This window comes from Shimia gijangensis (genome assembly GCF_900142085.1).
Classification (GTDB): Bacteria; Pseudomonadota; Alphaproteobacteria; order Rhodobacterales; family Rhodobacteraceae; genus Shimia; species Shimia gijangensis.
Genome location: NZ_FQZQ01000013.1, coordinates 53641 through 111311, shown reverse-complemented (window position 1 = coordinate 111311; position 57671 = coordinate 53641). Strand labels below are relative to the sequence as shown.

Genomic DNA, 57671 nt, shown 5'->3' with positions numbered 1-57671 from the left:
ACCATTTTGCGAGACTTTCTTTGATGCTGTGAAAGTCCCAGCGGAACAGATCGTTGGCGATCGAGGCAATGGCTGGACCATCGCCAAATACCTGCTGACCCATGAACGCGAAATGATCGGGGCGACGGATTCTCCTCTATTCGGCAGCGAAGATCTGGTCGAAGCCGCACGCGATGCCTTGGGTTTGGATGATCAGGGTCGCTTGGATGACCCGATCCTGCGCGGTCGCATTGCTGACTTCCTGATTGACGAAATTGCCTTTGATGCCGAACTGGCCCGCGCCAAGAGTTGGATACGGGCTGGTAAGCAACTGGGCGCTGAATCCGCGACGCTGAAGTACACAGGAACCGAGCTGAATAAGCGCCGCCAGGAATTGCTGATGGCCGCGGGCGGTCTGGACGCGTTGGAGTGGGATTTTACCGATGCCGCCGCTGACGAGAAAGCGTCGCTTTGGTTGCGCTCCAAAGGCAACTCAATTGAGGGCGGCACATCCGAAGTGATGTTGTCGATCCTGTCCAAAGCCGTTCTGGAACTGGGGTGACGTCATGCGTTTACTGAATGAAGAACAGACAATGATCCGTGATATGGCTGCGGGCTTTCTCGACGAAAAAGCCCCGGTTGACGCCCTGCGAACCCAACGGGATGCGGGCGGTGGATTCGATGCGGCCTTGCTCAAGGACATGGCCGAAATGGGCTGGTTCGGCATGCTGCTCGGCGAAGATGCTGGCGGCGTTGACATGGGCGCGCAAGCCGCCGGACTGGTCGCCGAAGAAATGGGCCGCCGTCTGAGCGCGTCACCTTTCCTGTCTTCTGGTGTGATGGCAGCTACGACCCTAAGGGCAACATCCGAAACATCCTGGGCCGCCAAAGTCGCAGTTGGTCATGCCGTTGTCGCAATGGGGATCGATGAGCGCATTCGCCACCGCCCCAACGCTATCGAAACCCGTGCTGAAAAGTCCGGCAACGGGTTCGTTTTGAATGGCGCCAAAAAGTTTGTGTCCGACGGGGCGGGCGCGGATCGTATTATCGTTACGGCCGGTACTGACGATGGGCTCGCGCTTTTCCTGATTGATCCGGGGCTGGATGGCGTAGACACGCGTGCGCTCAAAACGGTGGATAACCGCAACGCCGCAGATCTGTCGTTTTCAGGTGTTCAACTGGATGGCGCAGCCCTTTTGGCCATCGGGAGCGCAGCACAGGATGCCTTGGACAGCGCGCTTCGTGTCGGGCGATCTGTGGCGTCTGCAGAACTGATTGGCGTCTCCAAAGAAGTCGCTGGCCGCACCACCGCCTATCTGAAAGAGCGTAAACAGTTTGGCCTGACACTTGCCAGTTTTCAGGCACTGCAGCACCGCGCTGCCGATCTTTATACGCAAATTCAAACCACCGATGCGGTCGTTGCGGCGGCCCTTCAGGCGATCGATGACGGCGCGGAAGATGCCGAACTGCTGTCCCGTGTGGCCAAAGCCAAAGCAGGCAAAACCGCGTCTTTGGCCGTTCGTGAGGCGCTGCAAATGCATGGCGGTATTGGCATGACGGACGAGTTGGATATCGGTCTGTTCATGAAAAAGGCCCGCGCCTGCGCTGAATATCTGGGTGATGGTGAATGCCACGGCGAATGGCTGCTGCAACAGCGCGGTCTTTAAGGGATTAAAAAGGGGGTTAGGAACATGGCGACACAGAAACAACACCGCACCTGCAACATCTGTGAAGCGATGTGTGGGTTGATTGTTGAGCATGATGGCAATGATGTTCTGTCGATCAAACCTGATCCAAATGACCCATTGTCTCGGGGACATATTTGCCCCAAGGCCGTTGCCTTGCAAGATTTTCGCACTGACCCCGACCGTGTCACCACGCCGCTCTTGAAAGTTGATGGTGTGTTTCGCGAAATTGGCTGGGACGAAGCTTTGGATATCGCCGCCGAAAAACTGCGCGCTGTTCAGGAACAACACGGGCGCGACGGGGTTGGCGTGTATCTCGGCAATCCCAACGCGCATAAATTTGGCAACTTGCTGAATTTGCCTGCCATGGTCAAAGCGCTGGGCACCCGCAACCGCTACTCCTCGGCCACGGCAGACCAAATTCCGCATCACGTCGCGTCAATCCATATGCTGGGCCATCCCATGCTGGTGCCGATCCCGGATGTGGATCGCACCGATTTTATGGTGATCATCGGTGGTAACCCGGTCGTGTCCAACGGGTCGATCATGACGGCCCCCGGCTTTGGTCGTCGCATGGAAGAGATCAAAGCTCGTGGTGGCCGTGTCGTGGTGATTGATCCCCGCCGTACCGAAACCGCCGAAAAGGCGACCGATCACTATTTCATTCGCCCGGAAACCGATGCCTTCCTGATGCTTGCATTGATCCATGAAATATTTGCCGCGAACCTTGTGGATGTTGGCGCGCTGGCAACCCGGGTCAAAGGATTAGGGGCTCTGCAGGACGCTGTCGCGCCTTTCTCGCCCGAGATGGCGGCAGATCGCACCGGAATAGACGTTGAAGCCATTCGCAAACTGGCACGGGATTTTGCCAACGCGCCCTCGGCGATCTGCTATGCCCGCATGGGCGCATCGACCCAAAGCTTTGGCAGCCTGTGCCAATGGGCCAACAATGCGCTCAATATCATCACCGGCAACTTTGATCGTGCAGGGGGGGCAATGTTCACCACGCCCGCGCTGGATTATGTCGCCATGACCAGCCGAAAGGGCCAGCAACGCACATACCCCGAGCGCCGCTCACGTGTTTCAAACCAGCCGCTCTATAACGGTGAGTTTCCAGTCGCCGTGATGGCCGAAGAGATGGAAACGCCGGGAGAAGGGCAAATCAAGGCGCTGATTTCCGTGGCAGGCAATCCGGTGCTGACCGCACCAAATGGGCGACGTATTGAAAAGGCGTTGGAAAATCTGGATTTCATGGTGTCGATCGACATTCATATTAACGACACCACGCGTCATGCAGACCTGATCCTGCCCGGCACTGTTGCTCTTGAAGAAGACATCTATGACATGGTGTTTCATTCGTTTGCGGTGCGCAACACCGCCGCCTACGCGCCTGCGATTTTTGCGCCGCCAATGGGCAACCCCAAAGAATGGGAGGTCATTGCCCGCCTGACGGCACGTCTGACCGGGGCGAGCAAGATCGGGCCATCACCCGAACAAATGCTGACGATGCTGTTGCCTCAGGGGTATCACGCCGAGCAGGTCACGCTGGATACGCTTGCGAATGCCGAAAGCGGCATTGACCTTGGGCCTTTGGTGCCAAATGTCTCTGAGCGTCTGGAAACCCCGGATAACCTCATCAATCTGGCGCCCGCCGTTTTCATCGATGACCTGCCCCGATTACTGGACTTTGCGCCCGGATCAACGCACGAGTTTCCGATGCAGATGATCGGGCGCAGGCAGGTACGCAGCCACAACAGCTGGACCCAAAACAGTGCCCGTCTGGTAAAGGGGCGCAACCGTTGCACGGTTCAAATTCATCCCGAAGATGCGTCTCGTTTGGGAATTCTTGATGCAGCCCAAGTTGTGGTCGTATCGCGTGTTGGCGCTGTGCAAATGCCCGCAGAAATCACCGACAGCATGGCTCCGGGCGTGATCTCAATCCCGCAAGGATGGGGTCAGAAAAACGGCAGTATCCACACGGCATCTGCGCAACCCACGGTGTCGATCAATGATCTGACGGACGATATGCGCATTGACCCTATCAGCGGCAATGCCGCGTTCAACGGCGTTGCGGTGGCCGTGCGACCCGTTTGATACATCACGCCCTGAAACAAAAAAGCCCCGACCGGTGGTCAGGGCTTTCTAAGTTAATAATCAGGGCCTTAGCCGATAGCTGCGGCTTTCACATCTGCGTCGATATAAGGCAGATATTGCTCAAAGTTGCTTGAGAACATTTCGACCAGTTTGGCGGCCTGACGATCATAGGCGTCGCCATCATCCCATGTGCGGCGCGGGTCCAAAAGTACCTCGGCGACGCCCGGAACATTCACCGGAACCTCAAAACCAAAGTTTGGATCTTTGCGGAACTCAACTGAGCTGAGTGTGCCTTCCAAGGCGGCTGTCAGCAATGCGCGGGTGGCGCGGATCGGCATGCGCGACCCGGTGCCATAAGCGCCGCCGGTCCAGCCAGTGTTCACCAGCCAGCATGTGGCGCCGTGCGACGCGATCTTTTCGCGTAACAGGTTGCCGTATACCTCGGGGCGACGCGGCATAAACGGCGCGCCAAAGCAGGTTGAGAATGTTGGCTCAGGCTCGGTCACGCCGCGCTCGGTTCCGGCAACTTTAGACGTAAAGCCAGACAGGAAGTGATACATCGCCTGCGCAGGTGTCAGACGTGCAATCGGAGGCAGCACACCAAAGGCATCACATGTCAGCATGATGATGTTCTTGGGGTGCCCGCCCACAGCGCTGTCCGACGCGTTTGAGATATAGTGCAGCGGATAAGCGCAACGCATGTTGGCCGTCAGGCTATCGTCTTCGAAGTCCAACTCCTTGGTTTCTTCGTCAAAAACCATGTTTTCGATCACAGTGCCGAATTTCGACGTTGTGGCGTAAATTTCTGGTTCGGCTTCGGGGTTCAGATTGATGGTCTTGGCGTAACAGCCACCCTCAAAGTTAAAGGTGCCATTGTCGGCCCAGCCATGTTCGTCATCACCAATCAGAATGCGATCGGGATCAGCAGACAATGTGGTTTTCCCAGTGCCGGACAAGCCAAAGAACACAGCTGTATCAACCGGGTTGCCCTTGGCGTGGTTGGCCGAGCAGTGCATCGGCATGATGCCTTTTTCGGGCAGCAGATAGTTCAGCAGCGAGAATACAGATTTCTTGTTTTCGCCAGCATATTCTGTGCCGCCAATCAGGATCATCTTTTTGTCAAAGTTCATCGCGATCACGGTTTCGGAACGACAATTATGACGCTCGGCATTGGCCTGAAAGCTTGGGCAGTTGATCACGGTAAAGTCCGCGATAAAGTCATTCAGGTCTTCGCGGTCGGGGCGACGCAGCATGGTGCGAATGAACAACCCGTGCCAGGCAAGCTCAGTGACCATGCGCACATTGATCGAGTGGCGCGCGTCCGCTCCGCCAACCAGGTCTTGCACGTAATAATCGCCACCCTTCATGTGCTCGACCATGTCAGCATAAAGGTTGTCGAACCCTTCGGGCGACATCTCGGCGTTGTTTTCCCACCAGATGGTGTCTTCAACGCTTGCAGTTTTTACAACATGTTTGTCTTTGGGGGAGCGGCCGGTGAACTTGCCGGTAGACACAAGGAATGCGCCCCCGTTACCCAGCGTTCCTTCGTCTTTCTTGAGAGCGGCTTCGATCAGCGCAGGCTCCATGAGGTTATAATAGACATTGCCCAGCCCATCGATCCCTTGATCTTCGAGGCGGAATTCCGGATTTACCCGTCCAAATGTCATATGCAAACTCCTGTAGCCGGCTCGTTCGAGGCGGCGGTTTTCTCCACTAAAAGGACGGTTGCGTGCGTCCCTACCAGCCAGATTTTGAACTGATGGGGGCTCTTAACATGACGCTTCTGTGAAAGAACAGGACGGTTTGGCGCAGTTAGCGCAACCAAGCCCACGTTAGCGCCATCAAGGCCCGGATCGTATCCAATTTTCGCAATTAAGTGAGTCATTTTAGCCATTGATAAGGAAAATTCACCCCAAATGGGCCTGGTAATTGTCCTGATTCGCACTTTGGCATTGATCTAAATCACGGGAGAGGCGCATAGTGGCGCAAAAAACAGGCAATAAAATTAGAGCAGTATAAGGAACCAACCAATGTCGAAGATCGCTTTGGTGGATGACGACAGGAACATCCTGACATCCGTTTCCATGACTCTCGAGGCAGAGGGTTTCGAAGTAGAAACATATAACGACGGCCAGCAAGCGCTGGATGCTTTTAACAAAAAGCTTCCGGATATGGCCGTTTTAGATATCAAAATGCCGCGCATGGATGGCATGGATCTGTTGCAGCGTCTGCGCCAGAAAACCAGCATGCCAGTCATTTTTCTGACGTCCAAGGACGATGAGATTGACGAAGTTCTCGGGCTTCGGATGGGCGCCGATGATTACGTGAAAAAGCCGTTTTCGCAGCGCTTGCTGGTCGAACGCATCCGCGCGCTTTTGCGCCGTCAGGATGCCATGGATGGCATTGTCACAGGTGATACCGAAGAAACCAAGGTGATGGAGCGCGGCGAGTTGGTCATGGACCCACTGCGCCACTCGGTGTCCTGGAAGGGTCGCGATGTCACTTTGACGGTGACAGAATTCTTGTTGCTACAGGCGCTGGCGCAACGTCCTGGATTTGTCAAAAGCCGTGATCAGCTGATGGATGTGGCCTATGACGATCAGGTCTATGTGGATGACCGGACGATCGACAGCCACATTAAGCGTTTGCGCAAAAAGATGCGCACAGCGGACAATGAATTCTCAGCGATTGAGACGCTCTACGGCATTGGCTATAGATACAACGAAGAGTAAACGGTGGGATGGCTCTGGCCGAAAGGATAGATGTGCACGACTTGGCCCAAGGGCGCGATGGCGACGTTGTTTTAGGTGACGATTGGGTGGCACCCGAAGCGACGGCTGAGAATGAGATGCGCGGGCGACGTGATCGCCGGCGCCTTTTGCCGCTTAGCAAATCGCCTCTCACTCGCAAAATCATCACGTTTAATCTGATTGCTTTGTGCGTACTGGTTGCTGGTATCCTGTATCTGAATTCGGCCCGCGACAGCCTTGCAGTACAGCGTGCTGCCGGATTGATGTCCGAAGCCCGCCTGATTGGCGGCGCCTTGGAGGCGCAGATGCCTGCGGGCGTCCCTGTAAACTTGGCGACCGGCGATGGCGTGAATGTTGAGAGAACGCTTGAAAAACTACCGTTGCCTCAGGGAACCCACGTCTATGTATTCGACACGAGCGGTGCTTTGATCGGAACGACCAAGGGCACTGAGACCTCCGAAGCGGCCAAACAACTGGCCGAACGTCCGGATGGCACACCGTTTACCAGTGCCATGAACTGGCTTTGGGGGTTGGTTGCCGGCGAAGACGATGCCTTGTCACGGCAATCGCCTTCCGTTGTCGAACAAACCACCAAAATCGCCATGCAGGCGACGAAGGACGGAGAGGTCCTGACGACTTTGCGTGGACCGGAAGACAGTACTGTTTTCTCTGTGGCCGTGCCGTTTAGCCAAAACAATTCGCCAGTTGGTGTTGTTGTGCTGACCAGTGCCGCAGGTGAGCTGGATCAACTGGTGCGCAGCGAGCGTGAGCGCGTTCTTCAGATGTTTTTGATTGCCACCATTGTGTCAATCGGCCTGTCGATGGTCCTCGCTTCGACCATCTCTAACCCGCTTTCTGATCTGGCCGCCGCCGCAGAAATCGGACGTGACAATGATCAGCGCAAAGTCAATCCGGGGCGTGTGCGTATCCCCGATCTGACGGCGCGCCCGGACGAGATTGGTCGCCTGTCTGGTGCCCTGCGCGGGATGGTCTCGGCGCTGTATGACCGGATTGACAGCAATGAACAATTTGCCGCCGATGTGGCGCATGAGATCAAAAACCCACTAGCATCGTTGCGTTCCGCCGTCGGGTCTCTTCGCATGGTCAAAAAAGAAGAGCATCGCGAAAAACTGCTGGATGTGATCGAACATGACGTGCGTCGTCTGGACCGTTTGGTCAGCGACATTTCCAATGCGTCCCGGCTCGACAGTGAGTTGGTCAAAGAAGAAGAAGAACGTTTCAATCTGCTTGAGATGATCGGAAACCTTGCGCAGTACCTTGGTGAAGATGCCCGGAGCAAAGGGATCGACTTTATTGCGGACCTGCCAGAGAACGCGATCCATATTCAAGGCCTCGAAGCCCGTCTGGCGCAGGTCTTTGTGAACCTTATCACCAACGCTATCAGCTTTTGTGAGGACGGAGACGCCATTCGGATTTGGGCGCGTCGTCGCGAAAACCGGGTGTTGGTTGTTGTCGAAGATACAGGTCCCGGTATCCCGGATCAGGCATTGGCCAAGATTTTCAACCGGTTTTACTCGCAACGTCCAGAGGATCAGTTTGGCAACAACTCGGGCCTTGGTCTGGCGATTTCCAAACAGATCGTCGAAGCCCATGGTGGTGTGATTTGGGCAGAGAACATCCGCCCAACGGACGCTGACCCAACCTCTGATCCGCTGGGCGCACGCTTTGTTGTGGGCCTGCCAGTGTGATGAATGCCGAATAGGCTCGACAGTCTTTTCAACCGTGAAAGCGGCGATCTTCCGAAAACTGTTCACGCCTCCTGTGTCGCCCATAAAGGCGCAGCGGTTCTGATTCTTGGACAATCTGGCGCCGGAAAATCCTCGCTGGCCATGCAGCTCCTGGCGTTAGGGGCCGAACTGCTTGCAGATGACAGAACTATTTTGACGGGCGTGAACGGCAAGGTGATGGCATCGGTGCCAGACGCCATTGCAGGCCTGATCGAAGCGCGCGGCGTTGGCATTCTGCACGCTGAATTTGCAGGCCCGACGCCGGTGGCCTTGATTATTGATCTTGATCACGAAGAGACCGAACGATTGCCAAAACCGCGCAGTATTGACTTGATGGGGCAAGCCACCCCAGTTTTGTATGCCGTACAGGCAGCACATTTTCCGGCGGCCATTCTGCAATATCTTAGTCAGGGAAAGCTTGACGAATGACCTCAAAGCCACAGGACCCTCAATTGCAACGGCTTGTTCTTGTCACCGGTCCTTCGGGCGCAGGGCGTTCTACTGCGATCAATGCTTTGGAAGATATTGGCTATGAAACGATCGACAATCTGCCGCTTGGCATGCTTGAGAGGTTGTTCACAGGACCGGCGCTGCCGCGCCCTATGGCCTTGGGATTGGATGTTCGCAATCGGGACTTCTCGCAGCAGGCGTTGATCGCCGCGCTGGATTTGTTGCAGGCAACGTCGGGTCTTGCCCCAGAATTGTTGTATCTGGATTGCGCGCCACACACGTTACAACGTCGCTATAGCGAAACCCGCAGACGTCATCCTCTGGCGCCAGCAGAAACCCCTATGGATGGCATCCGCCGTGAAATTGACCTGCTGGGTCCCATTCGGGCGCGTGCGGATATCCTCATCGACACAAGCACATTGCCCCCCCATGCATTGCGAACAAAAATCGAAAGATGGTTTGCGCCGGACAGCGGGCAAAAACTGGGGCTGTCGGTTCAGTCGTTCAGCTACAAAAGGGGTTTGCCACTGGGGGTCGATATGGTGTTCGATTGCCGGTTTCTAAAGAACCCTTACTGGGACCCTGATTTGCGGGGATTGGATGGGCAGTCGGACAAGGTTGCGGCCTATATTGCTCAGGACGAAAGGTTTGATATCTTTTTTGACCAACTGCAAACCATGGTGCTGACTTTGCTACCTGCGTATCTTGCAGAGGGCCGCGCCCATTTCTCAATTGGGTTTGGGTGCACCGGTGGCCAACACAGATCGGTTTTTACTTCCGAAAGATTGGTCGAGGCCCTTGCACAACAGGGCTGGCAGGTGTCAATTAGGCATCGCGAATTGGATCGCCGGGCGGAATTGGCCGAACAGGGCGCTCCGGTCGGGCGGAAAGAGGACTGACAAGCGTGATCGGCATTGTGATTGTTGCACATGGGGGGTTGGCCAGAGAGTATCTCGCGGCGGTGGAGCATGTCGTTGGGACCCAGAACGGTGTTCGCGCCATAACCATCGAAAACGAACACGACCGCACAGCCAAACAATGCGAGATTTGCGACGCCGCCGATGAAGTTGACCAGGGCGATGGCGTTGTCATCGTGACGGATATGTTTGGAGGCTCGCCTTCTAATCTGAGTTTACGCGCCTGCGCGCCAGATAACCGTCGCATCATTTATGGTGCGAATCTCCCTATGCTAATCAAATTGGCCAAAAGCCGGCACATGCCTGTGCCGGATGCTGTGCGAGGGGCGTTAGACGCCGGACGCAAGTATATCGACAGCCAAAACATTAATACGGACTGACCTTATGACCGAAACAGTGACTCGTTCCCTGAAAATCGTGAACGTAAAAGGGCTGCACGCCCGCGCCTCGGCCAAGTTGGTTGAAGTTGTCGAGGGCTTTGATGCCACGGCAGAAGTTGGCAAGGATGGGTTGAGTGCTTGCGGAGACAGTATTATGGGGTTGCTGATGCTGGCGGCATCCAAAGGCACGAGCATCGAGGTTCAGACCTCGGGGCCGGACGCAACTCCGCTGGCCGACGCAATCGAGGCACTGGTCGCTGACAAATTTGGCGAAGGTGTCTGAGGGCTCTCACGGGTCAGAAACGGGAAATGAAGACCTTGGCAGAAACCACGCCGAATACTTCTGAAGAAGGCGAGATCTATGATCGTCGCACGCTGACCTATGCAAACAGCTTTGATGATCGCTGGACCAGCACGGCCATTCGCGCAATTGAATGGCTGACCGGGAAAATCACCATTCTGCGCATGGTCAAAAAGTTCGAAAGAAACAATTCGATCTATCGGGGTCAGAAGTTTTGGCGTGGCGCTTTGAACGTGATGGGAATTGAGCTGCAAACCCCTGCGGAACAGCTCGCCAATATCCCCGCAACAGGCCCGGTCATTGTGGTTGCCAATCATCCGCACGGGATGGTGGACGGCATGATCTTTGCGGATCTGATTGGACGCGTGCGTCAGGACTATCGGATCCTAACCCGGTCTGTCCTGACTGGATTGGACGAGGCGGCGACGTCCTTCATGATCCCGGTGCCGTTCCCACATGACCCCGAGGCGCAGCGAAAAATGGTCGAGATGCGCTCCAACGCGATGCAGCACCTGTCAGAAGGCGGCGTTGTGGCGCTGTTTCCGTCGGGTGTAGTGATGTCTTCGGACAGTTGGTTCGGACCGGCCATTGAGCAGGAATGGAACGTCTTCACCGCCAAAATGATCCGTAAATCGGGCGCCAAAGTGGTTCCCATATTTTACCCGGGCAGCAATTCACGCCTGTATCAGATTGCCAGTCAGATTTCGCCAATTATGCGGCAAGGTTTGCTGCTGCATGAAATTGTGCGGTCGTGCAACAAGCCCATGAAACCCGTCGTTGGCGAAGCGCTGACAGAAGAGCAAATGCAGCCGCTTGCTAAGGACCCACGTGGTTTTATGGCCTGGTTGCGGCAGCACACATTGGACTTGGGCACCAAGACCGAAGACTGATCCAAAAGAGCGCCCAGGGCGCACAGGATGCGCTTGCCCCCGAAGGGTCAAGCGGTGGACGCAAGATCACACGTCATATCAAAAACTAGCGCGTCGGCACCGGAGCTTCACCGCGGTAGTCATAAAAGCCGCGTTTGGTTTTGCGACCCAACCAGCCCGCTTCGACGTATTTTGTCAACAAAGGACAGGGGCGATATTTTGTGTCTGCCAGACCTTCGTGCAACACATTCATAATCGCCAGGCAAGTGTCCAGCCCGATGAAATCCGCAAGCTCAAGCGGGCCCATTGGATGGTTCGCACCCAGTTTCATGGCGTTGTCGATAGAAGCGACGTTGCCGACACCCTCATACAAAGTATAGCAGGCCTCGTTGATCATCGGGATCAGAATACGATTGACGATGAACGCCGGGAAGTCCTCTGCGCTGGCAGCGGTTTTATCCAGCCTTGTAACAATATCATGGCACGCTTTGTACGTTTCTTCGTCGGTTGCGATTCCACGGATCAGTTCGACCAGTTTCATCAGCGGCACCGGGTTCATAAAGTGGAACCCCATGAACTTTTCGGGGCGATCTGTGCGGCTGGCCAGACGGGTGATTGAGATCGACGACGTGTTTGAAGTCAGGATCGTGTGGGGCTGAAGATGGGGCAGCAACGTGTCAAAGATCTTGTCCTTGATCTCTTCGCGCTCTGCGGCAGCCTCGATGACCAGATCGGTCTGCCCAAGGTCTGGCAAAGCCAACGTGGTCTTGATCCGAAGTAGCCCGTTTGCCTTGTCTTCTGCAGAAATCAAACTGCGAGACACCTGGCGTTCCATGTTTTTGTCAATGCGGGCCATCGCGGCATCCAGCGAGTCCTGATTGATGTCATTCAACAGAACGTCGTAGCCAGCAAGAGCCATGACATGGGCAATTCCGTTGCCCATTTGACCCGCGCCAACAATACCGACTGATTTGATTTCCATGATCCGGCCCTTTTCCTCTTTGACCTGACCTTATGCCTGCTGGTTGGGGGGCTGCAAGAGGTTCAATCCATGAAAACTTGAGACAAGGTGGAACATTGACGGTTTGGAAAGAGGAATCAGCCAGTCTCGCTATTGGGTGAACTAAATGGTGGGAATTATGTCTTATGAAAAGATGGGCACTGAAGCTCTTGATTATATGCCGTGCCGCTACGGTGACTCGCGGCTGTTGTTCCGCGGTCCAATGCGGAATTTGGATCAAAAATACGCAATATTTCTGGGGGGAACTGAAACCTATGGAAAATTCATTGCGAAACCTTTTCCGGACCTTGTGGAAAAAGACATCAACCGGGTTTGTGTGAACTTTGGTTGCGTGAATGCCGGTGTGGATGTGTTTCTGAGTGATCCAACAGTCCTGTTGGCTGCTCAGCGGGCAGAAACGGTCGTCATTCAGGTGATGGGGGCGCAAAATATGTCAAACCGATTCTACCGGGTTCATCCGCGCCGGAACGACCGCTTTGTCGGTGCGTCAGATGTGATGAAAACCGTCTTTCGGGAAATCGATTTTACGGAATTTCACTTTACCAGACATATGCTTGGGACGCTTTGCGCCCGCGCGCCGGATCGCTATGCGATGTTGCGCGACGAGTTAAAGCAAGCCTGGATCGCGCGAATGCGATTGTTGCTCAGCAACGTGCCCGGTCGCAAAGTGCTGCTTTGGTTTGCTGGTGCTCCTCCGGCGGAAGCTGCACTTCAGACGGGATTAGGCCCTGATCCGATGTTCGTGGACCGCGCGATGATCGACGCACTTCGCCCGTTGGTTGACGATGTTGTTGAAGCCGTCGCAAGTGCAGAAGCCCAAAAGCAAAACTGTAACGGCATGCATTTCAATGAACTGGAAAGAGCCGCTGCCAAACGACTGTTAGGGCCAAAGGCCCATCAGGAAGCTGCCGATGCTCTCGTCAAGGTGTTGAGTATGTAACGAAAAAGGCCCGCCAATTTGGCGGGCCTTATCTTAGACATTCCCGAGAGAATTAGCCGAGTTTCTCAGTCAGTTCTGGTATGGCAGCAAACAAATCTGCAACCAGACCAAAATCTGCAACCTGGAAGATCGGTGCTTCTTCGTCTTTGTTGATCGCAACGATGATCTTGGAGTCTTTCATACCAGCAAGGTGCTGAATGGCGCCCGAGATACCCACAGCGATGTAGAGATCAGGTGCCACAACCTTACCGGTTTGACCAACCTGCCAGTCGTTTGGCGCATAACCTGAGTCCACAGCTGCGCGCGAGGCGCCTACAGCAGCGTTCAGTTTGTCAGCCAGACCTTCAATCAGTTTGAAGTCGTCTTCCGATCCAACGCCACGACCGCCGGACACAACCACACCAGCCGAAGTCAGCTCGGGGCGATCGCTTGCGGCAACCTTGTCTTCCACCCAGGAAGACAGGCCAGGATTGGCAGCGGCACCAACGGTTTCAACCGAAGCAGATCCGCCTTCACCAGCCGCATCAAATGTTGATGTGCGGAAAGTGATGACTTTCTTGGCATCCGAAGAACGAACGGTCTGGTTGGCGTTGCCAGCGTAGATTGGGCGTTCAAACGTGTTGCCATCGACAACGGCTGTGGCGTCCGAGATCACCATCACATCCAAAAGTGCTGCCACACGTGGCATCACGTTTTTGGCGTCTGTGGTGGCCGGAGCAACGATGTGCTCATAGTCGCCAGCCAGTGAGACGATCAGCGCAGCTGTCGATTCTGCAAGGCGGTGGCCCAGAGACTCGTCTTCGGCAACCAGTACCTTGGCAACACCGTCGATTTTTGCAGCGGCTTCACCGGCAGCAGCGGCAGAACCACCTGCGGCCAGTACGGTCACGTCACCCAGCGACTTAGCTGCTGTGACAGCTTTGGCGGTGGCGTCCATCGCCAGTTCGCCATTGTTGACTTCTGCGAGAAGAAGAACAGCCATTATACAGCCCCCGCTTCTTTGAGTTTCTCTACCAGTTCGTCAACCGAACCAACGATGATACCGGCTGCACGGGCTTCCGGCTCGGCTGTGCCGACGATTTCCAGACGAGGTGTCACGTCAACGCCGTAATCGGCGGCTGTTTTCTCGTCCAAAGGCTTTTTCTTGGCCTTCATGATGTTTGGCAGCGACGCATAGCGCGGTTCGTTCAAACGCAGGTCAACGGTGATGATCGAAGGCATCGTAACGTTGATGGTTTGCAGACCGCCGTCCACTTCGCGGGTCACAACAGCTTTGTCGCCGTCGATGTCCAGCTCAGAGGCGAATGTGCCTTGTGACCAACCGAGCAGTGCCGACAGCATCTGGCCAGTGGCGTTCATGTCGTTGTCGATGGCTTGCTTACCTGCCAGAACCAGACCGGGCTGCTCTTCCTCAACCACTTTGGCAAGGATCTTGGCAACGGCCAAAGGCTCGATGTCGGCGTGCACGTCGTCGGTGGCCACAACCAGAATGGCGCGGTCAGCACCCATGGCCAACGCAGTCCGCAGCGTTTCCTGGGATTGCTTGACGCCGATCGATACAGCGATCACTTCTTCGGCTTTGCCAGCCTCTTTCAGGCGGATCGCCTCTTCGACAGCAATCTCGTCGAATGGGTTCATCGACATTTTCACGTTGGCGAGATCAACACCGCTTCCGTCCGCTTTGACGCGCACTTTCACGTTATAGTCAATCACGCGCTTTACAGGCACGAGTACCTTCATTGGCATAAGACTCCTTCAAATGGTGAGTCGAGGTAACGACTCAGCGAATAACTCTCCCGGACGTGATATAATCTTGCGTGGCGGTAAAACAGCGCAAAATCGTCACGTCACGCTCCTACGACGTCGCGTTTTCGGGATTCACCGCAATTTCTTTGCAAGAATGTTGCCGAAGGGAAACTTGTTTGACGCCAAGAGAGGTAATCGTGCCCCAACGTCGTTTGCGGACGGGGCTGGCGGTGACGGGTATTCCTGCTCTTATTGCGGCAACAGGTATTTAGGAGAACGCCATGAGTGACGAAAGCCTTGTGAACTATTCGGTCGACGGCCATGTCGCGACAATCCAGCTCAATCGGCCCAAAGCGATGAATGCATTGAACCATGATTTGCGCATGGCCATTCGTGCAGCACAGGCCGATGCAGAAGCGAATAAGGCGGTAAGGGTGATCGTGCTGACCGGGTCAGGGAATTCCTTTACGTCTGGCACTGACCTGAAGGAACTTGGCGATTTTGTCACCAAGAAAGGCATGTTTGACATCTCGGTGCGGGACTACAAACCGATCCTTGATGGCATCACGAAAAGCGACAAGATTTACGTTGCCGCGATCAATGGGGTTGCCGGGGGCGTCGGGCTTTCGATTGCGCTGTCTTGCGATTTGGCCGTGATGGCTGAAAGCGCCACGTGTTTTGCCCCGTTCACCAACATTGGGCTCGTGCCTGACGGCGGTCTTAGCTGGTTGCTGTTGCAACATATGGGCTCCAAACGGGCCTTTGCCGCGATTGCCGAAGCCGAGCATATCACTGCAGCCACCTGCCTTGAAATGGGGATCGTCAACAAAGTCACAGCCGATGATACCGTACTGATGGATGCCCAAAGCTGGGCTGCGTCCCTTGCTGATCGCGCGCCGTTAAGTTTGGCGTTTAGCAAGCGGATCATGCGCGAAGCCCACATGCAAAGCCACGATCAGATTGCTTTGCTGGAAAGCGAGTATCAGATGAAATGCGCCAACTCTGAAGATTCCGGCAATGCAATCACCGCGTTCTTCACCAAGCAAAAACCTGTGTTCAAGGGGCTGTAAAGAATATGGAATTTGGGCGAAGCCGGGATTAACGGTTTGCGCCCGGAACCCATAAAACATCGTCGGAACCGTTGTTGTTGGCAACTCTGGCGGCGACGAAAAACCAGTCGGACAGACGGTTGAGATATTTCACAACATGTGGATTGACCTCGGCCACCTCAGAAAGCTCTGTGGCAAGGCGCTCGGCACGTCGCGCAACGGTTCGGCAAATATGCAAATGCGCGGACAAAGCAGAGCCACCGGGCAGAATGAAACTGCGCAACGGGTTCAGGTCAGCGTTCATTCGATCGATTTCAGCTTCCAGTCGTGTCACCTGCGCCTCAATCATACGCAGTGGTGGGTACTCGGCCTCAGCGTCCTGAGCCAGATCAGGCCGGCAAAGGTCTGCGCCAAGGTCAAAAAGATCGTTCTGAATGGCAGACAGCAGGGCGTCTATTTCGCCTGATGCATGCAATCGGGCGACGCCCAGCGTGGCATTTAGCTCGTCAGAGGTGCCATAGGCATTGACGCGTGCATCATGTTTGGAAACGCGATCCCCGTTGCCAAGAGCGGTCGTGCCTTTATCGCCGGTACGGGTGTAGATTTTGTTCAGAACAACCATGTCTTCAGCCTCCGTTTCGCAGCCAGACAAACAGCAGGATCAAAACGACGGCCACAAACTGTGCCCCAATCCGCCAGCGCATGATCTTGTTGGCGTGTTTGCGGTTGAATTCCCCGCCTTTGGCAAAGCCCCCAATACCGATCATCAGGATCGCCAGAACCCCCAAAGAGGCGGCTGCCACCACCCAGAAGAGCGGGTCATTGGCCAGACCAGATTCGTTCATGATTCTACTCCTCGCGGTAAACTTGCGGCTGTTTTAGGCCCTTGCGACAGGAAATAACACCCGCTCAGCCTTTGGCAATGAGCCAATCCAAAAGACGCGTCGGCATGATCCTGCGCGCAATGTTCAGCGCATAGGTTGGCGTTGTCACCATGTAACGCGCCTTCGGGTGTCGCGATTCTAAAGCATGGACCAGCTTCTTGGTCACCGCGGATGAGGGCAGCTCAAAGAAATCGGCATCGCTTTGGGCGGCATAAAGGCGTTTCAGCAGGCTATTGCGGTATTGATCTGCGCGGGCGGAGTTTTCCCAGTCGATCCAACGCTCAAACCCGCGCGCCGCGTTTTTACGGAAATCACTGGTTATGGGTCCCGGTTGGATCAACACAACCTGAATGGGCGTGTCGCGCATTTCGATCCGCAGGGTGTCGGTCAAACCTTCAAGCGCAAATTTCGTTGCCACATAGGCCCCGCGCCAGGCAAAGGTGATGAAACCCAATACAGAGGAGTTGTTGATGATCCGCCCGTGCCCTTGCGCGCGCATCACCGGAATCACCGCCAGCGTCAGTTCGTGCCAGCCAAAGACATTGGTTTCAAAAATGTCTCTTAAACCATCAGTGGGCAGGTCTTCTACGGCGCCGGGCAGCCCATAGGCGCCATTGTTGAAAAGTGCGTCCAGCGTGCCGCCCGTGGCTTTCAGCACTTCGGCAAGGCCCGAATGAATGGTGGCCGTATCCGTGTAATCGATAAGCGGGCTTTCAAACCCTTCTTCGCGAAGCCGGATACAATCGGCTTCCTGCCGACACGACGCAAACACCCGCCATCCGCGATCTCGCAACCCGTGTGCGGCGTCATACCCAATGCCCGAAGAGCATCCGGTGATTAGAATGGATTTGCCTGTCATTGTGTGGTGCCTGTCCTGTTTGCCCTTTGCTACGGGCAATTGGTGGACAGAGCAACAATTGGTGCGCCTTCAATCAGAAACACTAACGGTCAGTCGACCTTGGCCAGCAGGCTGGCTGATATCCACCCAATACGTCCACCTTCCACAACCTTCAGCTTAACCCAGCCATTTCCTGGCTCTTGCAGGATCGTCACCTGATCCCCGCGTTTCAGCTTACCTAGGACGCTGTACTGTGTGCCGGGACCGTTACGCATGTTGACCCGCGCAGACCTTACTTTACGCAGATCGACTTTGGCTTTTGCAACTTCTTCCACAGACTCGTCCGCAATTTCGGTCGCGGGGTGGCTGATCAATGCAACTTCACCCTGAGGCGTCGGTGAAGGGGCGGAGAACAATGTCTTGCGCGGGGCAACAGGGATAAAGGTTGCCCCATTAGGATTGGTCGCGCCGGTCAGAACCGATTGGGTGTTAGAAACATCCAACGAGACCAGTTGAACGTCAGCTGGTTTCGACTTTTGAGACTTCGCGGCTTCAGCCACGGCTTTTTTATGCGCCGCCTCAGATTTTCTGGCCGCATCATCGCGCGCCACCTTTTCGGCTTCATAACGGGCCAGGCGGGCAGGGGGTTCGGGTTCGAACTCAGCGCCACCGCTGAATTCATAAAACCCCCAGCCTAGAAAAATAAAGCTGAGCAGAATAAATCGCTTCATTGGGAACGCTCCCTAATCGAACTCACTACGCGTAAATGCCACACTTCAATACGCTTTGTTTGTATCACAAATTTCCGGCGTTCACTTAATGAAAAAAAACGGATGGTTTTCCCCCTTGGTTGCTTTACCGCCTGAATGAGAGGGGCTAAACCGAGTTTATGAATGATCTGATCGACGACGAAGACCAGCCTGTGGGCGAAGTGACTGAACCCCTGCGCCGCGCCATCGGCGAGAGGTATCTGACCTATGCTTTAAGCACGATTATGCACCGGGCGTTGCCGGATGCGCGCGATGGCTTGAAACCAGTGCATCGCCGAATTCTCTATGCAATGCGGGAACTTAAGCTGTCTGCAACGGGTGGGTTTCGCAAATCCGCCAAGATCAGCGGCGACGTTATGGGCAACTATCACCCGCATGGTGATGCCGCGATTTACGACGCCATGGCGCGGCTCGCGCAGGACTTTAACGTGCGCTATCCGTTGGTCGACGGTCAGGGCAACTTTGGCAATATCGACGGCGATAATCCGGCGGCCTCGCGCTATACCGAAGCCCGGATGACGTCGGTCGCCGAAGCTCTGTTAGAAGGTTTAAACGAAAACGCAGTCGACTTCCGCGAGAATTACGACGGCACTTTGACCGAGCCGGTTGTATTACCCGCGACATTTCCGAATCTGTTGGCCAATGGGTCATCGGGCATCGCTGTGGGCATGGCGACCAACATTCCTCCGCATAATATCTCGGAACTTTGCGACGCCTGTCTGCATATGATCAAGACGCCCGATGTGCGCGAAGACACTCTGCTGAACTATGTGCCGGGTCCGGATTTCCCGACCGGCGGCGTGATTGTTGAGCCGCGCGAAAATATCGCTCAGGCCTATCGCACGGGGCGCGGATCGTTCCGGCTTCGCTGTAAATGGGAAGTGGAAGATTTAGGCCGCGGTCAATGGCAGATCTTAGTCACCGAAATCCCCTATCAGGTGCAAAAGTCCAAGCTGATCGAAAAGATCGCTGAACTGATTCAAACCAAGAAAATTCCGATCCTTGCTGATGTGCGCGACGAAAGCGCCGAAGACATTCGCCTGATCCTCGAGCCGCGCTCTAAAAACGTGGACCCCGAAGTGCTGATGGGCATGATGTATCGCAACAGCGATCTCGAAGTGCGCTTCAGCCTCAATATGAACGTGCTGATTGACGGTGTGACCCCCAAGGTCTGCTCGATGAAGGAAGTGCTCAAGGCCTTTCTTGATTTCCGCCGCGAAGTGCTTGTGCGCCGCTCCACCCATCGGATGGAGAAAATCGATCACCGGCTGGAAGTGCTCGAAGGCTTTATCATTGCCTTCCTCAATCTGGATCGCGTGATCGACATCATCCGCTATGATGATGCGCCCAAACAGGCTCTGATGGCCGAGGATTGGGGTCGCGACCATGTTCGCGCGATTTCGGAAAAAGACTATGTGTCTCCGCTGCCCGCCAGCGGCGAAGGTGAGTTGTCCGAGGTTCAGGCCGAAGCCATCCTCAACATGCGCCTGCGGTCTTTGCGCCGTCTCGAAGAGCTGGAACTTGTACGCGAGCGGGACGCCCTGATGGAAGAACGCGCCCAGCTGGAAGACCTGCTGGAAAGCGACGATCTGCAGTGGGCGCGCATCAGCGAGCAGCTGAAAGATGCCAAAAAGATGTTTGGCAAGGACTATGAAGGCGGCGCGCGCCGGACGGTCTTTGCCGAAGCAGGCAACGTCGAAGAAGTGCCGCTTGAGGCGATGATCGACCGCGAGCCAATCACTGTGGTCTGTTCGCAAATGGGCTGGATTCGTGCGATGTCGGGCCATATTGACCTGACCCGCGAGCTGAAATTCAAAGACGGCGACGGGCCTCGGTTTATCTTCCACGCCGAAACCACCGACCGCCTGTTGGTGTTTGGCACAAACGGCCGGTTCTACACCCTTAGTGCGGCCAATCTGCCCGGCGGGCGCGGCATGGGAGAACCTCTGCGCCTGATGGTGGATCTGCCCAACGAGGCCGAAATTCTCGATATTCTGATCCATGATCCCGAGCGACGATTGCTTTTGGCCTCGACTGCGGGCGACGGTTTTGTGGTGCCCGAAAAAGATGTGGTGGCCCAGACACGCAGCGGCAAACAGGTTCTCAACGTCAAAGATGACAACAAAGCCAAGATTTGTATTCCGGTGGTTGGCGATCACGTCGCTGTGGTCTCGGAAAACGGTAAATTCCTGGTGTTCCCGGTCGATGAACTGCCAGAAATGGGGCGCGGCAAGGGCGTGCGCATTCAGAAATACAACATGGCACGTGGACGTCAGGGTACACTCGAGCTGGATGGCGGCCTGTCCGATCTGACCACCTTCAACCTCGAAGAGGGGTTAAAGTGGGAAATGGGCGGTGGCAAAACCCGCCATGAACCTGACATGCGCGATTGGGTTGGCAAACGGGCTGGTGTGGGCAAAAAAGCACCCTACGGTTTTCCGCGTAATCACAAGTTCACCTGACCCCTATGACGGTGTTAGGTTCAAAACTGCCTCAACACGGTTGGGGCAGTTTCTTGTTTTGACGATTTGAATGGCGATGTTTTGCAGGACATAGACAACCCTTGGGTCCGCACCCAGACCAAAGCAACCGACGATGGCCCGGAAGGGTTGGCTGGTGAGTTTATCGGTGTACGTGGCCGGGTTTTCGGGCTTGCCCTGAAAACAGGCCTGTTCACCGTATTTACCCTCGGTTTGTACCGGTTCTGGATGAAGACCCGGCTGCGTCGCTGGTATTGGTCATCCGTGCGAGTGGGGGGAATTCCGGCGGAATATGTCGGCGACCCGCTGGAAAAATTGCTGGGTTTCCTGATCGCTGTGGTGTTTCTGGCCTTCTATATCGGGATCGTAAATTTGATCCTGATGTTCCTGAGCTTTTCGCTATTTCAGGGCAACGTCGCGGCCTATGCCTTGAGCTTTGTTGGGGTGATTCCTCTTTGGTTTTATGCCAGCTACCGTGCCCGTCGTTATGTTCTGGCCCGCACCCGCTGGCGCAGCATCCGTTTTGGGCTGGAACCTGGTGCATGGGGCTATGCATGGCGGGCATTGGTGCATTGGGCGATCACCATTGTGACCTGTGGCCTGCTGTGGCCACGCATGACATTCTGGCTTGAGAAATACCGCACCGATCGCACCTGGTACGGAGATGTAAAGCTTGAGCAGATGGGCAAATGGACCATGCTGTTTGGCGCGACGAAGCATATCATTCTGGCTCTGGTGATTGGTGGTGCTTCGTTGCTGCTGGGGACCAATGGTCTGTTCTGGGCGTTTCTTGTGACCTTTGCCTGCAGTATCTGGTTCGGATACGGGCTTGTTTACTACCGGGTCAAATGCTGGGAGCTTTTGACCAACAATAAACAGGCCAATGGCATCGTGTTCTGGGCGCAACCCAGCCCATGGCGCGTGTTTTGGATTTATGCGCTGGGCTATGGGATCACCGGATTTATCGCGTCGATCTTTTTTACGCCCCTCGCGATGGTGGCTCTTGTCGCAGTTGGAATGCTGGAAGAGTTGAACCTGAGTGTCGATGCAATTGAAGCTTTGCCTGCCTGGGGGTTGGCCATTGCTGGCATCATGTCCTATTTCGCAATGTTCCTTGTTTGGGGGGCGTTGCGACACGCCTTTGTCACCATGCCTTTGTGGCGGCACTACGCGGGCAGCCTGACGGTGGTTGATCCCGGAGACATTGATCGTGTGTCTCAACGCCCGCGTGATGCCTTTGACGAGGCCGAAGGCTTTGCCGAAGCACTAGATGTGGGGGCGGCGATATGAGCACCGATGTTCCAATTGTCCCGCGGCGCATACTGCCTGACCACAGCGGAGTCTTTTTTGACGGAGATGGTGCCCGGGCGCATGACGTTAAGCTGTACGTAAACCACTCCGGGAATGTGCTTGAATTGCGCGGCGAGGATGTGTCTTGCAACTGGCCTCTGGATCAGGTGCGCCTGGTGCCCGATCAGGCAGGTCAAAAAGGCCTTGTGCTGCGCCGTGCCGACGATCCTTTGGCCCGGTTGTTCACAGCCCATCGCGGATTGGCCGAGCAGTTTCCGGCCCTCAAGAAACGCACGGTCGATGTGTCACGCGGGCGTCTATTGGGATGGGCGATTGGCGCTTTGGCCTCGGTTGCGCTGATCGTTTTTGTATTGGTGCCTTTGATGGCAGACCAGCTGGCCGAATATATTCCGCCCGAGGGAGAACGCGCGCTGGGCGAAGCCACACTGGATCAGGTGCGCGGGGCCATGAAGGGCGCGGGGCGCTCGCCTTTGCGGTTCTGCGAAGCCTCCGAAGGGCGCGCCGCACTGGCCAAAATGGAAACGTCTCTGGCGGCCAATGTCGAAATGGACGTGCCTTTGACCGTTCATGTATTGGACCACGGCATGGTCAACGCTTTTGCGCTGCCCGGTGGCCATGTGGTGTTTATGCGCGGGCTGATTGAGCAGGCAGAAAGCGCCGAAGAAGTTGCTGCGGTGTTTGCCCATGAAATGGGCCATGTCGCCTCGCGCGATCCCACGCGCCATGCGCTGCGCTCGGCGGGATCCATCGGTGTGCTGGGGCTGCTGTTTGGTGATTTCGCAGGTGGGGCGCTGGTTCTGCTTTTGACCGAACAGCTGATCGAGGCGCAATACAGCCAAAAGGCTGAAACCGGAGCGGATCAGTTTGCCTATGAGGTCCTGCAAGCCAGCGGTGTTGCGCCATCGGCCATTGGCGAGATGTTTGAAAGAATGCTGGCGAAACACGGCGATGCAGAAGGCATCAGCTCGCATTTTCTAAGCCATCCTAAGATGGCGGAACGGATTGCGGCATCCCGATCGGCAACGCCGGATGGGTTTGTCAGTATTCCAATCCTTAGTGACGAAGACTGGCAGGCTTTGCGCGTGATTTGCAAACCGTAGTCTCCCGCCCTCTTCGGGGCCTTGCGGCCCCTGCCAGAGGTTGGGCGTGGCCTCGCTTTGCTTGGGTGGTCAAACCGGAGAGGTTTTGAGCCACACACCGGTATCAGGACGCAGGGTCAGGATCATGACGGGTTCCGGTGGGCGGCCAGACACCAGATCAAACCGAACACGCGCCAGCAATGTGGCCAGAATAATAACGGCTTCCTGAATGGCAAAGCTGGCTCCGATACAAATCCTCGGTCCGTCGCCAAACGGCAGATAGGCATAGCGATCAATCGCGCTGCGATCGGCAAAGCGGTCGGGTCGAAAAGCGTCGGGGTCCTCCCACAGCATGCGGTGACGGTGCAAAGCATAGATCGGGATCATCACCGTATCGCCCGGACGCACGTCGCGGCCACATAGGGTGTCTGCCGAACGGGCTGTGCGCGACAGAATGCCTGCCGGAGGATAGAGCCGCAACGCCTCGTCAACGATCTGGCGCACGAAAGGCAGCTTTTCTACGTCCGCACCCGTGGCGGTCCGCCCCTGAACCACCGACTGGACTTCGGCGCGAGCGCGGTCCTGGACGTCCTGATCAAAGGCACACAAATACAACGACCACGCCAATGTGAGGGCGGTCGTCTCATGACCTGCAACGATGAAGGTGAGGAGGTTGTCGCGCAATTCGGATGTGTTCATCTGGCGATGGGTTTCAGGGTCTTTTCCGGCCAGCAAAAGATCCAGCAGATCAGGAATGCCGTCAGGTCCGCGCAGACGACGGGCCTCAATCGCGTCATCTGCAACCTTTTTCATCTGCTTCACACCCTGACCGGACATCAGGCGCCCCGGTCGTGGTAACCAGTCCGGCAAACCCAGCATATCCATGATCGACACCCGGCCGGCAGCGGCAATATAGGCATCAATGGCGCGATGGACCGACGCGCTGTCAAACGTGCCATCATCGGAAAACGTGACTTCCGAGATCACGTCAAAGGTGGTGCGCACCATGTCCTCCATCACGTTCACCGCCCTGTCATCGGAGGATGTCAGGCGATCAGCACTGCGCGCTGCGGCGGTCGACATGATCGGAGCCAGCCCCATGACATTGCGATGGGAAAATACCGGTGCCGCTGCCCTGCGTTGCCATCGCCAATGGGCCCCTTCGGCGATGAACAGGCTGTCTCCGATGGCGGGCCGCAGGATATTCTTGGTCGCACGAGACTTGGGGTAATTGTCGATATTCTCCAAGAGCATACGCCGGATGGCTTCCGAGTCGACCACCATATGCCAGCGGATGCCGGTGCGCCCGGACACCATCGGTTGGCGCACGGCCAGTTCGGGCAATATTTCCAGCAGGTTGCGCCGTGCAGCTTTTAACGATCCCAATAGACCAAGCGGCTGGGTCGCAAAGGGGACATGGGCTGGAAGGGTGGGGTCTGACATAGGTGGGCTCCTTGAAGCACAACATAGTGTGGTCAGGGTGCGCGGACAAATGCCCTAGCCGATTGCGAAAACGAAGACCTTGCGATATTGCGCAAGTAACGAAAATTTACGAGGACCACCCGCATGATCCGTATCGCTGTGTTGTTTGTTGCCCTGTGGGCTTTGGTATCTTGCGCTGTTCCGACAACACCGGTCGATGAGCCCCAACTTGATCTGGGTGATTTCACGCTTGGGCACAACATTGTGGTTGCTCCGGAACTGGTCAAAGGGCCGCTGTCTCGTGAAGCCAGCGCGGAAACCTGGATTTCCTCGGTTAAGGCGTCGATTGAAGCGCGTTTGGGCCGCTATGAAGGCGAGCGTTTGGTGCACCTGGGTGTTCATATTTCGGGATATGTGCTGGCGCAACCGGGCGTGCCGTTGTTGTTGTCCCCAAAATCTGCGCTGGGCATCACTGTGACAGCCTGGGATGATCGTGCTGGCGGCAAATTCAATGAAGAAGCCAAAGAGATCTTTGTCATTGAAACGCTGACCGGTGCCTCGGTGATTGGATCGGGCATGACGATGACCGCCGAAGAGCAAATGGCGAATCTCAGCTACAAGGTGGCCAAAGAAATCGAAGAATGGCTGTTTGAGAATCGCGCTTGCATGACAGAGACTCCAACGGCTGCGGAGCTTTCTGAATGCTGGAGAGACAACAAAGACAAACGTCTGGAAGAAGCGCGCAAGGCGAAAGAAGTTCAATAGCGCGCTCACAGGCAACTGGTGCTTGATTTTTGCCCGACAACGCAATATGTCGCGCGCGGTAGCAAAATTTGGGTCTTATACCCAGCAATCCTAGATAGAAGGCGCCTCGAGATGGGTAAGGAAAAGTTTGAACGCACGAAGCCGCACTGCAACATCGGCACAATTGGCCACGTTGACCACGGCAAAACCACTCTGACAGCTGCGATCACCAAGCAATATGGTGACTTCAAAGCCTATGACGAGATTGACGGTGCGCCGGAAGAGAAAGCCCGCGGCATCACCATCTCGACTGCGCACGTTGAGTATGAAACTGACGGTCGTCACTATGCACACGTCGACTGCCCCGGCCACGCTGACTATGTGAAAAACATGATCACCGGTGCGGCGCAAATGGACGGCGCGATCCTGGTTGTGAACGCGGCTGATGGCCCCATGCCACAGACTCGCGAGCACATCCTTCTGGGCCGCCAGGTGGGTATCCCTGCCATGGTTGTTTACATGAACAAAGTGGATCAGGTTGACGACGACGAGCTGCTCGAGCTGGTTGAAATGGAAATCCGTGAGCTTCTGACAGAATACGGCTACGACGGCGACAACATCCCCGTCATTGCTGGTTCGGCTTTGGCCGCTCTGGAAGACCGTGATCCGGCCATCGGTGCTGAATCCATTGCCAAACTGATGGCAGCGGTTGACGAGTTCATCCCACAGCCTCCACGTGCGGTTGACGAGCCATTCCTGATGCCGATCGAGGACGTGTTCTCGATTTCGGGTCGCGGTACTGTTGTAACTGGCCGTATTGAGCGCGGCGTGATCAATGTTGGCGACAGCATCGAAATCGTTGGCATCAAAGACACGCAGACAACCACTTGTACGGGTGTTGAAATGTTCCGCAAGCTGCTGGATCGCGGTGAAGCTGGTGACAACGTTGGTGTTCTGTTGCGTGGTATCGACCGTGAAGCGGTTGAGCGCGGCCAGATCCTGTGTAAGCCGAAATCGGTGAACCCACACACCAAATTCGAAGCCGAAGCCTATATCCTGACCAAGGATGAGGGTGGCCGTCACACGCCGTTCTTCGCCAACTACCGTCCACAGTTCTACTTCCGGACCACGGACGTGACTGGCACAGTTGTTCTGCCCGAAGGCACCGAAATGGTGATGCCTGGCGACAACCTGAAGTTCAACGTTGAACTGATTGCGCCCATCGCCATGGAAGCCGGCCTGCGTTTTGCGATCCGCGAAGGCGGCCGCACCGTTGGTTCCGGCGTTGTGTCGAAGATTGTTGAATAATTCACGCAAGTGAATGGTTTGATGGAAACGCCGCCCACTGGGCGGCGTTTTTATTTGAAGTCAACGATCCCGAGACGCACAAACAAACCGGTGTCGAAGATTGTTGAATAATTGGCTTCCGCTCATGTTCGAACCAAAGGGCGCCCATCGCGCGCCCTTTTGGGTTGGAGACTTGAATGCCTGCTCTGCGGGGCGGTTTCAACGGGTCGACGCAGGCCTTCGTATTAATTGGCCCAGCTAATACAAAAGGCCATAGCGGTCATTGGTGAGCATAATGGCAACGGGTTGGTTCAAGCCTAAACAAAACCATGACAATTGAAACTGGGTGCTTTTGTCATGTATTTGCGATCAGACGGTTCAGTTGTCGGCGCGTGGTAATCCTGCCGACACATATGCGTCGAACATGGCCTTGTGGAAGGGGCGCGGCGCTTGTCTGTCGTGTTGCATTATCCGCCCTGCAACATACTCTGCTGTCAAATCTGGTTTCTCGTCCAACATCTGAACCACGAACTTCTGCGCGTTTGGTAAGTCCCCTTTCAGGGCAAATGCCGCAGCAAGTGCCGCTCTGGCTTGTTGATGTGCTCGAGCGTCTCGCATGTCTCTTTCCAGAACAGACTGCGCCAAAGATATTGTTTCGTCGTATCGGCCTTGTTCCATTAAGGCTGGATAGACCGATCCCGGGAGCCATTCGGGGTAATCCGGCTCGAGCCTCATACCTTCAAGCATATACTTCAGACCGAGTTTGGCCTCACCACTGTTATAAAGCGCAAGGCCGCTAAGCGCTTTGACGTCTGCGCCACCCGGTGACAGGTCAATGGCACGATTGGCGGCTGTTATAGCCGCGCCATATTCGCGGCTGCCGGAATTCAGTATCGCGATCAGGCTATAGGGATCGCCCCATTCTTGCATCGCAAGCGCTTGATACACCAGCTTGTAGGACTCGGCATAATCGCCGGCGGGGTCTTTGGAGATACCCAGAACGACCCGTTGCCAGGGAATCCAAGCGAGCAGATAGGGACCTATCGGGCTTTCTGGATTGACCTCGTGCAGCTCGGTCCAGATTCTGATTGCTTCGCGATGGCCTTCCAGATCAAAGCGTTGGAAAGCTGCACGGCCTTGAAGGACGCGGACGCTGGTTTCAAAATCACCGGAAAGCGCAGCAATGGTTCGGCTTGCTTCTCCGACCGTCAGGGAAACCTGCATCTCTAAGAAAAGCTTTTCGGCTATGCGATCCTGAACATCAAAGATGTTTTCGATTTCGCTGTCTTCGCGAAACGACCAAAGCTGCTTGCCTTCGACTGCGTCTGAAAGCTCGGCGGTTATTCGAGCCATGTCGCCTGATTTCTGGACACTACCGCTAAGCACATAACGAACGCCAAGCTCCTTTGCGACCTCGCTGGGGGCAACCTGCCGCCCCTTATAGGAAAAGGTCGTCGCACGCCCCATCACCACCATGTCAGGTGACAGAGAAAGCGTTGAGATAATGTTCTCTGTTATCCCATCGCTGATCCATTCGGCAGAGGCCTCGCCCGCCAGGTTGGTGAAAGGCAACACTGCAATTGAGGGTCGTTCAGGCAGTGCAAGTGTCATTTCAGAAGGATCAACAGGGGTAAAATCCGGGCGCTGACTCCACCAGAAGACACCGACGAGTACTGTGATTACGAACAGCATCGCAACCAAAGCAGGTGTCCTTGATCGCGTCCTGGGCGCAGGCGGCTTCATTTTGGCCTCACCTGGGCGTACCACTTGAAAGGCCCGGACTGGACGTTCAATGTTTTTCACGGGCACGTTGCCGAGATCGTGAAGGTCCACATCTAACCGATCTCGTACTTGGTCGCGCGCTGTCCGGCTGATCACGATACCACCGGCAGGTGCCAGCGCCTCAAGCCGCGCGGCGATGTTCACCCCGTCCCCGAGCAGATCGTCACCTTCGGCCACCACATCGCCAAGATTGATGCCAATGCGATATTGCATCGCACCACTTTCTGGAGCGTCCACGTTCATCGCTTCGATACGGGTCTGGCCTTCTATCGCAAAGCGCAGCGCTTCAACCGTGCTGGGGAACTCGATAAGCCAACTATCACCAGCAGTGTTTGCGACCCTGCCATGATGCTCCTTGAGAAGCGGGGTAATAACCTCGTCCCGATGCCGCCGCCTGAGCGCCAGAATACCTTCCTCATCAGAGCCGATAAGGCTTGAAAAGCCAACGATGTCCGCCGCTAAGATCGTGGTCAATCGCCGTTCCATCAATGCCCTCATGTCCCATTTATTAAGTAATTAGAACGTAAATTCGTTAAAAAGGGAAAGGATTAGTTGGTAAACTCGAGGCGGTGTCACCCAATCAGGAACACCCAATTTGAAAGAAATTTCCAGAACCTGCAATTAGGCACATACTAAAACTCTTTTCAGACCTTGATGGCAGCCGCAGCCAAGGACTGTTTCCCGCCCTTCCTTCCAGTGCGTGCCAATCGCAACATTTTTCACTTTGGGCTCAAGCCAGACCTTCCATTCGCGACCAACCCAATCGAAATCTGCGTGCTTGAGAAGCTCAGCCATCACATGGCAAAGTGAAGTAGACCAGTCCCCGAAATCTCGGAGTAGACATCATGCCACCAGAAAGTTCCAAACAGTCGTTCGCAGGCAAGGGCTGGCTGAAGATCGACGCCAAAGGGCTGGGGCAGGCCGCGATGGTGCCGACCATGCTCAACCAAGAAGAACAGTCCTATTATCTCTGGCTGATGCGTGACTGGGCGCAAGGGCAGGGCGCGGTGGTTGATCTTGGATCTTTCGCAGGGGGGTCTGCCGCCTGTCTGGCCGAAGGCATCCGGCTGGCTGGGCGAAATCAGATCGTGCATGGCTATGACAAATACGAAGTTCTGGATTTCTCCAAGTTTCAAAAACGTTGGACATCCTACATGTCCCAGCCACCCGCTTCGCAATCCGGGCTGACACCACGCCCTTTGCCAAATCACAGCGGCGAGGATCTGCGGCCGGTTGTTGAATTCCTGCTGGAACCCTGGGGGGCAAACATTGCTCTTCACAAGGGGCTGATCGAAGACATGGCCTGGGATGGTGGTGACATCGAAGTCCTGATCATGGACGCGTCCAAAACTGCCGAAACCATGGACCGGATGAGTACCACGTTCTTCCCATATCTGATCCCCGGGCAGTCTGTGGTGGTGCAACAAGACCTGCTGCATTGGCAACAGCCTTGGATTGCGGCCCAGATGGCATTGCTCAGCGAGCACTTTGAGCCTGTTGCCTATATCCCGAGGCATTCCGTCTCGTTTTTGTGTAAGAAACCAGTAACGCATGATCAGATGAGGACCCTTGCGGTGGACGACATGTCAGACAAAGACATGATCCAGGCCCTGCGCGATCTCAAACAGGCCTTAAAAGGGTTCCCGGTCGACAAATTCATGCGAGAGCTTGTCGCGGCGATCAAAGCCAACCCGCAGAAACGAAAAGCTTTTGAATTTACAAACCACCCATAGGTGGCGAAGCCCTAGCTGCGGCCAACCATTTCGTCGGCCTTGGCTGACAAGTCATTCAGGCTGGCTTCAAGATCCAGACGCAGGGTCTCTTCCTGTTCTGTGGTCATCTTACGGGGCACCGGCGTGGTCCATTCATGACACATCAAAACGCCGTTTGACCGGGCGCGCGGTACCCACATTTTGTCCCATGTGTCCAACTCACGCACATTGTCCGCCGAAAAAGTGACAACGAACACGCGCTTGCCCGAGGATCGGGCCCAGATCAACGGAACCGTCGAACAAACCCGTACAGGCCCGCTTGGCCCGTCTGCGGCGATGCCGATAGAGTAGCCTTCACGCATCTTTCCCAAAATCTCGCGGGACATCGCAACATGGCGGCGGTTGGTCGACATGGCCACGGTCTCAAAGCCAAACTTGGTCTGAAACAACCCGGCCAGACGTCCGGCACGGGCCTCGGAGGTCAAGGAGAATATCCGCCCCAGATTGGTGGGAAACAGATATGGGGACATCATCAGACGTTGATGCCACAGCACCACAATCACCGGTTCGCCCGCCATGAGTGATTCTTCCATCGGCTCAAAACCAATCCGCAGCCAGGTCGATTTGCGGTAGGCCCGACGCACGTAGCGTTCAATCAGCCCTGCCACAAAGGACTGCACGCGCGGACTGTCAGCGAGTTTCTTTCTAAGGCTCAACGTCACTCTCCTATGCGGCGGATTGTGTAGCCTGTTCGCTGGCGTGGAGCAACCGATGGAAAACACCGTGAAGCAGTGTCATTTTCTGCTTGAGTCCTGTCGCAGGCTGGCTTAGGAAACGGCTGGCCTTAGGGGTATAGCTCAGCTGGTAGAGCGACGGTCTCCAAAACCGTAGGTCGAGGGTTCGAACCCTTCTGCCCCTGCCAATTTCCAGATCGATGGCCGCAAAATGACCCAGGCATCGCCGTGGTGTCACCTTTGTTGCGCCGTGGCAAAACCAGATTCAGCCGTCTTAATGCTTTCTTAACCAAGTAATCAGGCCTGTTTTGGCTTCAATCCGCCTTTTATTTCGCGGCGCGAGGTCAATGCAGGAGCTAATTCGAATTATTGGCATATGTGTTTTTAGTTAGTGGTGAGGAAATGGGACAAAATTGGAATGTATTTACTGAAAGGTTGACCGGAAGCGTTGGATTCGACCCGGTGAAAGTAAGTCCGCGACGCATCGCGGCCAAAAAGCTGCCAAATGAACGCAGGCGCATAGACAAAGAGGTCGCGCAGCGGATCGAAGAGCGGTCTGATATCCCATCAGAAGAGCAAACCCTGTCTCGGGTTGAATTGGTGATGCGTCGCAATGCACCAGACCTTGCCGGCGCATCTGAAGAAGAAGTCACCACTGCGCGTATTCGTCGTTTTGCCTACACAGATGCCAAATGGCCCCGTCCTCGGCTGGCGGCATTGGTGTTTGCGGGTTTGGTGGGGGCCTTTCACCCCTTGGGCCTCGTACGTCTGATGATCTGGGGCATTGTGATATTTATGGTCGCTTCCGTAGCGGTTGGCCCTGAAAGCGCCCGCGACGGTGCCAATTTCTTTTGGCGTCGTACCCTGCGTTTCTGGAAGGTTGAATTGTTTCTTGGACTAAAGCTGGTCAGGACACTGAAGGCTCAGATCGGGGGGGGGGGGTGCGGGCTCCTCAATAGGGGTGCCTTGTTTCCGCCACATTCTTGCCTCTTTGTTTCCGAATTTGACCGCAAAAATGCCTTTTGTGCATCTAATGCGCGAATCGGATCTGTATACGCTGCCAATGTCATGCTGATCCTAACTGGGGGCGCGGCCTGAGCACCAGTGTGCGATTGGCCCGATATGTAAGGGTTTGAAAATGGGAAATGTACCTGGGCTTCTGCGGCCTGATGGCCGTCCCGCGCGCCAGTTTGGTGAAGAAATTGTCGTGCCAGGCGAGGCTTTCACCGGCGATACGATGGAGGTCATCCGCTCTCTGGTGGACGATCCCGACGGTGACCCCGTTGTTGAGAGTTCGAACGCCGCACCTGTGAAACCCGCGCATACAGAGCCAAAGCCAGAGCCTGAACAAGCTAAGCCAGATCCAGAGCCCGAAATGGATATTTTGAGCCAGGTTGCTGTGTCTGCGACTGTACAGGCTGAACCTCAGCCTCAGATGCCTCCATCCGACGATGATTCGATGTCGAACTTTGCAATGCTTGCAAGTTCGTTTGCAAAAGCGATGGGTTTGGACGCTGAAGATCGTTTGCCATTCGACGTTGGCCCACCATCTACGCCAACGGACGCCCCGGCTGTCAAAACGGTGACGGATCTTGTGGCAAACATGGTGACCGAAGCCGTCGAAGCCCCAGCGCAGACCGAGCCAGAGGCCAAAGAGGCCGCAAGTCTGGCGCACCCTGAGCAGGACGATCAGGACGAGATCACCGATAACATCACCCAAGTCCTAAGTGACCTGGACAGTTTTGCTGGTGCAAAGCTTGCCCAGATTGAATCGGAAAGTGTTGCGGGGTCAGACCTTCCCGAGCCAACAGGCTGGAACCCCGTTGCCGTCGCTCCGCCGCCCCCATTAAAGGTCAAGCGGCGTTGGAAAAACCGCCCCCATGCCCGCTCTAAACCGGAATGGCGCAAGCTTAATGTGGTCGAAGGCGCTCCGGGACGCGCTGTGCGCCATTTTGTCAGCAAGCCGCGTAACGTTGCTTTGCTTCTGCTGGTGTTTATCTCGCTTTGGCGACCCTGGTTCATCCCGACGCTGACTATGGTTATTTTCCTGACGATCCTGCTGGTCGCGATCGCCATTGGGCCGGATCGTGTGGCATCTGTGACCGGATGGTGGTTTGCACGCCTCAAAAAGCGTAACCCCAAGAAAGCTGACCGTCTGATCCGCCGTGGAAACCGACTTTTGCGCAAGGTCGAAGGTCTTGCAGATCGTTTGCCGCCCGCCTGGGTCGCGGGGTTCTATTTACCCGAACTGGATGGCGAAGATCGCTCGGCTGATAATGACACTCAGCTTAAGGAACGCCTTGAGAGGATTGCGGCTCAGGAACAGGTTAGTGCCACCTGAGCCAAAGGGCCTTGAAATTGTTCCTGAGCGCGCGTATGTCGGCCCGTGATCGAGTCAAAGAAGAAGCATCATGGCCAAAACCAATCCGCTTACGTTTATTCAGCAAGTCCGCGCAGAAGTCTCGAAAATCGTCTGGCCGACTCGTCGTGAAGTGCTGCTGACCACTGTGATGGTGTTCATTATGGCGGCGCTGACCGCGGTCTTCTTTGCGATCGTCGACATCCTGATCCGCTCGGGCATTCAGGGTGTTCTCGGGATCTTTGGCTAAAGATCACTCCGAACAGTTTTGAGTTTCGCAAGGTCACTGGCAAAACGCCGGTGCCTTTCTGCGTTTTCGATGGCCACCATCACAGACCGCACACCTTTGCAGTCGCACAATGCACCCTGCTGATCCCGGATAAGGCTCAGGGCATGGTCCTTTGTGCAGACATCGCGCAAACAGTTGTTATTGATATCTGGAAGAAATGTTCTCAGATCTGATTTGCCAGTCCACTCTGAATTCGTTGCCTTACGGTGCGAATACGGGGCACATCTCGTAAGTCAGCATGCGACCCGACCCAAATCGGGACGGGTAAACTTGGCATCTTTTCTGACCGCAGGACGAGGTCCGAGCCAGCATCATTAACAAACTTTGGTAGTATCGCGATCCCCATGCCCAGAACGGCCATGTTGCGAAGAACCAAAAAGCTGTCTGACCCGGTTGTGATATCTTTCGGGTCAACATTTTCGGACATCCATTTCGCCGGCGCCGAATTTGCCAGCGGCCCTTTCATAGCCAACCACTTTTGGTCACAGTCAGGCGTACTACAGGCTTCAAAGATCAGGTTTGTTGCCACTTCCCCATGCAGACCTTCCGGGAGCGCCATAGCTGGACGCACCAAAATATCAGCCTGCATGCGCGTGAAATCAAGATGGCCGTTGTTGCTCAGCAGTTCGATCTTCAGGTCTGGGGACTCAGTTTGCAGCTTTGCGATAATGGGCGGTAGCAGTATCTGGCAAATTGAATCTGTCGACGAAATCCGCACGCTTCCACGCATTGATGACTGCGCGCCTTGCATGAGCCGATTTACAGAAAAAACGGCATTCTCAACGTCCCGAGCGGCTTCAATGACGTGCACACGCTCGGGTAACACACGATAGCCGGTCGGTGTTTTCTCGAAAACCGGACCACCATTTTGCGCCTCAAACGCTGCAACGCGGCGCAACACCGTGGCGTGATTCACGTCAAGCAATCGGGCGGCAGCACTAACCGACCCTTGGTCGGCCACCGCCAGCACAAAGCGTAAATTGTCCCAATTCTGGCTGTGCATTTTTTAAGAGGCCTTATGCAAAATTGATGAATGTATCCATTTTTTCTCACATGTATACTTGCAGGAATAGAAAAGCAATTTTTGGGAGAAATTGAGATGAAGAAAGCAATGGCACTTACCGTTGGGCTGATTGTTGCAGGCGTCGTCGGGACATCTGCGATTAGTGATGCCAATCACGATACCAAGGCCCTGAACGCTGCGGTCAAAGCCCGGCAATCACAAATGACTCTATATGCCTTCAATATCGGATTGTTGGGTGGAATGGCGAAGGGGGATATCGAATATAATGCGGACGCCGCTTCTGCAGCCGCAGCCAATCTGGCGGCCTTGTCAAAGCTTGACCAATCACGCTTTTGGCCGAAAGGTTCGGACAATGTAGCCCTTGGAGCAGACACAACAGAAGCTTTACCGGCAATTTGGATGGCGGATAGCAAGGTTGGTGAAAAAGCCATGGCCTTCGCAGCGGCCGCGACTAATATGGAGCAGGCTGCCGGTGGTGGGTTGGACTCTTTACGCGGTGCAATCGGTGATCTGGGGAAATCTTGCGGCGGATGTCACGAGACTTATCGCGAAAAACAGTAAAGCCGACTTTGACATAAAGGGAGGGTCAGGAGGATCTTGACCCCAACAGGTGATGAAACCAATGAGACCGGTATTGCGATTGTTTGGTTTGATATGCCTTGTGGTGGCTGCGGCACTGTGGTTCCTCAGCCGCCCCATTTCGCTACCTATTGATGCAATGGCAGGTCTCACTGGTAATGCAGAAAAAGGTGAAGCAGTCTTTTGGGCGGGAGGCTGCGCGTCATGTCATGCCGCTCCCGGGTCAACCGGCGACGCGTATCTTATTCTCTCTGGTGGTTACCGGATCGAAAGCCCGTTCGGGACCTTTCTGTCTCCAAATATCTCTCCTGGGCCAAAAGGGATCGCAGGTTGGACAACGCAAGATTTGGCAAACGCGCTCATCGCGGGGGTGTCGCCAAAAGGGCAACATCTTTACCCGTCCTTGCCCTACACAACCTATGTGCGGATGAAGCTTCAGGATGTCGTGGACCTTAAGGCTTTCTTGGATGGGCTGCCTGCCTCTGACACGGATAGCCTACCGCATGAATTGGCCTTTCCCTTCACAATCCGACGAGGACTGGGTCTCTGGAAGCGCCTCAATATGTCTTCAGATTGGCACTTGGATACCGTGGAAACACCAGAAGTTGACAGAGGGCGATATCTGGTTGAGGCCCTTGGGCACTGTGCTGAATGCCACACTCCACGAAATATTGTCGGCGGACTTGATCGGACGCGGTGGATGCAAGGTGCGCCCAACCCGTCTGGCAAAGGATCAATCCCCTCAATCTCCCCAGACAAATTGACGTGGAGTACGGGCGACATTGCCTATTACTTGGAAACTGGGTTTACGCCAGAATATGATAGCGCCGGAGGTCAGATGGCAAAAGTGATTGCAGGGATGGAACATTTATCGCCCGAAGATCGCATGGCAATCGCACATTATCTAACGGCGCTCCCCTGACCGGCAGTTTAGGTGAGTGGCCGGCCATGCACGTTGTTTCAACGTTTTAACCTAACAGCGATGACAAGCATTCAGCAGGTCTTTTTTTGAACCTTTGCTTAAGCGAACTCATTCGCCATCAATCATTCGGTTCGCGTGGTGGCCCAGGTTTTCCTTGAAGGGCACTCTAACACCCCACCACTCTGTCAAACTCGCTCAAAAAGCCCGGGAAAGTTTTGTACAAAACGGAGAAATGGCTCCCGGAAATTGTACAAAACGGTCAATTTGACCATTTCACCTGTCATTGGGCGCGCTACCACGGTAATGGCCATCTGGTCGAAAAGTGGGTAACGGCACCATGTCTCGGGCGGGTTTATGATGGGGCAGAAAGTTGCCACAGGCACTTGAAACCAAACGTTTTCAGGGGTAGTGGACATTCTAGTTCCAAAAGTGGCGTGCGGCGATTCGAGTTGCGCGCCGATTTTTTGTTCTGAGAAGGCCTTTTAGGCCATTGAAATGTAATAAGAATTCGACCCCAGGGTCGGTGAATGACGGGAAGAACGATCACATGGCAAAACGGTGGTACTCGGTTAGCGTCTTGTCGAACTTTGAAAAGAAGGTCGCAGAGCAAATCCGCGTGTCGGCGGAAGAAAAAGGCCTTGAGGATCAGATTGACGAAGTTCTGGTCCCAACCGAAGAAGTGATCGAAGTGCGCCGCGGCAAAAAAGTGACCGCCGAGCGCCGCTTCATGCCGGGCTATGTTCTGGTCCACATGGAGATGAGCGATCAGGGCTATCACCTGATCAACTCGATCAACCGCGTCACTGGTTTCTTGGGTCCACAAGGGCGTCCGATGCCAATGCGCGACGCTGAGGTGAACGGCATCCTGAACCGGGTTCAGGAAGGCGAAGACGCGCCGAAGCTGATGATCTCGTTCGAAGTGGGCGAGAAGGTCAAAGTCAACGACGGCCCGTTCGAAGATTTCGACGGCATGGTCGAAGACGTGGACGACGACAACCAGCGCCTCAAGGTGACGGTGTCGATCTTTGGCCGGGAAACCCCGGTCGAACTGGAATTCACTCAGGTCACCAAACAGACCTGATGAGCAGCGCCGCAAGGCGTCAAACCGAGTGGGAGGCGAGGGCATCGCGATGTCCGGACTGCACCACACAACGATCAGCCTGCGGGACGCGTCCCAAAGGTGTTGGAAAGAAGGAGAGGCCAAATGGCCAAGAAGCTCGCTGGCAAGATGAAGCTGCAGATCCCTGCAGGTCAAGCCAACCCGTCGCCACCCGTGGGTCCTGCCCTGGGTCAGCGCGGCATCAACATTATGGAGTTCTGCAAGGCGTTCAACGCCAAGACGCAGGAAATGGAAGCCGGTGCACCTTGCCCGACTGAAATCACCTACTATCAGGACAAGTCCTTTACCATGGACATCAAGACGCCTCCTGCGTCTTACTACCTGAAAAAGGCTGCCAAGCTGAAATCCGGCGCCAGCACCCCCGGTCGCGAGACCGTTGGTACGGTGACCGCCGCACAGGTAAAAGAAATTGCCGAAGCGAAAATGAAAGACCTGAGCGCAAACGACATCGAGGCTGCTATGCAGATCATCCTCGGTTCGGCACGCTCGATGGGCATCGAGGTGAAGTAATGGCTAAGCTTGGTAAACGTACAATTGCAGCGCGTGAAGCGTTCGCAGGTAAAGTCAACCTGACCGTTGAAGAAGCTGTTGCACTGGTTAAAGGCAGCGCCAAAGCAAAGTTCGACGAGACCATTGAAATCGCCGTATGTCTGGGTGTTGACCCGCGTCACGCCGACCAAATGGTTCGCGGTGTTGTTGGTCTGCCGAACGGCACCGGCAAAGATGTTCGCGTGGCTGTTTTCGCCCGTGGTCCAAAAGCTGAAGAAGCTCAGGCCGCTGGTGCGGACATCGTTGGCGCAGAAGATCTGATGGAAACCGTCCAGGGCGGCACCATCGATTTTGATCGCTGCATTGCAACCCCTGACATGATGCCCGTCGTTGGCCGTCTGGGTAAAGTGCTGGGTCCACGTAACCTGATGCCAAACCCCAAAGTGGGCACGGTCACCATGGACGTGGCTGAAGCTGTCAAAAATGCCAAAGGCGGCGAAGTACAGTTCAAGGTCGAAAAAGCCGGTGTTGTACACGCAGGCGTTGGCAAAGCTTCGTTTGACGAAGGCAAGCTGGTTGAAAACGTACGTGCCTTCATGGACGCCGTTATGAAAGCCCGCCCTTCTGGTGCCAAAGGCGCATACGTCAAAAAAGTCGCGCTGAGCTCGACTATGGGCCCGGGTGTTACCATTTCGGTCGACAACGCGGCAGCACAGTAAACCTTTTAGGGTTTCATCTAAAGTTTTTGAGGGCGTCCTATCTGGGCGCCCTCTTTTTCTTGGACAAGTTGCAAAACGTAGTCTGCGCAGTCTTTTGCAAACGAGTTATGGTTAATTCGACTAAATGATATACAACTAATTAACTGAATTTTGTCCAAATCTGGTCACTTATCACCCCCAAATATCAGGCTCCAAAATCTTGTCCGAACATTGGTGAAGGCCTCACTCAAATGTTGGCGGGAAGATTTAGTTCCTTTTTGAGTTGTTTGGTGAATAAGACATGGCCGTTTTAGACAATGCGATATGGTTAACAGGCGCTGGCGGAACTGCAGTGAATGGCAGCACCGTCATTTCCGAAGGTGAAAACAGCACGACGGTCACGGGGGTTTTTACCTCCAACTCGTGGGATGCTTCCCAGTCCGGCTATGCAATTTCTGAATTTGGCGCCTTCGGTGTCACCAGCCCGATTGCGGCCAGTTATCAGTTCTCGAATCCGGTCGAAAACCTGTCTTTCAATTTCAACCACGTCAATGATGATGGTGGTTCGACATATGATGATCAGTGGACAATCTTTGCCTACGATGAAAACGGCGATCTGATTGATAGCAATACCATCATCGCCAGCCTCTCGGGGTTGGTCGATGAATCAGTCACCGCCAACCCGGATGGTTCGGTGACAATCACAGCTGCTGGCACCACGGCGAATGACATTAACCTGAACCTCGCGGGTCCGGTCTCTCAGATTGAACTGGGCCTCGATGCTGGCCCGGACGGGACGTCGTCAGGTGGTACAGGTATCAGCGACTTAACCTTCGATGTTCCGGAACCGCTTCTGGACACAGATGGGGATGGGGTGGCTGACAATACTGACATCGATGATGACGGCGATGGCATTCTCGACGAAGATGAGTACGAGACAGTAAACCCTACGGCAATCACCATAACTTTTGATGGTGATGAATACGCCGGCATCGATGCGACGAGTTGGGAATTGTATGACCCTGATGGGAACCTTGTCGCGAGCGATAGCACCATTGATAGCACGGTCGAAATCACCAATATCGATCCCTCAGCGTTGGGGCAGTACTCTTTTGTCGTCAACGACGATTTTGGGGATGGTCTTGGTGGAACAAACACGGCCGGATATACGATTGCCGTTGATGGGGTTGTCGTTGTCGACTCCGGGCCCAACCCGAATTTCGGAACGACGGTCACTGAAACCTTTGATTTTGTGCCGACATTGCAGGCGGTGGATAGCGATGGAGATGGTATCTATGACCATCTCGATCTGGACAGTGACAATGATGGGATCACTGACAATGTCGAAGCGCAGACCACAGCCGGTTATGTCGCGCCATCCGGAATTGATGCGAACAATGATGGCTTGGACGATGCCTATGGTCCGGATGGCCTGACGCCGGTTGATACCGACGGCGATGGCACGGCTGACTTTCTGGACACTGACAGCGACAATGACGGCACCAGCGACACAGCCGAGGCCGGTCACGGGGTCAGTCAGGCCGCGATTGACGCCTCAGGGGACGCTGATGGCGATGGCATCGCGGATGTGGTCGACGATGTGTCCGGGTGGGATGTTAACGACGATGATATCGATGGGGCAGGCAACTTTACCTTGGCCGATACCGATAATGACGTTGCCGCAGACGGGTCCGATGCGACCCCGTTGACGCATGACCTCGACTTTCGCGATTCTGTGCCCTGTTTTACTCCGGGAACCCTCATTCAGACCTCAAAGGGTGACATTCCCATTGAAACCATCTGCCCTGGCGATCTGGTTTTGACCGTGGACAACGGATTTCAGCCCGTGCGCTGGATCGGCCAGAGAAAGCTTACTCAGCAAGATCTTGCGGGTCATCCAAACCTGCGCCCGGTTGTGATCCGAAAGGGAGCTTTTGGGAACCGGAGGCGCATGGCGGTATCCCCTCAGCATGGGATCGTTCTGAACACCGATGCGGGTCAGAGACTCATTCGCGCCAAACACGCCGCCGAGATATTGAAAGGGCAATATGCAAGGTTCGATCGACGCTGTGAAAGGGTGACTTACATTCACCTGCTATTTGACCGGCATCAGTTAAGATACGCTGAGGGCGCGCCTTCGGAGTCTTTTTTCCCGGGACCAATGGCATTGAAGTCGATGGATCACGCCGTGCGGGACGAGCTTCTGTTCTTGTTTCCAGAGTTGGAGACGGTTGTGCAGGGCATTAAGCAAACCGAAGACGCCTTCGGCCCGCCAGCGCGCCCGTATCTCAAGCGCAAGGAAGCAAAACTGTTTGCGCGCCATATCCATGAGCACGGAAAATAGCAAACAACACCATCAATTCTGATCTCTGCTCTTGTCCCTTGGGCATTTTCCAACTAAACCCCGCTCGTCAGGTCGCCCGAATCTTCGAGGCGGCCTGTCGATTCGTCCGAGACGGTGGGTCGGCCACGCTTAGGCAAAGCCGATAATTCCTGCCTGAGATGGGTAGCGAGAATAGAATTTTCCGCAAGGTTTCGACCTTCGGGTGATCTGGCCTCGGGACCCGTACCTAAGGACCCGAACGGTGGGGCAACCCACCAAACTTGAGCCGGGGAGCAATCCCCAAATTTGGAGTAATACTGTGGATAGAGCCCAGAAAGAGAAATTGGTCGATGAGCTCGGCCAGATCTTCGAAAGCTCTGGCGTTGTAGTGGTATCTCACTACGCGGGCCTCACAGTTGCTGACATGCAGGACCTTCGCGCACGTGCTCGTGATGCGGGTGGTGCTGTACGTGTTGCCAAAAACAAGCTCGCCAAGATCGCCCTTGAGGGTAAGCCCTGCGCAAGCATTGCTGACTACCTCGATGGCATGACCGTTCTGACCTACTCTGAGGACCCTGTGGCAGCCGCCAAAGTGGCCGAAGACTTCGCCAAGGAGAACAAAAAGTTCGCAATCCTTGGCGGTGCAATGGGTGAGACCGCTCTGGACCGTGACGGTGTTCAGGCCGTATCGAAAATGCCTTCGCGCGACGAGCTTATTGCTTCGATCGTGGGCTGTATCGGTGCACCTGCTTCGAACATCGCCGGTGCAATTGGCGCGCCAGCAAGCAACATCGCCGGCATTCTGTCGACCATCGAGGATCGTGCAGAAGCGGCGTAAGCAACTTGAGAACCGCGTGTGGGTGAACACCTGACGTTGGAACACATACTAGATAAACGGAAAGAGTCTAAAATGGCTGATCTGAAAGCACTTGCCGAAAGCATCGTAGGTTTGACCCTGCTGGAAGCACAAGAACTGAAAACCATCCTCAAAGACGAGTATGGCATCGAGCCCGCAGCTGGCGGCGCCGTAATGATGGCTGGCCCTGCTGGCGACGCCGGTGGCGACGCTGGTGAAGAGCAAACCGAATTCGACGTTATCCTGAAATCACCAGGTGCCTCGAAAATCAACGTCATCAAAGAAGTCCGCGCCTTGACTGGCCTGGGCCTCAAAGAAGCCAAAGAGCTGGTTGAAGCCGGCGGCAAGGCTGTCAAAGAAGGCGTTTCGAAAGACGAAGCTGACGAAGTCAAAGGCAAGCTGGAAGCAGCTGGCGCCGAAGTCGAAGTCAAGTAATCTTTGCCGGGGTCTACCCGGAATTGATGTCAGGCTGGGTCCGTTTTCGGGCCCAGCCGAACCTGTCTCAGAGAGCCCCTTTTATACTCAGGGGGTTTTCTAAGACCAGGTTCAAAGATCGGGAGGCTTCCATCGGGACGGAAGCCAGGAATTGATCGAACTTGTGTCGTCTCGGATGGGCGTGGTGCTGGGGCCCGACAGCATGCGCGACCGGTGAGAAATTGAAAGGTGCTAATGACCATGGCTCAGACCTACCTTGGCCAAAAACGTTTGCGTAAATATTACGGCAAAATTCGTGAAGTTCTGGAAATGCCGAACCTGATCGAGGTCCAAAAGGCCTCATACGATCTGTTTCTGCGTTCCGGCGATCATCTCGTTCCTATGGACGGTGAAGGCATCAAAGGCGTTTTCCAGTCGGTTTTCCCGATTAAGGATTTCAACGAAACCAGTGTGCTGGAATTCGTCAACTACGAGCTGGAAAAGCCGAAGTATGACGTTGAAGAATGTATGCAGCGCGATATGACTTATTCGGCTCCGCTGAAGGTCACCTTGCGTCTGATCGTGTTTGATATCGACGAAGATACGGGTGCGAAGTCGGTTAAAGACATCAAAGAGCAAGACGTCTTCATGGGCGACATGCCATTGATGACGCCGAACGGCACCTTTGTTGTAAACGGCACCGAGCGCGTGATCGTGAGCCAGATGCACCGCTCACCCGGCGTGTTCTTTGACCACGACAAGGGCAAAACCCACTCTTCAGGTAAACTTTTGTTTGCTTGCCGCATTATTCCCTACCGCGGCTCTTGGCTGGATTTTGAATTCGACGCCAAAGACATCGTCTTTGCCCGGATCGACCGGCGCCGCAAATTGCCTGTGACAACTCTGCTGTATGCACTGGGTCTGGATCAGGAAGGCATCATGGATGCCTATTTTGAGACAGTGAACTACAAGCTCAAGAAGAACAAAGGTTGGGTCACCAAGTTCTTCCCCGAGCGTGTGCGCGGCACCCGTCCAACCTATGATCTGGTCGACGCCAAAACGGGCGAAGTGATTGCCGAAGCGGGTAAGAAAGTTACCCCTCGTGCGGTTAAGAAAATCATCGACGACGGCAAGATCACAGATCTTCTGGTTCCGTTTGAACATATTGTTGGCAAATTTGTCGCCAAGGACATCATCAACGAAGAAACTGGCGCGATTTACGTCGAAGCCGGTGACGAGTTGACGCTGGAGTACGACAAAGAAGGTTCGCTGATCGGCGGTTCCGCCAAGGACCTGATCGACGCTGGCATCACCGAAGTGCCTGTCCTGGACATCGACAACGTCAACGTCGGTCCGTACATGCGCAACACCATGGCGACCGACAAGAACATGAATCGCGAAACCGCGCTCATGGACATCTATCGCGTCATGCGTCCGGGCGAGCCGCCCACCGTTGAAGCCGCATCAGCGTTGTTCGACACTTTGTTCTTCGATTCCGAGCGTTATGATCTGTCGGCTGTTGGCCGTGTGAAGATGAACATGCGTCTGGCTTTGGATGCCGAGGATACACAGCGTACCCTTCGCAAAGAAGACATCGTATCTTGTATCAAAGCGCTGGTTGACCTGCGCGATGGCAAGGGCGACATCGACGACATCGACCACCTTGGCAACCGCCGTGTGCGCTCGGTTGGCGAATTGATGGAAAACCAGTACCGCGTTGGCTTGCTCCGCATGGAGCGCGCGATCAAGGAACGCATGTCATCGGTTGAAATCGACACCGTCATGCCGCAAGATCTGATCAATGCCAAACCAGCGGCTGCTGCAGTGCGTGAATTCTTCGGCTCTTCGCAGTTGTCGCAGTTCATGGACCAAACCAACCCGCTCTCGGAAGTCACCCACAAACGTCGTCTTTCGGCGCTTGGGCCAGGTGGTCTGACCCGCGAACGTGCTGGCTTTGAGGTGCGCGACGTGCACCCGACCCACTATGGTCGGATGTGCCCGATTGAGACACCGGAAGGTCCAAACATTGGTCTGATCAACTCGCTGGCAACCTTCGCTCGCGTGAACAAATATGGCTTTATCGAAACACCTTATCGCGTTGTCAAAGACGCCAAGGTGACAGACGAAGTGCACTATATGTCCGCGACCGAGGAAATGCGTCACACCGTGGCTCAGGCCAACGCGACGCTGGACGAGAACGGCCAATTCATTAACGATCTGGTCTCAACCCGTCAAAACGGTGACTACACGCTGGCGTCGCGTGATAATGTTGATCTGATCGACGTTTCACCGAAACAGTTGGTATCGGTTGCGGCCTCGCTCATTCCGTTCCTTGAAAACGACGATGCGAACCGGGCCCTGATGGGTTCGAACATGCAACGTCAGGCGGTTCCACTTTTGCGTGCTGAGGCACCACTGGTCGGGACTGGCATTGAGGAAATCGTAGCGCGCGACTCGGGTGCGTCGATCATGGCAAAACGCGCAGGCGTTATTGACCAGGTGGATGCGCAGCGTATCGTTGTACGTGCGACCGAAGACCTTGAACTGGGTGACGCGGGCGTGGACATCTACCGTCTGCGTAAATTCCAGCGGTCTAACCAGAACACCTGTATCAACCAGCGTCCGCTGGTCAAAGTGGGTGACAAGGTTACCAAAGGCGAAGTGCTTGCGGATGGTCCATCGACCGACATGGGCGAACTGGCCTTGGGTAAAAACGTGGTCGTCGCGTTTATGCCTTGGAACGGTTACAACTACGAAGACTCGATCCTGATTTCTGAACGCATCGCGCGTGATGACGTGTTCACATCGGTACACATCGAAGAATTCGAAGTTGCGGCTCGTGACACAAAACTGGGCCCGGAAGAAATCACTCGCGACATTCCGAACGTCGGTGAAGAAGCGCTGCGCAACCTCGACGAGGCTGGCATCGTGTACATCGGTGCGGACGTTGAGCCGGGCGATATTCTGGTTGGTAAAATCACCCCCAAGGGTGAATCGCCAATGACGCCAGAAGAGAAGCTCTTGCGCGCCATCTTTGGTGAGAAAGCTTCGGACGTTCGCGACACATCTTTGCGTGTGAAACCGGGTGACTTTGGTACGGTTGTTGAGGTGCGTGTCTTTAACCGCCATGGTGTGGAAAAAGACGAACGTGCGCTTCAGATCGAACGCGAAGAAGTTGAGCGTCTGGCACGTGACCGTGACGACGAGCTGGCGATCCTTGATCGCAACATTTATGCCCGTCTGAAGTCGATGATCCTTGGCAAGAAAGCTGTCAAAGGACCAAAAGGTGTCAAATCGAACTCGGAAATCAACGAAGAGCTGCTGGAAACTCTGACCCGTGGTCAGTGGTGGCAGCTGGCGTTGGAAGACGAGAAAGACGCGCAAGTGGTCGAGGCTCTGAACGAGCAATACGAGATCCAAAAGCGTGCGCTTGATGCTCGTTTTGAAGACAAGGTCGAAAAAGTCCGTCGCGGCGATGATCTGCCACCCGGTGTGATGAAGATGGTCAAAGTCTTTATCGCTGTGAAGCGCAAGCTTCAGCCAGGTGATAAAATGGCCGGTCGTCACGGGAACAAAGGTGTTATTTCCAAGGTTGTACCGATGGAAGACATGCCGTTCCTCGCCGATGGTACGCCGGTTGACTTCTGTCTGAACCCTCTTGGTGTGCCTTCGCGTATGAACGTTGGTCAGATCCTTGAAACTCACATGGGCTGGGCCGCACGCGGTCTGGGCATCAATGTTGACGAGGCTCTGCAAGAGTACCGTCGTTCGGGTGATCTGACGCCAGTACGTGAAGCCATGAAACTGGCCTATGGCGAGGATGTCTATGAAGACGGCATCATCGGCATGGACGAAGATCAACTGGTTGAAGCCGCTGGCAACGTAACCAACGGTGTGCCGATTGCGACACCAGTGTTTGACGGTGCCAAAGAGGCAGATGTCAACGACGCTCTGGTTCGCGCAGGCTTTAGTGAATCTGGTCAGTCGACCCTGTTTGATGGCCGTACAGGCGAACAATTCGCCCGTAAAGTCACTGTCGGGATCAAGTACCTGCTGAAACTGCACCACCTTGTGGATGACAAAATCCACGCGCGGTCTACTGGTCCTTACTCGCTTGTTACTCAGCAGCCGCTGGGTGGTAAGGCACAGTTCGGTGGCCAGCGCTTTGGTGAGATGGAAGTTTGGGCTCTGGAGGCATACGGCGCGGCGTATACGCTGCAGGAAATGCTGACAGTCAAATCGGATGACGTTGCTGGACGGACGAAAGTCTATGAAAGCATTGTCAAAGGCGAGGACAACTTTGAAGCCGGCGTGCCGGAATCCTTCAACGTTCTTGTCAAAGAAGTCCGTGGCCTTGGCCTGAACATGGAACTCCTGGATGCGGAGGTGGAGGAGTAAGGGCCTTGCGCTCTTACCCCACACTCCCTTCCGCCCCAAATTTGAGGTTATCAAAATGAACCAGGAACTGACAAACAACCCGTTCAATCCGGTTGCACCGGTCAAAACGTTTGACGAAATCAAGGTCTCTCTGGCATCGCCAGAGCGGATCCTGTCGTGGTCATTCGGTGAGATCAAGAAGCCGGAAACCATCAACTACCGGACGTTCAAACCTGAACGTGACGGTCTGTTCTGCGCGCGTATCTTTGGCCCGATCAAAGACTACGAATGCCTGTGCGGAAAATATAAACGCATGAAGTATCGTGGCGTTGTCTGCGAGAAATGTGGCGTTGAAGTGACCCTGCAAAAAGTACGCCGCGAGCGTATGGGACACATTGAGCTGGCCGCGCCTGTCGCGCACATCTGGTTCCTCAAGTCGTTGCCATCGCGCATCGGCCTGATGCTGGATATGACATTGCGCGATCTGGAACGCGTTCTCTACTTTGAGAACTACGTTGTGATTGAACCCGGCCTCACCGATCTGACCTATGGCCAGATGCTGAGTGAAGAAGAGTTCATGGATGCCCAAGATCACTATGGCATGGATGCTTTCACCGCCAACATCGGTGCCGAAGCCATCCGTGAAATGCTGAGCCAGATTGATCTGGAAGGCGAAGCCGAAACGCTGCGCGCTGACCTCGCTGTCGCCACGGGTGAGTTGAAGCCCAAGAAGATCATCAAGCGTCTGAAAGTCGTTGAATCGTTCATCGAGTCGGGCAACCGTCCCGAGTGGATGGTTCTGACCGTGATCCCTGTGATCCCGCCAGAGCTGCGCCCACTGGTGCCGCTGGATGGTGGTCGGTTCGCGACGTCTGATCTCAACGATCTGTATCGTCGTGTGATCAACCGGAACAACCGCCTCAAGCGTCTGATCGAACTGCGCGCACCTGACATTATCGTGCGCAACGAAAAGCGGATGCTGCAAGAGTCGGTTGACGCCCTGTTTGACAACGGTCGTCGTGGTCGTGTGATTACAGGCGCCAACAAGCGTCCTCTGAAATCACTTTCGGACATGCTGAAGGGTAAGCAAGGTCGCTTCCGTCAGAACCTTTTGGGTAAACGCGTCGACTTCTCGGGTCGTTCGGTCATTGTGACCGGCCCTGAGTTGAAGCTGCACCAATGTGGTCTGCCAAAAAAGATGGCGCTCGAACTGTTCAAGCCGTTCATCTATTCGCGTCTTGAGGCCAAAGGTCTGTCTTCCACAGTGAAGCAAGCCAAGAAACTGGTCGAAAAAGAGCGTCCCGAAGTTTGGGATATCCTGGACGAAGTGATCCGTGAACACCCTGTCATGCTGAACCGTGCGCCGACGTTGCACCGTCTTGGCATTCAGGCGTTCGAACCTGTGCTGATCGAAGGTAAAGCCATTCAGCTGCACCCGCTGGTCTGTTCGGCGTTTAACGCGGACTTCGACGGCGACCAAATGGCCGTTCACGTGCCGTTGTCGCTGGATGCGCAGCTCGAAGCGCGTGTTCTGATGATGTCGACAAACAACGTTCTGTCGCCAGCCAACGGCGCGCCGATCATCGTTCCTTCACAGGACATGATTTTGGGTCTGTACTATACGACCATCGAACGCGAAGGCATGAAAGGCGAGGGCATGTTGTTCTCGTCGATCGACGAAGTGCAATATGCATTGGATTCCGGTGAAGTACACCTGCACGCCAAAATCACTGCCCGCGTTCCGCAGGTGGATGAGAACGGCATGGAAGTGATGCAACGCTTTGAAACCACACCGGGCCGTGTACGTCTGGGCAGCCTGCTTCCGCAGAACGCCAAGGCACCGTTCGAATTGGTGAACAAACTGCTGCGTAAAAAAGACGTTCAGGCCGTGATTGATACCGTCTATCGGTATTGCGGTCAGAAAGAGTCGGTTATCTTCTGTGACCAGATCATGGGCATGGGGTTCCGCGAAGCGTTCAAGGCGGGCATTTCGTTCGGCAAGGACGACATGGTGATCCCGGATACCAAATGGCCAATCGTCGATGAGACACGCAGCCAGGTAAAAGACTTTGAACAACAGTACATGGACGGCCTGATCACTCAGGGTGAAAAGTACAACAAAGTTGTCGATGCCTGGTCAAAGTGTAACGACAAAGTCACCGACGCCATGATGAGCACAATCTCAGACGTGGCACGTGATGAAAATGGCGCCGAAGCAGAGCCGAACTCGGTCTACATGATGGCCCACTCTGGTGCGCGTGGCTCGGTCACTCAGATGAAACAGCTTGGCGGTATGCGTGGTCTGATGGCCAAACCGAACGGCGACATTATTGAGACACCGATCATCTCGAACTTTAAAGAAGGCCTGACCGTTCTTGAGTACTTCAACTCGACTCACGGTGCCCGTAAGGGTCTGTCAGATACCGCGCTTAAGACAGCGAACTCAGGCTATCTGACACGTCGTCTGGTGGACGTGGCGCAGGACTGCATTGTGCGTATGCACGATTGTGGAACTGAGAACGCGATCACTGCCGAAGCGGCAACCCGTGACGGTGAAGTCGTGTCCTCGCTGGCCGAGCGTATCCTTGGTCGTGTGGCTGCGGATGACATTCTGCGTCCAGGTACAGATGAGGTTCTGATCGAAGAAGGTCAGTTGATCGACGAGCGTATGGCAGATGCCGTGGACGAGGCCGGTGTGGCCGCGACACGTATCCGCAGCCCGTTGACCTGTGAAGCTGAAGAAGGCGTTTGTGCACAGTGCTACGGCCGTGACCTTGCACGTGGTACACGCGTGAACACTGGTGAAGCTGTCGGCATTATTGCGGCTCAGTCAATCGGTGAACCCGGTACACAGCTGACCATGCGTACGTTCCACATTGGTGGCGTTGCACAAGGTGGCCAGCAGTCGTTCCTGGAAGCAAGCCAAGAAGGTAAGGTCGTCATTGAGAACGCTCAGATCCTTGAGAACGCCCATGGCGAATCTCTGGTGATGGGCCGTAACATGAAGCTGATCATTCAGGACGAAAACGGTGAAGAGCGTGCCAACCACAAGGTTGGCTATGGCTCAAAACTGTTTGTCAAAGATGGCCAGACGGTTGCGCGTGGCGACAAGCTGTTTGAATGGGATCCCTATACTTTGCCAATTCTGGCCGAGAAATCGGGTATGGCCAAGTTTGTCGATCTGACAGTGGGTATCGCCGTTCGCGACGAAACCGACGAAGCCACAGGCATGAGCCAGAAGATCGTTATGGACTGGCGTGCAGCACCAAAAGGCAACGAGCTGAAGCCGGAGATCATTCTGGTTGATGCAGATGGCGAACCGGTCCGCAACAACGCGGGCAACCCGGTGACCTATCCGATGTCTGTTGATGCGGTTCTTTCGGTTGAAGATCAGCAGGACGTCAAAGCTGGTGACATCATCGCGCGTATCCCGCGTGAAGGTGCCAAGACCAAGGACATCACCGGTGGTCTGCCGCGTGTGGCCGAACTGTTCGAAGCCCGTCGTCCCAAAGATCACGCGATCATCGCCGAAATCGATGGTTACGTGCGCTATGGCCGCGACTACAAGAACAAGCGTCGCATCTCGATCGAACCAGCGGATGAGTCGATGGAGCCCGTCGAATACATGGTGCCCAAGGGCAAGCACATTCCTGTTCAGGAAGGTGATTTTGTCCAGAAGGGTGACTACATCATGGATGGCAACCCGGCCCCACACGACATTCTGTCGATTATGGGTGTCGAAGCGCTGGCGGACTATATGATCAACGAAGTGCAGGACGTCTATCGCCTGCAAGGCGTTAAGATCAACGACAAGCACATCGAAGTGATTGTACGTCAGATGCTGCAGAAATGGGAAATCCTGGACTCAGGTGAAACCACTCTGCTGAAAGGCGAGCACGTGGACAAAGCAGAATTCGTGGCGGCCAATGAAAAGGCCGAACGCGAAGGACGTCGTCCTGCAGCGGGCGAGCCGATCCTCTTGGGGATCACCAAAGCATCGTTGCAGACACGTTCGTTCATCTCGGCCGCGTCGTTCCAGGAAACCACACGGGTACTCACCGAAGCTTCGGTTCAGGGTAAGAGAGACAAACTTGTCGGCCTGAAAGAGAACGTGATTGTGGGCCGTCTGATCCCAGCCGGGACCGGTGGTGCGACCATGCGTGTGCGTCGTATCGCCCAGGAGCGTGACAATGTCGTGCTGGAAGCTCGCCGTGAAGAGGCCGAAGCCGCTGCAGCACTTGCTGCGCCGTCTGAAGATGTCTCTGCGGATGATGTGTTCGGCAGCGCACCTGCGGAAACTCCTGAGGGTGATGATCTGAATTGATCCTTTGACGGATGGAAATAGAAAGGCCCCCGGTTTAGAGCCGGGGGCCTTTTGCTTTTGGTGAGAGTATTTTGAAAAAGACGAAAAGCGGCCTTGGTGGATTTCAGTTCCCGGACTAAGGTCGCCAAGTTTTGGGTGGGTGAAAGAGCGATGGAAGAGTTGTCCGACAATATGAAAGGCGCGCTGCTGATGATTTTCAGCATGGCGTGTTTCACGTTCAACGATACATTTCTGAAGCTGGTCGGACCACAGATGCCGCTTTTTCAGTTGCTGTTCTTGCGCGGCGTTGTGACGACGGTGCTAATTTATGTGATGGCCCGCCGTATGGGGGCGATAAAGCTGCGCCTGCCTGCGGCGGATTGGGGCATGATCGGTTTACGAACCGCCAGTGAAATCGGCGCCGCTTATTTCTTTGTTACAGCCCTTATGCATATGCCGATCGCCAACGTGACAGCGGTGTTACAGGTTTTGCCACTCACGGTCACACTTGGGGGAGCCTTGTTTTTTGGCGAGAAAGTCGGTTGGCGCCGTTTTCTGGCAATCGCAATTGGGTTTACCGGAATGTTGCTGATTGTGCGGCCGGGGCCGGAAGGGTTCGACACCTATGCGATTTATGCACTGGGGGCCGTGGTCTGCGTCACAGGCCGCGACTTGTCGACCCGCCGCATGTCTTCCCAGGTGCCGTCGATGACGGTCACCCTCTCGGCATCGCTTGGGGTTCTGCTGTTTTCCGCGGTGGCCACTTTGGGGGAAACATGGGTGCCAATCACGCAGAGAGACGCGCTGCTGATTGGGGGGGCGTCTGTTTTCATTATCGGGGGCTACTTGTTCTCGGTCATGGTGATGCGCGTTGGCGAAGTCGGGTTCATTGCACCTTTCCGCTATACGGGCCTGCTATGGGCTTTGCTGCTTGGGCTTGTCGTATTCGGGGATTGGCCGGATGCTATAACCTTGCTTGGGGCGGCAATCGTTGTGGCGACAGGTGTGTTTACCTTGTTCCGCGAAAGCCGTGCACGCCGTCGAACCTGACGGGCGCTGTTGACAACCTCTGCGACTCCTTTTATAGCGCGTCCATCCGGTCATGGGGGCATTCCCTCTGCCGCCGATATCATAACTGTAGTGGACAAGGTCCGGGCTCCTTTTAGGCCTCGATCCTCTGGAAACACACCGCGTCGTTTGCCTCGGAATGGAAACGATCGCGGGTTTTGCGCTTGTGGACGCACAAGCCTGATAAAAGTCGCACCGTTCGGGGGAACGCCCTGGGCAGAATGAGTTGAAAACGGGAAAGAGACCCTATGCCAACGATCCAACAGCTGATCCGCAAGCCGCGTCAGCCAAAAATCAAGCGCTCGAAGTCGCAGCACCTTGAGCAATGCCCGCAAAAGCGTGGCGTTTGTACTCGTGTGTACACAACGACTCCGAAGAAACCGAACTCGGCTATGCGTAAAGTTGCGAAGGTTCGCCTGACCAACGGTTACGAAGTCATTTCGTATATCCCCGGCGAAAGCCACAACCTGCAAGAGCACTCTGTTGTTCTGATCCGCGGCGGTCGTGTGAAAGACCTTCCGGGTGTCCGTTACCACATCCTGCGTGGTGTGTTGGATACCCAAGGCGTCAAAGACCGTAAGCAGCGCCGTTCGAAATACGGCGCCAAGCGTCCTAAGTAAGAAGGATTACAACAGATGTCTCGTCGTCACGCCGCTGAAAAGCGCGAAGTCCTGCCCGACGCCAAATATGGCGATCGCGTATTGACCAAATTCATGAACAACCTGATGATCGATGGTAAGAAATCGGTCGCAGAGCGTATCGTTTACAATGCCTTCCAACGTGTGGAAGACAAAATCAAACGCGCGCCCGTAGAAGTGTTCCACGAAGCTCTCGAAAACATTCAGCCTTCGGTTGAAGTTCGTTCGCGTCGTGTGGGTGGTGCCACCTATCAGGTGCCTGTCGAAGTCCGCCCCGAGCGCCGCGAAGCGCTGGCCATCCGTTGGTTGATCACTGCTGCCCGTAAGCGCAATGAAAACACCATGGAAGAACGCCTTGCAGGTGAGCTTCTGGATGCCGTCAACTCGCGCGGTACTGCCGTCAAAAAGCGGGAAGACACTCACAAGATGGCCGAGGCAAACAAAGCCTTCAGCCATTATCGTTGGTAATCCCAGAGAGGCATTAGACCAATGGCACGCGATTATACGCTCGATCATTACCGCAACTTCGGTATCATGGCGCACATCGATGCAGGTAAAACAACCTGCTCGGAACGCATCCTGTATTACACCGGCAAATCCCACAACATTGGTGAGGTGCACGACGGTGCCGCCACCATGGACTGGATGGAGCAGGAGCAGGAACGCGGCATCACCATCACCTCGGCGGCGACCACCACATTCTGGGAACGCACCGAAGATGGCGTAACCGCAGATTCGGCCAAGCACCGTTTGAACATCATCGACACCCCCGGCCACGTTGACTTCACCATTGAAGTTGAGCGTTCGCTGGCGGTTCTCGATGGAGCTGTCTGTGTTCTGGACGCCAATGCTGGTGTTGAACCCCAAACCGAAACCGTGTGGCGTCAGGCTGACCGCTACAAGGTTCCGCGTATGGTTTTTGTCAACAAGATGGACAAAATCGGCGCTGACTTCTTCAACTGTGTTCACATGATCGAAGACCGCACAGGTGCCGTTGCTGTACCTGTTGGTGTTCCGATTGGCGCAGAAACCGAGCTGGAAGGCCTGGTTGATCTGGTGAACATGGAAGAATGGCTGTGGCAGGGCGAAGACCTTGGCGCGTCGTGGATCAAAGCACCGATCCGTGAAAGCCTGCAGGACATGGCCAACGAATGGCGTGGCAAAATGATCGAAGCGGCCGTCGAAATGGACGACGACGCGATGATGGAATACCTGGAAGGCAACGAGCCTGACGTTCCAACCCTGCGCAAACTGCTTCGTAAAGGTACTCTGGAAATGGCATTCGTGCCGGTTCTGGGTGGTTCGGCGTTCAAAAACAAAGGCGTTCAGCCCTTGCTCAACGCTGTGATCGACTATCTGCCCAGCCCGCTGGACGTTGTTGATTACATGGGCTTCAAACCAGGCGACGAAACAGAAACCCGTGACATTGCCCGCCGTGCGGATGATGACATGGCGTTCTCTGGCCTGGCGTTCAAAATCATGAACGACCCCTTTGTTGGCTCGCTGACCTTCACACGTATCTATTCGGGTACTCTGAGCAAAGGCGACACGCTGCTGAACTCTACCAAGGGTAAAAAAGAGCGCGTTGGCCGTATGATGATGATGCACTCGAACAACCGTGAAGAAATCACGGAAGCGTTCGCAGGCGACATTATCGCTCTGGCAGGTCTGAAAGACACCACAACCGGTGACACGCTTTGCGCCGTCAACGAGCCTGTGGTTCTGGAAACAATGACCTTCCCGGATCCGGTTATCGAGATCGCTGTTGAGCCTAAGACCAAAGCGGACCAAGAGAAAATGTCTCAGGGTCTTGGTCGTCTGGCAGCAGAAGACCCCTCCTTCCGTGTGGAAACTGACCTCGAAAGTGGCCAGACCATCATGAAAGGCATGGGCGAACTTCACCTCGATATTCTGGTGGACCGTCTGAAGCGCGAATTCAAAGTCGAAGCCAACATCGGTGCACCTCAGGTGGCGTATCGTGAAACCATTGGACACGAAGTCGAGCACACCTACACCCACAAGAAACAGTCGGGTGGATCTGGTCAGTTCGGTGAAGTTAAGATGGTCATCACACCGACCGAGCCTGGCGAAGGTTACAGCTTTGAATCGAAAATCGTCGGCGGCTCTATTCCTAAGGAATACATCCCCGGTGTTGAAAAAGGCATCAAATCGGTCATGGACTCCGGTCCTCTGGCTGGCTTCCCTGTGATCGACTTCAAAGTGTCGTTGATCGACGGTAAGTTCCACGATGTTGACTCGTCCGTTCTGGCATTTGAGATCGCAGCACGTATGTGTATGCGTGAAGGCATGCGCAAAGCGGGTGCGAAGATGCTCGAACCGATTATGAAAGTCGAAGTGATTACGCCAGAAGAATATACTGGTGGCATCATCGGCGATCTGACATCGCGTCGCGGTCAGGTTCAGGGTCAGGAAACTCGCGGTAACGCGATTGCCATCGACTGTTTTGTGCCTCTGGCCAACATGTTCGGCTACATCAACACGCTGCGTTCCATGTCTTCGGGCCGCGCAAACTTCTCGATGCAGTTCGACCACTATGAACCAGTTCCGCAGAACATCTCGGAAGAGATCCAAGCGAAATACGCCTAATCGGGATGGCGGGGTGAACCCCGCCCTACCCACAACTTGTAGGGCGGGGACACCCCGCCGACCCAAACGCAAAAGGAGCCTTTACCATGGGTAAGGAAAAGTTTGAACGCACGAAGCCGCACTGCAACATCGGCACAATTGGCCACGTTGACCACGGCAAAACCACTCTGACAGCTGCGATCACCAAGCAATATGGTGACTTCAAAGCCTATGACGAGATTGACGGTGCGCCGGAAGAGAAAGCCCGCGGCATCACCATCTCGACTGCGCACGTTGAGTATGAAACTGACGGTCGTCACTATGCACACGTCGACTGCCCCGGCCACGCTGACTATGTGAAAAACATGATCACTGGTGCGGCGCAAATGGACGGCGCGATCCTGGTTGTGAACGCAGCTGATGGCCCCATGCCACAGACTCGCGAGCACATCCTTCTGGGCCGCCAGGTGGGTATCCCTGCCATGGTTGTTTACATGAACAAAGTGGATCAGGTTGACGACGACGAGCTGCTCGAGCTGGTTGAAATGGAAATCCGTGAGCTTCTGACAGAATACGGCTACGACGGCGACAACATCCCCGTCATTGCTGGTTCGGCTTTGGCCGCTCTGGAAGACCGTGATCCGGCCATCGGTGCTGAATCCATTGCCAAACTGATGGCAGCGGTTGACGAGTTCATCCCACAGCCTCCACGTGCGGTTGACGAGCCATTCCTGATGCCGATCGAGGACGTGTTCTCGATTTCGGGTCGCGGTACTGTTGTAACTGGCCGTATTGAGCGCGGCGTGATCAATGTTGGCGACAGCATCGAAATCGTTGGCATCAAAGACACGCAGACAACCACTTGTACGGGTGTTGAAATGTTCCGCAAGCTGCTGGATCGCGGTGAAGCTGGTGACAACGTTGGTGTTCTGTTGCGTGGTATCGACCGTGAAGCGGTTGAGCGCGGCCAGATCCTGTGTAAGCCGAAATCGGTGAACCCACACACCAAATTCGAAGCCGAAGCCTATATCCTGACCAAGGATGAGGGTGGCCGTCACACGCCGTTCTTCGCCAACTACCGTCCACAGTTCTACTTCCGGACCACGGACGTGACTGGCACAGTTGTTCTGCCCGAAGGCACCGAAATGGTGATGCCTGGCGACAACCTGAAGTTCAACGTTGAACTGATTGCGCCCATCGCCATGGAAGCCGGCCTGCGTTTTGCGATCCGCGAAGGCGGCCGCACCGTTGGTTCCGGCGTTGTGTCGAAGATTGTTGAATAAGGTCGCGTTTCTTTAGAAACTCTGACCGGCGATAGGCGATTTGGCGGCAACGCCAAATCTGCCGAAAGCCAGACGACGAAAAGATCAAAAGGGCGCCCATCGGGCGCCCTTTTTTGTTCTGCTATGGGTGAAAGACACGGGATAACCAAAGCTTTGCCCGTATCAAACTAACTGGTGCTTTCGGCCCTGAGCCGACTTTGGTGGACTCGGCGAGGAAAGTCCGGTTCGGACTCGAACCGGAGGCGTTGGATGTTTTCTGCGCCTTGCTTGTGTTAACGTTCTAACATTCTAAGGAGGACAACACATGAGCCACCCCGAAACTGAATACTCGGACGAATTTGCAGGAGGTCTCGAGCTGCTCTGGGGCCAAGGGTTTCTGTCGCCGGGTGGTAAGGAAGAAGTATTGTCGATCGTTGAAGGCATTGACCTGACCGGGAAAAACATTCTCGATATTGGATCTGGCCTTGGAGGACCGGCCATCTGTCTGGCAAACGCGTTTCAGGTGGGACACATCACAGGTGTCGACATTGAACCACTAAACGTGCAACGGGCCACCGCTTATGCCTGCGATGCTGCCGTGGCCGAAAAGGTGACGTTTCAAGCAGTTGACGGTGGAGATCTTCCCTTTGAGAATGAGGCGTTTGACATTGTCTTCAGCAAGGACGCAGTAACAGAAGCTCCAAACAAGACGGATATTTTTGAAGAGTGTTTTCGCGTATTGCGTCCAGATGGTTGGCTGGTGATGAGCGATTGGTTCAGAAGTTCAGATCCCTACACTCCCGAAATGAACGACTGGCTGGAAACGCTGGGCGTAACCCTGGAAATGGCAACTATTCACGAAACCACTGAACTATTGTCCGGCATTGGTTTTTCGCAGGCTAAGATTGCGGACAAAACCGAGTGGTACCAAAAGCACGCGGTAAGAGAGTTGGAAAGCATGGCCGGGAAGGGCAAAGACCGCTTTGAGGCCTTGCTGGGCGCCGAAGGGGCAGCGGAATGGTTGACGGCGCAAAATCTTCAGGTGGTTGTGGCGACCCAAGGACAACTGCGCCCCGGACATATTCGGGCCGAAAAAAGGTAAACTCCGGTTGTCTAGGTGCGCCGTCTTTGATTGCCGACCTTGGCGCAAGGCGCGGCGAAATCCCGCTGTCCGCCGTTCGCGCCAAATTCCGCGCCTCAATCCTACACCTTCCCAAATTCACCCACTCCCTTGCACCCGGCACCGGCGGGCATCGCCCGACAGCCCCCATGGGCGAGCGGTTGCACCCACCCGTGGTCAGGCGACGTCCTTTATGGCAAGACCACATTTCCCACTTGCCACCCCCATTCCCCCCCTGTATTACGCGCGAGTTCTCAACGAGAATCTTTGGG

49 protein-coding genes and 1 tRNA gene (1 of these 50 running past the window's edge) are annotated in these 57671 nt (G+C 55.0%); 38 read left to right on the top strand and 12 right to left on the bottom strand.

Going from position 1 to position 57671, the window contains the following annotated elements:
- The 3 genes in view from BUC32_RS12530 to BUC32_RS12520 are tightly spaced (at most 24 nt apart) and all read left to right on the top strand, a layout consistent with a single transcriptional unit that may run on beyond the window.
- Positions 1-541, top strand: the 3' end of a protein-coding gene (locus BUC32_RS12530) for an acyl-CoA dehydrogenase family protein (RefSeq protein ID WP_073253212.1). The gene continues 638 nt to the left of window position 1, outside the view; the window shows 541 of its 1179 coding nt (coding positions 639-1179); its start codon lies off the left edge, out of view; its stop codon occupies positions 539-541.
- 4 nt (positions 542-545) lie between these two features.
- On the top strand, positions 546-1646 hold the full coding sequence (locus tag BUC32_RS12525; RefSeq protein ID WP_073253210.1) for an acyl-CoA dehydrogenase family protein: 1101 nt from the start codon (positions 546-548) through the stop codon (positions 1644-1646).
- A gap of 24 nt (positions 1647-1670) precedes the next feature.
- Positions 1671-3758, top strand: coding sequence for a molybdopterin-dependent oxidoreductase (locus BUC32_RS12520; protein ID WP_073253207.1), 2088 nt, complete (start codon positions 1671-1673; stop codon positions 3756-3758).
- Positions 3759-3826: 68 nt separating this feature from the next.
- Here BUC32_RS12520 and BUC32_RS12515 read toward each other — a convergent pair whose 3' ends face one another.
- The gene (locus BUC32_RS12515; RefSeq protein ID WP_073253204.1) at positions 3827-5425 is read right to left on the bottom strand and encodes a phosphoenolpyruvate carboxykinase; all 1599 of its coding nucleotides are present in this window, start codon (positions 5423-5425) and stop codon (positions 3827-3829) included.
- Between the two features lie 363 nt (positions 5426-5788).
- On the opposite strand from BUC32_RS12515, the gene BUC32_RS12505 reads away from it, so the two are divergent.
- Genes BUC32_RS12505 through BUC32_RS12475 form a run of 7 tightly spaced genes read left to right on the top strand, consistent with a single transcriptional unit; the run spans position 5789 to position 11194 of the window.
- Positions 5789-6490, top strand: coding sequence for a response regulator transcription factor (locus tag BUC32_RS12505; RefSeq protein WP_073253198.1), 702 nt, complete (start codon positions 5789-5791; stop codon positions 6488-6490).
- Positions 6491-6498: 8 nt separating this feature from the next.
- A complete protein-coding gene (locus BUC32_RS12500; protein WP_073253194.1) occupies positions 6499-8217 on the top strand; it encodes a sensor histidine kinase in 1719 nt (572 codons plus the stop codon).
- A gap of 3 nt (positions 8218-8220) precedes the next feature.
- Positions 8221-8685, top strand: a complete 465-nt coding sequence (locus tag BUC32_RS12495) for an HPr kinase/phosphorylase (protein ID WP_073253191.1) — start codon at positions 8221-8223, stop codon at positions 8683-8685.
- Positions 8682-9605: an RNase adapter RapZ gene (rapZ, locus tag BUC32_RS12490; RefSeq protein WP_073253188.1), complete on the top strand. Its 924-nt coding sequence runs from the start codon at positions 8682-8684 to the stop codon at positions 9603-9605. Before BUC32_RS12495 ends, rapZ begins: the two co-directional genes overlap by 4 nt.
- Positions 9606-9610: 5 nt before the next feature.
- Positions 9611-10003, top strand: a complete 393-nt coding sequence (locus tag BUC32_RS12485; protein WP_073253185.1) for a PTS sugar transporter subunit IIA — start codon at positions 9611-9613, stop codon at positions 10001-10003.
- Between the two features lie 4 nt (positions 10004-10007).
- Complete coding sequence (locus tag BUC32_RS12480) at positions 10008-10286, top strand: HPr family phosphocarrier protein (RefSeq protein WP_073253182.1); 279 nt, start codon at positions 10008-10010, stop codon at positions 10284-10286.
- Positions 10287-10312: 26 nt separating this feature from the next.
- The gene (locus BUC32_RS12475; RefSeq protein WP_073253180.1) at positions 10313-11194 is read left to right on the top strand and encodes a lysophospholipid acyltransferase family protein; all 882 of its coding nucleotides are present in this window, start codon (positions 10313-10315) and stop codon (positions 11192-11194) included.
- Between the two features lie 85 nt (positions 11195-11279).
- Here the strand turns inward: BUC32_RS12475 and BUC32_RS12470 are convergent, their stop codons facing one another.
- Positions 11280-12155 carry a 3-hydroxybutyryl-CoA dehydrogenase gene (locus BUC32_RS12470; RefSeq protein WP_073253178.1) on the bottom strand — a complete coding sequence of 292 codons (876 nt, stop codon included), beginning with the start codon at positions 12153-12155 and terminating at the stop codon, positions 11280-11282.
- Between the two features lie 145 nt (positions 12156-12300).
- Between BUC32_RS12470 and BUC32_RS12465 the strand changes: the two genes are divergently transcribed.
- On the top strand, positions 12301-13134 hold the full coding sequence (locus BUC32_RS12465; RefSeq protein WP_245815180.1) for a DUF6473 family protein: 834 nt from the start codon (positions 12301-12303) through the stop codon (positions 13132-13134).
- Between the two features lie 52 nt (positions 13135-13186).
- Here BUC32_RS12465 and BUC32_RS12460 read toward each other — a convergent pair whose 3' ends face one another.
- Positions 13187-14116, bottom strand: a complete 930-nt coding sequence (locus BUC32_RS12460) for an electron transfer flavoprotein subunit alpha/FixB family protein (RefSeq protein ID WP_073253175.1) — start codon at positions 14114-14116, stop codon at positions 13187-13189.
- Entirely contained in the window at positions 14116-14874 is a 759-nt protein-coding gene (locus BUC32_RS12455) for an electron transfer flavoprotein subunit beta/FixA family protein (RefSeq protein WP_073253171.1), read from the bottom strand. The genes BUC32_RS12460 and BUC32_RS12455 overlap by 1 nt, the downstream gene beginning before the upstream one ends.
- A 287-nt stretch (positions 14875-15161) precedes the next feature.
- Here BUC32_RS12455 and BUC32_RS12450 point away from each other — a divergent pair, with 287 nt between their 5' ends.
- Positions 15162-15950, top strand: coding sequence for an enoyl-CoA hydratase/isomerase family protein (locus BUC32_RS12450; RefSeq protein ID WP_073253123.1), 789 nt, complete (start codon positions 15162-15164; stop codon positions 15948-15950).
- A gap of 28 nt (positions 15951-15978) precedes the next feature.
- On the opposite strand, the gene BUC32_RS12445 is transcribed toward BUC32_RS12450, so the two are convergent.
- From BUC32_RS12445 to BUC32_RS12430, 4 genes are all read right to left on the bottom strand, one after another.
- Positions 15979-16551, bottom strand: coding sequence for a cob(I)yrinic acid a,c-diamide adenosyltransferase (locus BUC32_RS12445; RefSeq protein WP_073253120.1), 573 nt, complete (start codon positions 16549-16551; stop codon positions 15979-15981).
- Between the two features lie 4 nt (positions 16552-16555).
- Positions 16556-16759, bottom strand: a complete 204-nt coding sequence (locus tag BUC32_RS12440) for a twin transmembrane helix small protein (protein WP_073253279.1) — start codon at positions 16757-16759, stop codon at positions 16556-16558.
- A gap of 79 nt (positions 16760-16838) precedes the next feature.
- The gene (locus BUC32_RS12435) at positions 16839-17672 is read right to left on the bottom strand and encodes an SDR family NAD(P)-dependent oxidoreductase (RefSeq protein WP_073253117.1); all 834 of its coding nucleotides are present in this window, start codon (positions 17670-17672) and stop codon (positions 16839-16841) included.
- Between the two features lie 89 nt (positions 17673-17761).
- A complete protein-coding gene (locus BUC32_RS12430) occupies positions 17762-18382 on the bottom strand; it encodes an SH3 domain-containing protein (protein WP_073253114.1) in 621 nt (206 codons plus the stop codon).
- A 158-nt stretch (positions 18383-18540) separates the two neighbouring features.
- Here BUC32_RS12430 and BUC32_RS12425 point away from each other — a divergent pair, with 158 nt between their 5' ends.
- From BUC32_RS12425 to BUC32_RS12415, 3 genes are all read left to right on the top strand, one after another.
- Entirely contained in the window at positions 18541-20883 is a 2343-nt protein-coding gene (locus tag BUC32_RS12425; RefSeq protein ID WP_073253112.1) for a DNA topoisomerase IV subunit A, read from the top strand.
- An 81-nt stretch (positions 20884-20964) separates the two neighbouring features.
- Positions 20965-22191: a DUF898 family protein gene (locus tag BUC32_RS12420; protein WP_245815179.1), complete on the top strand. Its 1227-nt coding sequence runs from the start codon at positions 20965-20967 to the stop codon at positions 22189-22191.
- Positions 22188-23312 carry a M48 family metallopeptidase gene (locus BUC32_RS12415; protein WP_073253109.1) on the top strand — a complete coding sequence of 375 codons (1125 nt, stop codon included), beginning with the start codon at positions 22188-22190 and terminating at the stop codon, positions 23310-23312. Before BUC32_RS12420 ends, BUC32_RS12415 begins: the two co-directional genes overlap by 4 nt.
- A 69-nt stretch (positions 23313-23381) precedes the next feature.
- On the opposite strand, the gene BUC32_RS12410 is transcribed toward BUC32_RS12415, so the two are convergent.
- The gene (locus BUC32_RS12410) at positions 23382-24734 is read right to left on the bottom strand and encodes a cytochrome P450 (RefSeq protein WP_073253106.1); all 1353 of its coding nucleotides are present in this window, start codon (positions 24732-24734) and stop codon (positions 23382-23384) included.
- A 123-nt stretch (positions 24735-24857) separates the two neighbouring features.
- On the opposite strand from BUC32_RS12410, the gene BUC32_RS12405 reads away from it, so the two are divergent.
- Complete coding sequence (locus tag BUC32_RS12405; RefSeq protein WP_073253103.1) at positions 24858-25478, top strand: hypothetical protein; 621 nt, start codon at positions 24858-24860, stop codon at positions 25476-25478.
- A 111-nt stretch (positions 25479-25589) separates the two neighbouring features.
- Positions 25590-26765, top strand: a complete 1176-nt coding sequence (gene tuf / locus BUC32_RS12400; RefSeq protein WP_073253062.1) for an elongation factor Tu — start codon at positions 25590-25592, stop codon at positions 26763-26765.
- Positions 26766-27122: 357 nt separating this feature from the next.
- Here tuf (BUC32_RS12400) and BUC32_RS12395 read toward each other — a convergent pair whose 3' ends face one another.
- Positions 27123-29012 (bottom strand): adenylate/guanylate cyclase domain-containing protein, encoded by a 1890-nt coding sequence (locus tag BUC32_RS12395; protein WP_175556931.1) that lies wholly within the window; start codon positions 29010-29012, stop codon positions 27123-27125.
- A 359-nt stretch (positions 29013-29371) separates the two neighbouring features.
- On the opposite strand from BUC32_RS12395, the gene BUC32_RS12390 reads away from it, so the two are divergent.
- Complete coding sequence (locus BUC32_RS12390; RefSeq protein ID WP_073253098.1) at positions 29372-30259, top strand: hypothetical protein; 888 nt, start codon at positions 29372-29374, stop codon at positions 30257-30259.
- 11 nt (positions 30260-30270) lie between these two features.
- Here the strand turns inward: BUC32_RS12390 and BUC32_RS12385 are convergent, their stop codons facing one another.
- Positions 30271-30954: a lysophospholipid acyltransferase family protein gene (locus BUC32_RS12385; RefSeq protein ID WP_073253273.1), complete on the bottom strand. Its 684-nt coding sequence runs from the start codon at positions 30952-30954 to the stop codon at positions 30271-30273.
- A gap of 130 nt (positions 30955-31084) precedes the next feature.
- On the opposite strand from BUC32_RS12385, the gene BUC32_RS12380 reads away from it, so the two are divergent.
- The 4 genes from BUC32_RS12380 to secE all read left to right on the top strand — a co-directional run bounded on the left by BUC32_RS12380 (position 31085) and on the right by secE (position 33581).
- Positions 31085-31160 (top strand) — tRNA-Trp (locus tag BUC32_RS12380).
- A 274-nt stretch (positions 31161-31434) separates the two neighbouring features.
- Positions 31435-32070 (top strand): hypothetical protein, encoded by a 636-nt coding sequence (locus tag BUC32_RS12375; RefSeq protein ID WP_139280721.1) that lies wholly within the window; start codon positions 31435-31437, stop codon positions 32068-32070.
- Between the two features lie 40 nt (positions 32071-32110).
- The gene (locus BUC32_RS12370; protein ID WP_073253093.1) at positions 32111-33313 is read left to right on the top strand and encodes a hypothetical protein; all 1203 of its coding nucleotides are present in this window, start codon (positions 32111-32113) and stop codon (positions 33311-33313) included.
- A 70-nt stretch (positions 33314-33383) separates the two neighbouring features.
- Positions 33384-33581, top strand: coding sequence for a preprotein translocase subunit SecE (gene secE / locus BUC32_RS12365; RefSeq protein WP_073253091.1), 198 nt, complete (start codon positions 33384-33386; stop codon positions 33579-33581).
- A gap of 202 nt (positions 33582-33783) precedes the next feature.
- Here the strand turns inward: secE and BUC32_RS12360 are convergent, their stop codons facing one another.
- The gene (locus BUC32_RS12360) at positions 33784-34623 is read right to left on the bottom strand and encodes a LysR family transcriptional regulator (RefSeq protein ID WP_073253088.1); all 840 of its coding nucleotides are present in this window, start codon (positions 34621-34623) and stop codon (positions 33784-33786) included.
- Positions 34624-34653: 30 nt separating this feature from the next.
- Here BUC32_RS12360 and BUC32_RS12355 point away from each other — a divergent pair, with 30 nt between their 5' ends.
- The 16 genes from BUC32_RS12355 (at position 34654) to BUC32_RS12280 (ending at position 57381) form a co-directional block, all read left to right on the top strand.
- Positions 34654-35205 carry a c-type cytochrome gene (locus BUC32_RS12355; protein ID WP_139280720.1) on the top strand — a complete coding sequence of 184 codons (552 nt, stop codon included), beginning with the start codon at positions 34654-34656 and terminating at the stop codon, positions 35203-35205.
- Between the two features lie 61 nt (positions 35206-35266).
- Positions 35267-36145, top strand: coding sequence for a c-type cytochrome (locus tag BUC32_RS12350; RefSeq protein WP_073253268.1), 879 nt, complete (start codon positions 35267-35269; stop codon positions 36143-36145).
- Between the two features lie 547 nt (positions 36146-36692).
- The gene (nusG, locus tag BUC32_RS12345) at positions 36693-37226 is read left to right on the top strand and encodes a transcription termination/antitermination protein NusG (RefSeq protein ID WP_073253265.1); all 534 of its coding nucleotides are present in this window, start codon (positions 36693-36695) and stop codon (positions 37224-37226) included.
- A 123-nt stretch (positions 37227-37349) separates the two neighbouring features.
- Positions 37350-37775, top strand: a complete 426-nt coding sequence (rplK, locus tag BUC32_RS12340) for a 50S ribosomal protein L11 (protein WP_073253085.1) — start codon at positions 37350-37352, stop codon at positions 37773-37775.
- On the top strand, positions 37775-38473 hold the full coding sequence (gene rplA, locus BUC32_RS12335; RefSeq protein WP_073253082.1) for a 50S ribosomal protein L1: 699 nt from the start codon (positions 37775-37777) through the stop codon (positions 38471-38473). Before rplK ends, rplA begins: the two co-directional genes overlap by 1 nt.
- A 280-nt stretch (positions 38474-38753) precedes the next feature.
- On the top strand, positions 38754-40796 hold the full coding sequence (locus tag BUC32_RS12330; protein ID WP_073253080.1) for a Hint domain-containing protein: 2043 nt from the start codon (positions 38754-38756) through the stop codon (positions 40794-40796).
- A gap of 298 nt (positions 40797-41094) precedes the next feature.
- Positions 41095-41613 (top strand): 50S ribosomal protein L10, encoded by a 519-nt coding sequence (rplJ, locus tag BUC32_RS12325; RefSeq protein ID WP_073253077.1) that lies wholly within the window; start codon positions 41095-41097, stop codon positions 41611-41613.
- Between the two features lie 72 nt (positions 41614-41685).
- Positions 41686-42066 (top strand): 50S ribosomal protein L7/L12, encoded by a 381-nt coding sequence (gene rplL / locus BUC32_RS12320; protein ID WP_073253074.1) that lies wholly within the window; start codon positions 41686-41688, stop codon positions 42064-42066.
- Between the two features lie 240 nt (positions 42067-42306).
- Positions 42307-46443: a DNA-directed RNA polymerase subunit beta gene (rpoB, locus tag BUC32_RS12315; protein WP_073253262.1), complete on the top strand. Its 4137-nt coding sequence runs from the start codon at positions 42307-42309 to the stop codon at positions 46441-46443.
- A 55-nt stretch (positions 46444-46498) separates the two neighbouring features.
- Positions 46499-50746, top strand: a complete 4248-nt coding sequence (rpoC, locus tag BUC32_RS12310) for a DNA-directed RNA polymerase subunit beta' (protein ID WP_073253071.1) — start codon at positions 46499-46501, stop codon at positions 50744-50746.
- A 159-nt stretch (positions 50747-50905) separates the two neighbouring features.
- The gene (locus BUC32_RS12305) at positions 50906-51775 is read left to right on the top strand and encodes a DMT family transporter (protein WP_175556934.1); all 870 of its coding nucleotides are present in this window, start codon (positions 50906-50908) and stop codon (positions 51773-51775) included.
- A gap of 266 nt (positions 51776-52041) precedes the next feature.
- The gene (gene rpsL / locus BUC32_RS12300) at positions 52042-52413 is read left to right on the top strand and encodes a 30S ribosomal protein S12 (protein ID WP_054000841.1); all 372 of its coding nucleotides are present in this window, start codon (positions 52042-52044) and stop codon (positions 52411-52413) included.
- A 15-nt stretch (positions 52414-52428) separates the two neighbouring features.
- On the top strand, positions 52429-52899 hold the full coding sequence (gene rpsG, locus BUC32_RS12295; protein ID WP_073253066.1) for a 30S ribosomal protein S7: 471 nt from the start codon (positions 52429-52431) through the stop codon (positions 52897-52899).
- Between the two features lie 21 nt (positions 52900-52920).
- Positions 52921-55038: an elongation factor G gene (fusA, locus tag BUC32_RS12290; protein WP_073253064.1), complete on the top strand. Its 2118-nt coding sequence runs from the start codon at positions 52921-52923 to the stop codon at positions 55036-55038.
- Positions 55039-55124: 86 nt separating this feature from the next.
- Complete coding sequence (tuf, locus tag BUC32_RS12285) at positions 55125-56300, top strand: elongation factor Tu (RefSeq protein ID WP_073253062.1); 1176 nt, start codon at positions 55125-55127, stop codon at positions 56298-56300.
- Between the two features lie 304 nt (positions 56301-56604).
- A complete protein-coding gene (locus BUC32_RS12280) occupies positions 56605-57381 on the top strand; it encodes a class I SAM-dependent methyltransferase (protein WP_073253059.1) in 777 nt (258 codons plus the stop codon).
- The last annotated feature ends 290 nt before the right edge of the window (positions 57382-57671 follow it).

What these genes read in the sequence shown, in the direction of transcription:
- BUC32_RS12525 (WP_073253210.1), top strand. Translation starts at nt 546, where the DNA reads ATGCGTTTACTGAATGAAGAACAGACAATGATCCGTGATATGGCTGCG.
- BUC32_RS12520 (WP_073253207.1), top strand. Translation starts at nt 1,671, where the DNA reads ATGGCGACACAGAAACAACACCGCACCTGCAACATCTGTGAAGCGATG.
- BUC32_RS12515 (WP_073253204.1), bottom strand. Translation starts at nt 5,425, where the DNA reads ATGACATTTGGACGGGTAAATCCGGAATTCCGCCTCGAAGATCAAGGG.
- BUC32_RS12505 (WP_073253198.1), top strand. Translation starts at nt 5,789, where the DNA reads ATGTCGAAGATCGCTTTGGTGGATGACGACAGGAACATCCTGACATCC.
- BUC32_RS12500 (WP_073253194.1), top strand. Translation starts at nt 6,499, where the DNA reads ATGGCTCTGGCCGAAAGGATAGATGTGCACGACTTGGCCCAAGGGCGC.
- BUC32_RS12495 (WP_073253191.1), top strand. Translation starts at nt 8,221, where the DNA reads ATGCCGAATAGGCTCGACAGTCTTTTCAACCGTGAAAGCGGCGATCTT.
- rapZ (WP_073253188.1), top strand. Translation starts at nt 8,682, where the DNA reads ATGACCTCAAAGCCACAGGACCCTCAATTGCAACGGCTTGTTCTTGTC.
- BUC32_RS12480 (WP_073253182.1), top strand. Translation starts at nt 10,008, where the DNA reads ATGACCGAAACAGTGACTCGTTCCCTGAAAATCGTGAACGTAAAAGGG.
- BUC32_RS12475 (WP_073253180.1), top strand. Translation starts at nt 10,313, where the DNA reads ATGAAGACCTTGGCAGAAACCACGCCGAATACTTCTGAAGAAGGCGAG.
- BUC32_RS12470 (WP_073253178.1), bottom strand. Translation starts at nt 12,155, where the DNA reads ATGGAAATCAAATCAGTCGGTATTGTTGGCGCGGGTCAAATGGGCAAC.
- BUC32_RS12465 (WP_245815180.1), top strand. Translation starts at nt 12,301, where the DNA reads ATGGTGGGAATTATGTCTTATGAAAAGATGGGCACTGAAGCTCTTGAT.
- BUC32_RS12460 (WP_073253175.1), bottom strand. Translation starts at nt 14,116, where the DNA reads ATGGCTGTTCTTCTTCTCGCAGAAGTCAACAATGGCGAACTGGCGATG.
- BUC32_RS12455 (WP_073253171.1), bottom strand. Translation starts at nt 14,874, where the DNA reads ATGAAGGTACTCGTGCCTGTAAAGCGCGTGATTGACTATAACGTGAAA.
- BUC32_RS12450 (WP_073253123.1), top strand. Translation starts at nt 15,162, where the DNA reads ATGAGTGACGAAAGCCTTGTGAACTATTCGGTCGACGGCCATGTCGCG.
- BUC32_RS12445 (WP_073253120.1), bottom strand. Translation starts at nt 16,551, where the DNA reads ATGGTTGTTCTGAACAAAATCTACACCCGTACCGGCGATAAAGGCACG.
- BUC32_RS12435 (WP_073253117.1), bottom strand. Translation starts at nt 17,672, where the DNA reads ATGACAGGCAAATCCATTCTAATCACCGGATGCTCTTCGGGCATTGGG.
- BUC32_RS12430 (WP_073253114.1), bottom strand. Translation starts at nt 18,382, where the DNA reads ATGAAGCGATTTATTCTGCTCAGCTTTATTTTTCTAGGCTGGGGGTTT.
- BUC32_RS12425 (WP_073253112.1), top strand. Translation starts at nt 18,541, where the DNA reads ATGAATGATCTGATCGACGACGAAGACCAGCCTGTGGGCGAAGTGACT.
- BUC32_RS12415 (WP_073253109.1), top strand. Translation starts at nt 22,188, where the DNA reads ATGAGCACCGATGTTCCAATTGTCCCGCGGCGCATACTGCCTGACCAC.
- BUC32_RS12410 (WP_073253106.1), bottom strand. Translation starts at nt 24,734, where the DNA reads ATGTCAGACCCCACCCTTCCAGCCCATGTCCCCTTTGCGACCCAGCCG.
- BUC32_RS12405 (WP_073253103.1), top strand. Translation starts at nt 24,858, where the DNA reads ATGATCCGTATCGCTGTGTTGTTTGTTGCCCTGTGGGCTTTGGTATCT.
- tuf (WP_073253062.1), top strand. Translation starts at nt 25,590, where the DNA reads ATGGGTAAGGAAAAGTTTGAACGCACGAAGCCGCACTGCAACATCGGC.
- BUC32_RS12395 (WP_175556931.1), bottom strand. Translation starts at nt 29,012, where the DNA reads ATGGAACGGCGATTGACCACGATCTTAGCGGCGGACATCGTTGGCTTT.
- BUC32_RS12390 (WP_073253098.1), top strand. Translation starts at nt 29,372, where the DNA reads ATGCCACCAGAAAGTTCCAAACAGTCGTTCGCAGGCAAGGGCTGGCTG.
- BUC32_RS12370 (WP_073253093.1), top strand. Translation starts at nt 32,111, where the DNA reads ATGGGAAATGTACCTGGGCTTCTGCGGCCTGATGGCCGTCCCGCGCGC.
- secE (WP_073253091.1), top strand. Translation starts at nt 33,384, where the DNA reads ATGGCCAAAACCAATCCGCTTACGTTTATTCAGCAAGTCCGCGCAGAA.
- BUC32_RS12360 (WP_073253088.1), bottom strand. Translation starts at nt 34,623, where the DNA reads ATGCACAGCCAGAATTGGGACAATTTACGCTTTGTGCTGGCGGTGGCC.
- BUC32_RS12355 (WP_139280720.1), top strand. Translation starts at nt 34,654, where the DNA reads ATGTATCCATTTTTTCTCACATGTATACTTGCAGGAATAGAAAAGCAA.
- BUC32_RS12350 (WP_073253268.1), top strand. Translation starts at nt 35,267, where the DNA reads ATGAGACCGGTATTGCGATTGTTTGGTTTGATATGCCTTGTGGTGGCT.
- nusG (WP_073253265.1), top strand. Translation starts at nt 36,693, where the DNA reads ATGGCAAAACGGTGGTACTCGGTTAGCGTCTTGTCGAACTTTGAAAAG.
- rplK (WP_073253085.1), top strand. Translation starts at nt 37,350, where the DNA reads ATGGCCAAGAAGCTCGCTGGCAAGATGAAGCTGCAGATCCCTGCAGGT.
- rplA (WP_073253082.1), top strand. Translation starts at nt 37,775, where the DNA reads ATGGCTAAGCTTGGTAAACGTACAATTGCAGCGCGTGAAGCGTTCGCA.
- BUC32_RS12330 (WP_073253080.1), top strand. Translation starts at nt 38,754, where the DNA reads ATGGCCGTTTTAGACAATGCGATATGGTTAACAGGCGCTGGCGGAACT.
- rplL (WP_073253074.1), top strand. Translation starts at nt 41,686, where the DNA reads ATGGCTGATCTGAAAGCACTTGCCGAAAGCATCGTAGGTTTGACCCTG.
- rpoB (WP_073253262.1), top strand. Translation starts at nt 42,307, where the DNA reads ATGGCTCAGACCTACCTTGGCCAAAAACGTTTGCGTAAATATTACGGC.
- rpoC (WP_073253071.1), top strand. Translation starts at nt 46,499, where the DNA reads ATGAACCAGGAACTGACAAACAACCCGTTCAATCCGGTTGCACCGGTC.
- rpsL (WP_054000841.1), top strand. Translation starts at nt 52,042, where the DNA reads ATGCCAACGATCCAACAGCTGATCCGCAAGCCGCGTCAGCCAAAAATC.
- rpsG (WP_073253066.1), top strand. Translation starts at nt 52,429, where the DNA reads ATGTCTCGTCGTCACGCCGCTGAAAAGCGCGAAGTCCTGCCCGACGCC.
- fusA (WP_073253064.1), top strand. Translation starts at nt 52,921, where the DNA reads ATGGCACGCGATTATACGCTCGATCATTACCGCAACTTCGGTATCATG.
- tuf (WP_073253062.1), top strand. Translation starts at nt 55,125, where the DNA reads ATGGGTAAGGAAAAGTTTGAACGCACGAAGCCGCACTGCAACATCGGC.
- BUC32_RS12280 (WP_073253059.1), top strand. Translation starts at nt 56,605, where the DNA reads ATGAGCCACCCCGAAACTGAATACTCGGACGAATTTGCAGGAGGTCTC.